Annotated in this window: 38 protein-coding genes and 1 pseudogene (1 of these 39 running past the window's edge); 17 read left to right on the top strand and 22 right to left on the bottom strand. The window is 61.9% G+C overall.

What is annotated here, in order from left to right:
- Window positions 1–157: 157 nt before the first annotated feature.
- Both panB and panC read right to left on the bottom strand, forming a co-directional pair.
- Window positions 158–979 (bottom strand): 3-methyl-2-oxobutanoate hydroxymethyltransferase, encoded by an 822-nt coding sequence (gene panB, locus ACQZ5H_RS05850; protein WP_449096995.1) that lies wholly within the window; start codon window positions 977–979, stop codon window positions 158–160.
- Window positions 976–1,851 carry a pantoate--beta-alanine ligase gene (gene panC / locus ACQZ5H_RS05845; protein WP_449096994.1) on the bottom strand — a complete coding sequence of 292 codons (876 nt, stop codon included), beginning with the start codon at window positions 1,849–1,851 and terminating at the stop codon, window positions 976–978. Before panC ends, panB begins: the two co-directional genes overlap by 4 nt.
- A gap of 223 nt (window positions 1,852–2,074) precedes the next feature.
- Between panC and ACQZ5H_RS05840 the strand changes: the two genes are divergently transcribed.
- From ACQZ5H_RS05840 to ACQZ5H_RS05825, 4 genes are all read left to right on the top strand, one after another.
- Window positions 2,075–2,383 (top strand): hypothetical protein, encoded by a 309-nt coding sequence (locus ACQZ5H_RS05840; RefSeq protein WP_449096993.1) that lies wholly within the window; start codon window positions 2,075–2,077, stop codon window positions 2,381–2,383.
- 45 nt (window positions 2,384–2,428) lie between these two features.
- Entirely contained in the window at window positions 2,429–2,932 is a 504-nt protein-coding gene (locus ACQZ5H_RS05835; protein WP_449096992.1) for a winged helix-turn-helix transcriptional regulator, read from the top strand.
- Between the two features lie 13 nt (window positions 2,933–2,945).
- Entirely contained in the window at window positions 2,946–4,211 is a 1,266-nt protein-coding gene (gene fabF, locus ACQZ5H_RS05830) for a beta-ketoacyl-ACP synthase II (RefSeq protein ID WP_449096991.1), read from the top strand.
- 83 nt (window positions 4,212–4,294) lie between these two features.
- The gene (locus tag ACQZ5H_RS05825) at window positions 4,295–4,723 is read left to right on the top strand and encodes a DUF4864 domain-containing protein (protein WP_112711903.1); all 429 of its coding nucleotides are present in this window, start codon (window positions 4,295–4,297) and stop codon (window positions 4,721–4,723) included.
- 2 nt (window positions 4,724–4,725) lie between these two features.
- Here ACQZ5H_RS05825 and tgt read toward each other — a convergent pair whose 3' ends face one another.
- The 5 genes from tgt to coaD all read right to left on the bottom strand — a co-directional run bounded on the left by tgt (window position 4,726) and on the right by coaD (window position 8,647).
- The gene (tgt, locus tag ACQZ5H_RS05820; protein ID WP_449096990.1) at window positions 4,726–5,856 is read right to left on the bottom strand and encodes a tRNA guanosine(34) transglycosylase Tgt; all 1,131 of its coding nucleotides are present in this window, start codon (window positions 5,854–5,856) and stop codon (window positions 4,726–4,728) included.
- Window positions 5,853–6,938: a tRNA preQ1(34) S-adenosylmethionine ribosyltransferase-isomerase QueA gene (gene queA, locus ACQZ5H_RS05815; RefSeq protein ID WP_130278330.1), complete on the bottom strand. Its 1,086-nt coding sequence runs from the start codon at window positions 6,936–6,938 to the stop codon at window positions 5,853–5,855. The genes tgt and queA overlap by 4 nt, the downstream gene beginning before the upstream one ends.
- 72 nt (window positions 6,939–7,010) lie before the next feature.
- On the bottom strand, window positions 7,011–7,520 hold the full coding sequence (locus tag ACQZ5H_RS05810) for a peptidylprolyl isomerase (RefSeq protein WP_449096989.1): 510 nt from the start codon (window positions 7,518–7,520) through the stop codon (window positions 7,011–7,013).
- Window positions 7,521–7,563: 43 nt separating this feature from the next.
- Window positions 7,564–8,124 carry a peptidylprolyl isomerase gene (locus ACQZ5H_RS05805; RefSeq protein ID WP_130278331.1) on the bottom strand — a complete coding sequence of 187 codons (561 nt, stop codon included), beginning with the start codon at window positions 8,122–8,124 and terminating at the stop codon, window positions 7,564–7,566.
- Window positions 8,125–8,152: 28 nt separating this feature from the next.
- The gene (coaD, locus tag ACQZ5H_RS05800; protein ID WP_449096988.1) at window positions 8,153–8,647 is read right to left on the bottom strand and encodes a pantetheine-phosphate adenylyltransferase; all 495 of its coding nucleotides are present in this window, start codon (window positions 8,645–8,647) and stop codon (window positions 8,153–8,155) included.
- Between the two features lie 92 nt (window positions 8,648–8,739).
- Between coaD and ACQZ5H_RS05795 the strand changes: the two are divergent.
- The 3 genes and pseudogenes from ACQZ5H_RS05795 to ACQZ5H_RS05785 all read left to right on the top strand — a co-directional run bounded on the left by ACQZ5H_RS05795 (window position 8,740) and on the right by ACQZ5H_RS05785 (window position 9,478).
- Window positions 8,740–9,015: pseudogene (locus ACQZ5H_RS05795) on the top strand (hypothetical protein).
- 139 nt (window positions 9,016–9,154) lie between these two features.
- Complete coding sequence (locus ACQZ5H_RS05790) at window positions 9,155–9,310, top strand: hypothetical protein (protein ID WP_165402599.1); 156 nt, start codon at window positions 9,155–9,157, stop codon at window positions 9,308–9,310.
- 33 nt (window positions 9,311–9,343) lie between these two features.
- A complete protein-coding gene (locus tag ACQZ5H_RS05785) occupies window positions 9,344–9,478 on the top strand; it encodes a hypothetical protein (RefSeq protein WP_281438207.1) in 135 nt (44 codons plus the stop codon).
- A 92-nt stretch (window positions 9,479–9,570) separates the two neighbouring features.
- On the opposite strand, the gene ACQZ5H_RS05780 is transcribed toward ACQZ5H_RS05785, so the two are convergent.
- The 5 genes from ACQZ5H_RS05780 to gyrA all read right to left on the bottom strand — a co-directional run bounded on the left by ACQZ5H_RS05780 (window position 9,571) and on the right by gyrA (window position 15,783).
- Window positions 9,571–9,870, bottom strand: coding sequence for a hypothetical protein (locus ACQZ5H_RS05780; protein ID WP_449096987.1), 300 nt, complete (start codon window positions 9,868–9,870; stop codon window positions 9,571–9,573).
- A gap of 14 nt (window positions 9,871–9,884) precedes the next feature.
- Window positions 9,885–10,955, bottom strand: a complete 1,071-nt coding sequence (locus ACQZ5H_RS05775; protein ID WP_449096986.1) for a hypothetical protein — start codon at window positions 10,953–10,955, stop codon at window positions 9,885–9,887.
- Window positions 10,955–11,362, bottom strand: coding sequence for a hypothetical protein (locus ACQZ5H_RS05770; protein ID WP_112711953.1), 408 nt, complete (start codon window positions 11,360–11,362; stop codon window positions 10,955–10,957). Before ACQZ5H_RS05770 ends, ACQZ5H_RS05775 begins: the two co-directional genes overlap by 1 nt.
- A gap of 9 nt (window positions 11,363–11,371) precedes the next feature.
- Entirely contained in the window at window positions 11,372–12,865 is a 1,494-nt protein-coding gene (locus ACQZ5H_RS05765; protein WP_449096985.1) for an FAD-binding protein, read from the bottom strand.
- A 104-nt stretch (window positions 12,866–12,969) separates the two neighbouring features.
- Window positions 12,970–15,783 carry a DNA gyrase subunit A gene (gyrA, locus tag ACQZ5H_RS05760; protein ID WP_449096984.1) on the bottom strand — a complete coding sequence of 938 codons (2,814 nt, stop codon included), beginning with the start codon at window positions 15,781–15,783 and terminating at the stop codon, window positions 12,970–12,972.
- A gap of 227 nt (window positions 15,784–16,010) precedes the next feature.
- Between gyrA and ACQZ5H_RS05755 the strand changes: the two genes are divergently transcribed.
- Window positions 16,011–16,658, top strand: coding sequence for a MarC family protein (locus ACQZ5H_RS05755; RefSeq protein WP_112711885.1), 648 nt, complete (start codon window positions 16,011–16,013; stop codon window positions 16,656–16,658).
- Window positions 16,659–16,707: 49 nt separating this feature from the next.
- Here ACQZ5H_RS05755 and ACQZ5H_RS05750 read toward each other — a convergent pair whose 3' ends face one another.
- Window positions 16,708–17,262 carry a single-stranded DNA-binding protein gene (locus ACQZ5H_RS05750; protein ID WP_112711883.1) on the bottom strand — a complete coding sequence of 185 codons (555 nt, stop codon included), beginning with the start codon at window positions 17,260–17,262 and terminating at the stop codon, window positions 16,708–16,710.
- 252 nt (window positions 17,263–17,514) lie between these two features.
- Between ACQZ5H_RS05750 and uvrA the strand changes: the two genes are divergently transcribed.
- From uvrA to ACQZ5H_RS05735, 3 genes are read left to right on the top strand one after another with little or no spacing between them, the layout of a single operon-like run.
- Window positions 17,515–20,439 (top strand): excinuclease ABC subunit UvrA, encoded by a 2,925-nt coding sequence (gene uvrA / locus ACQZ5H_RS05745; RefSeq protein ID WP_449096983.1) that lies wholly within the window; start codon window positions 17,515–17,517, stop codon window positions 20,437–20,439.
- 1 nt (window position 20,440) lies between these two features.
- Window positions 20,441–20,893 (top strand): N-acetyltransferase family protein, encoded by a 453-nt coding sequence (locus ACQZ5H_RS05740; protein ID WP_449096982.1) that lies wholly within the window; start codon window positions 20,441–20,443, stop codon window positions 20,891–20,893.
- Between the two features lie 21 nt (window positions 20,894–20,914).
- The gene (locus ACQZ5H_RS05735) at window positions 20,915–21,721 is read left to right on the top strand and encodes a DUF72 domain-containing protein (RefSeq protein ID WP_449096981.1); all 807 of its coding nucleotides are present in this window, start codon (window positions 20,915–20,917) and stop codon (window positions 21,719–21,721) included.
- Window positions 21,722–21,736: 15 nt separating this feature from the next.
- On the opposite strand, the gene ACQZ5H_RS05730 is transcribed toward ACQZ5H_RS05735, so the two are convergent.
- Window positions 21,737–23,212 (bottom strand): NAD(P)H-hydrate dehydratase, encoded by a 1,476-nt coding sequence (locus tag ACQZ5H_RS05730; RefSeq protein WP_449096980.1) that lies wholly within the window; start codon window positions 23,210–23,212, stop codon window positions 21,737–21,739.
- A gap of 343 nt (window positions 23,213–23,555) precedes the next feature.
- On the opposite strand from ACQZ5H_RS05730, the gene ACQZ5H_RS05725 reads away from it, so the two are divergent.
- The 3 genes from ACQZ5H_RS05725 to hspQ all read left to right on the top strand — a co-directional run bounded on the left by ACQZ5H_RS05725 (window position 23,556) and on the right by hspQ (window position 25,844).
- The gene (locus ACQZ5H_RS05725; RefSeq protein ID WP_003539626.1) at window positions 23,556–23,894 is read left to right on the top strand and encodes a P-II family nitrogen regulator; all 339 of its coding nucleotides are present in this window, start codon (window positions 23,556–23,558) and stop codon (window positions 23,892–23,894) included.
- Between the two features lie 60 nt (window positions 23,895–23,954).
- Window positions 23,955–25,364, top strand: a complete 1,410-nt coding sequence (gene glnA / locus ACQZ5H_RS05720; RefSeq protein WP_203428899.1) for a type I glutamate--ammonia ligase — start codon at window positions 23,955–23,957, stop codon at window positions 25,362–25,364.
- Between the two features lie 150 nt (window positions 25,365–25,514).
- Complete coding sequence (gene hspQ, locus ACQZ5H_RS05715; RefSeq protein ID WP_130278340.1) at window positions 25,515–25,844, top strand: heat shock protein HspQ; 330 nt, start codon at window positions 25,515–25,517, stop codon at window positions 25,842–25,844.
- A gap of 113 nt (window positions 25,845–25,957) precedes the next feature.
- Here hspQ and ACQZ5H_RS05710 read toward each other — a convergent pair whose 3' ends face one another.
- Window positions 25,958–26,611 (bottom strand): invasion associated locus B family protein, encoded by a 654-nt coding sequence (locus ACQZ5H_RS05710; RefSeq protein ID WP_112711869.1) that lies wholly within the window; start codon window positions 26,609–26,611, stop codon window positions 25,958–25,960.
- A gap of 269 nt (window positions 26,612–26,880) precedes the next feature.
- Between ACQZ5H_RS05710 and ACQZ5H_RS05705 the strand changes: the two genes are divergently transcribed.
- Together ACQZ5H_RS05705 and ACQZ5H_RS05700 are read left to right on the top strand one after the other, a co-directional pair.
- The gene (locus ACQZ5H_RS05705; protein WP_449096979.1) at window positions 26,881–28,683 is read left to right on the top strand and encodes an extracellular solute-binding protein; all 1,803 of its coding nucleotides are present in this window, start codon (window positions 26,881–26,883) and stop codon (window positions 28,681–28,683) included.
- A gap of 85 nt (window positions 28,684–28,768) precedes the next feature.
- Window positions 28,769–29,440, top strand: a complete 672-nt coding sequence (locus tag ACQZ5H_RS05700; RefSeq protein WP_449096978.1) for a DsbA family oxidoreductase — start codon at window positions 28,769–28,771, stop codon at window positions 29,438–29,440.
- Here ACQZ5H_RS05700 and mfd read toward each other — a convergent pair.
- Together mfd and ACQZ5H_RS05690 are read right to left on the bottom strand one after the other, a co-directional pair.
- Complete coding sequence (gene mfd / locus ACQZ5H_RS05695; RefSeq protein WP_449096977.1) at window positions 29,437–32,943, bottom strand: transcription-repair coupling factor; 3,507 nt, start codon at window positions 32,941–32,943, stop codon at window positions 29,437–29,439. The genes ACQZ5H_RS05700 and mfd overlap by 4 nt on opposite strands.
- Window positions 32,940–33,257, bottom strand: coding sequence for an FAD assembly factor SdhE (locus tag ACQZ5H_RS05690; protein ID WP_449097022.1), 318 nt, complete (start codon window positions 33,255–33,257; stop codon window positions 32,940–32,942). Before ACQZ5H_RS05690 ends, mfd begins: the two co-directional genes overlap by 4 nt.
- Before the next feature lie 92 nt (window positions 33,258–33,349).
- Here ACQZ5H_RS05690 and recG point away from each other — a divergent pair, with 92 nt between their 5' ends.
- The gene (recG, locus tag ACQZ5H_RS05685; RefSeq protein WP_449096976.1) at window positions 33,350–35,455 is read left to right on the top strand and encodes an ATP-dependent DNA helicase RecG; all 2,106 of its coding nucleotides are present in this window, start codon (window positions 33,350–33,352) and stop codon (window positions 35,453–35,455) included.
- On the opposite strand, the gene ACQZ5H_RS05680 is transcribed toward recG, so the two are convergent.
- The 5 genes from ACQZ5H_RS05680 to yjfF form a co-directional block, all read right to left on the bottom strand.
- Entirely contained in the window at window positions 35,411–36,130 is a 720-nt protein-coding gene (locus ACQZ5H_RS05680) for a DUF502 domain-containing protein (RefSeq protein WP_449096975.1), read from the bottom strand. The two genes, recG and ACQZ5H_RS05680, sit on opposite strands and share 45 nt — an antisense overlap.
- Before the next feature lie 120 nt (window positions 36,131–36,250).
- A complete protein-coding gene (gene glmS, locus ACQZ5H_RS05675) occupies window positions 36,251–38,077 on the bottom strand; it encodes a glutamine--fructose-6-phosphate transaminase (isomerizing) (protein WP_449096974.1) in 1,827 nt (608 codons plus the stop codon).
- 100 nt (window positions 38,078–38,177) lie between these two features.
- The gene (gene glmU / locus ACQZ5H_RS05670) at window positions 38,178–39,539 is read right to left on the bottom strand and encodes a bifunctional UDP-N-acetylglucosamine diphosphorylase/glucosamine-1-phosphate N-acetyltransferase GlmU (protein ID WP_449096973.1); all 1,362 of its coding nucleotides are present in this window, start codon (window positions 39,537–39,539) and stop codon (window positions 38,178–38,180) included.
- A gap of 91 nt (window positions 39,540–39,630) precedes the next feature.
- The gene (locus tag ACQZ5H_RS05665) at window positions 39,631–40,371 is read right to left on the bottom strand and encodes a FadR/GntR family transcriptional regulator (protein WP_413711327.1); all 741 of its coding nucleotides are present in this window, start codon (window positions 40,369–40,371) and stop codon (window positions 39,631–39,633) included.
- Window positions 40,372–40,398: 27 nt separating this feature from the next.
- Window positions 40,399–41,148, bottom strand: the 3' portion of a protein-coding gene (gene yjfF, locus ACQZ5H_RS05660) for a galactofuranose ABC transporter, permease protein YjfF (RefSeq protein ID WP_449096972.1). It continues 219 nt past the right edge of the window; only the last 750 of its 969 coding nucleotides appear in the window; its start codon lies beyond the right edge, outside the window; the stop codon is at window positions 40,399–40,401.

The raw sequence follows: 41,148 nt of genomic DNA, 5'->3' as shown, positions 1-41,148 counted from the left end.
GATCAGCCGCTCAGATCGGGGCTGACCGTTGTGCCGTGTGATGACCACGCGGACATTTCTACCTTGCAAACCGCCGGACATTCCAACTCTCCCGCCACATTGGATAGGCGTCTCCGACGGCCTGATAAAGCCGCCCGCTTCCCCGGATTGGCTGCCGTCACGTCCTGCGCTTGAACGTGTGCTCCACCGCCGGAAACGCTCGTGAGCGGACGTCCCTCGCATATTCCTCTGCGGCAGCACCAGCGCGCTTGCCGAGTTCGTCGTAGCGTTTGACGAAGCGTGGCGTGAAATCGTTGAAGATACCGAGCATGTCGTCGGAGACGAGGATCTGGCCGTCGCAGGCCGAGGACGCGCCGATGCCGATTGTCGGGATATGGATGGCCGATGTCACTTCGCGGGCCAGCGGCTCGACGGTGCCTTCGACGACGACGGCAAAAGCGCCGGAGCCGCCGATCGCGTGGGCGTCGCGGCGGATCTTCGACGTCTCGTGTTCCGTGTGCCCGACCGAGCGGTAGCCGCCGGCGGTATGGACGAGCTGCGGCATCAGGCCGATATGGCCGAGAACCGGGATGCCGCGCGCCGTCAGGAACGCGATCGTCTCCACCATCTCCTCGCCGCCCTCGAGCTTGACGGCGTCGCAGCCGGTTTCCTGCAGGATGCGGACGGCGTTGCGGAAGGCCACTTCCTTTGATTCCTGGTAGGTGCCGAATGGCATGTCGACGACGACGCAGGCCTTCTCGACGCCGCGCATCACCGCCTTGCCGTGGGCGATCATCATGTCGAGCGTCACGCCCGTCGTGGTCTCCATGCCGTAAAGCACCATGCCGAGCGAATCTCCAACAAGAAGAAGATCGCAATGGGCGTCGAGGAGACGCGCCATCGGCGTCGTATAGGCCGTCAGGCAGACGATCGGCGTGCCGCCCTTCATGGCGGTGATGCGGGATGGGGTCAGGCGCTTGCTTGTTCCGGATGCACTCATCGCACCGCTCCTATCCTTGCCACGCCCTGCCCGCCGATAACCCTGTTATCCAGCAGCCGCGTCGTGCCGATCCTGACGAAGAGCGCGACGACAACGGGATCGCTGATGACCTCGACCGGTTTCAGCGTCGCGGCGTCGCGAACGGCGACGACTTCGGGATTGGCGAGCGGCTCCCGGCCAAGGAATGCTTTCAGCAGATGTTCGAGCTCGGCGGGATCGGTCAGGCCGGCCGCGACCAGCCGCTCAGCCTCGGCGAGCGTCTGCGGCACGATGACTGCTGCCTTGCGCTCGCCGGCGCTCAGATAGACATTGCGCGACGACAGCGCCAGGCCGTCGTGATCACGCACTGTCGGCACGGGTACGATGCGCACCGGCAGCGCGAGATCATCGACCATACGCCTGATGACGACGACCTGCTGATAATCCTTCTCGCCGAAATAGGCGCGCTGCGGCTGGACGATATTGAAGAGCTTGCAGACGACGGTGGCGACGCCAGCGAAATGCCCGGGCCTGACTGCGCCTTCGAGCTCACGGCCGATCTCGGGCACATCGACAACCGTCATCATCGGCTTCGGATACATGTCGGCGACACCGGGCGCGAACAGGATGTTGACGCCGCCCTGGCGGAGCATGGCCGTGTCGCGGTCGAGATCGCGGGGATATTTGCTGAGGTCCTCGTTGGCACCGAACTGCAGCGGATTGACGAAGATCGAGGCGACGACGATGTCGTTCTCCACCCTCGCCCGCGATACCAGCTCCATATGGCCGGCATGCAGATAGCCCATGGTCGGAACCAGGCCGATGGTGCGCGATTGCCGGCGCAAAGCCTCGAGCGCTGCGCGCAGTTCGCCGATGTCAGAGAAAACTCGCATTATCCACCCGTCACTCCACCTCGCGCGCATAGAAATTGCAATCGGGCCGGAAGGTCAATCCTCGTACGGGCCTTCGTCCAGGATATAAACGATTATATGCTAATCTGCTGATAATGGGAGCAAATTTCGGGAGGCCGAACTGTGCTGGAGGGCAGCGCCTGCCCTTGCCTTCCCGCTGATGATGCCAATCTCACAGGGGATCCTGTTTCAGCTGGAGGTTCCCTTGCCCTGGATTGCCTATATCGTTCATTTCATCGCCGCCGCGTTTCTGACCAACGGCATTCCGCATTTCGTCAACGGCGTCAGCGGCCGCGCTTTCAGGACGCCTTTCGTGAGGATGAGCGGCAGCAAACTGAGCTCGCCCGAGGTCAACGTCATCTGGGGCTGGCTGAATTTCCTCATCGCCTTCCTGCTCTTCGCCAATATCGGGCCGCTCTATATCGGCACGCCCGGAGATACGATCTTCGTTGCTGCGGGCATGCTGGTGATGGGCGTCATTCTCGCCCGGGTCTTCAGTTCCGACGCGCGCTGAAGAGTTACTTGCTAAAAGCAAGTGACTACGATAGTGACTTGCTTCATGCAACGGACCAGCTTCGCCATCTTTCCATGCCCTGCCGCCCGCGCGCTGAACAGCGTCGGCGATTCCTGGAGCATCATGATCCTGCGCGACGCCTTTCAGGGGCTGACGCGCTTCGACGACTTCCAGAAGAGCCTCGGCATCGCGCCGAACATCCTGACACGGCGCCTCGCCCATCTGATCGAGGAAGGCATTTTCGAGAAGCGGCTCTATAGCGAGCGCCCTGCCCGCTACGAATATGTGCTGACGGCGAAGGGACAGGATTTCTTCCCGGTGCTGATGGCGCTGTCGACATGGGGCGGACGCCACGCCCCGCAGGAAGATCTTGCCTATCTTCTCGGCAATGCATCCGGCGAAGAGCTTGATGCCAAGCTGGTCGATGCCCGGAACGGCGAAGAACTTACCCCCCGGAATACCTGCCTGCTGCCCGGCCCTGCGGCCGATGAGGCGGCGCATGAGCGCATTGCGCGGATGAAGGCCTGGTATCTGGGCTTTGATGCCTAGAAAGGACAAGAATATGGATCGGATCGTCGTTACCGGCATGGGCCTCGTCTCACCGCTTGGAACAGGCGTCGAGACTGCCTGGAAGCGCCTGCTTGCGGGCGGCTCGGGGCTGCGCGTGCTGGGAGAGGATGTCGTCGGCGATCTTCCGGCCAAGGTCGGCGGCGTCGTGCCTGACATTGCCGAGGATGCCGAAGGCGGATTCGATCCCGACCGCTATATCGTGCCGAAAGACCAGAAGAAGATGGACCGCTTCATCCATTTCGCGATGGGGGCTGCCGATGAGGCCGTCCGTCAGGCTGGATGGATGCCGGAAGATGCCGCTTCGCGGGAGCGCACGGCAACGATCATCGCCTCGGGCGTCGGCGGCTTTCCTGCGATCACCGATGCTGTCCGGACCGTCGAGACACGCGGGCCGCGGCGTCTGTCGCCCTTTATCGTCCCCTCCTTCCTCGTCAATCTGGCAGCCGGTCAGGTCAGCATCAAATACGGCTTCAAGGGGCCGCTCGGTGCGCCGGTCACGGCCTGTGCCGCCAGCGTTCAGGCAATCGGCGACGCGGCGCGGCTAATCCGCTCCGGCGAGGCCGATGTGGCAATCTGCGGCGGCGCGGAAGCCTGTATCGACCGCGTGAGCCTCGGCGGCTTTGCGGCCGCTCGGGCGCTGTCGACGGGGTTCAACGAGACACCGGAACTTGCTTCGCGGCCGTTCGACACCCAGCGTGACGGTTTCGTCATGGGCGAAGGCGCGGGCATTCTCGTCATTGAGACGCTTGAGCATGCGCTGGCGCGTGGTGCGACACCGCTCGCCGAACTCGTCGGCTATGGCACGGCGGCTGACGCCTATCACATGACCGCCGGACCAGAGGATGGCGATGGCGCGCGCCGGGCGATGGAAGCCGCCATCCGTCAGGCGAAGATCGCTCCCTCCGAGATCAAGCATCTCAACGCTCACGCGACCTCCACCCCGGTCGGCGACCGCGGCGAGATGGCGGCGATCGCAACGGTCTTCGGCCGCAATGGCGAGATCGCCATCAGCTCGACGAAATCGGCGACCGGCCATCTGCTCGGTGCGGCAGGCGGGCTGGAGGCGATCTTCACGATCCTGGCGCTGCGCGATCAGATCGTCCCGCCGACGCGCAATCTCGAGGAAGCCGATCCGGTGGCAGAAGGCCTCGATATCGTCGGCAAGACGGCACGCAAGGTCGAGATGGAATACGCGATCAGCAACGGCTTCGGCTTTGGCGGCGTCAATGCGAGCGCCCTCTTCCGCCGCTGGCATTAAACGCGATGGCGGGCGCTGAGCCCGCCACTTTCAAATCCCCGCAGATGCCCTACACTCCTGTCTATATGGCTGGAGGCTCCCGCATGCGTGCTCTATCCGCAATTCTCGTCCTGTGTGCCGCATTCATCACCGCATCTCTGCCTGCGCGAGCGGAAGATCCGCTGGAGACGACGCAGCAAGTTATCGAGCGGCAGATCAGTGCCTTCCTGAAGGATGATCCGGATACGGCCTATTCCTATGCCGCGCCTGGCATCAAGGCGTTGTTTCCGGACAAGAACGTGTTCTTCGCGATGGTGAAGAAGAGCTATGAGCCGGTCTATCATCCCGGCAATTACGCCTTCGGCCGCAGCAAGTCGGTCGATGACGGCGCGATGATCTATCAGGAAGTGCTGATTTCTGGCCGCGACGGCAAGGACTGGACGGCCATCTATCAGATGGCGCGCCAGCCTGACGGGCAATACAAGATCAATGGTGTCCAGATCGTTCCGAACACCGACAGCAAGGGTATCTGATCTCAAACGGGATCGAGATCGCCCCTCGCCCATTCGTCCATCGTCTCGGCCATGAAATCGGCGAAGCGGTCTTCGGCGATCGCCTTGCGGATGCCCTGCATCAGTTCCTGATAGTAGTTCAGGTTATGCCAGGAAAGCAGCATGCCGCCGAGCGCCTCGTTGGCGCGCACCAGATGGTGCAGGTAGGCGCGGGAGTAATCGCGGGTTGCCGGGCAGTTCGACTGGTCGTCGAGCGGGCGCATGTCCTCGGCGTGGCGGGCATTGCGGATATTGACCTTGCCGCGGCGGGTGAAGGCCAGACCATGACGGCCGGAGCGGGTCGGCATCACGCAGTCGAACATGTCGATGCCGCGGGCGACCGATTTCAGCATGTCATCAGGTGTGCCGACGCCCATCAGATAGCGCGGCTTTTCGGTCGGCAGAACGGGAAGCGTCGTGTCCAGCATGCGCAGCATGACGTCTTGCGGCTCGCCGACGGCGAGGCCACCGACGGCATAGCCCTTGAGGTCGAGCTGGGCCAGCGCTTCGGCAGAGCGGATACGCAGGTTCGGCTGGTCGCCGCCCTGGACGATGCCGAACATCGCCTTGCCCGGCTGGTTGCCGAAGGCAACCTTGCAGCGCTCCGCCCAGCGCAGCGAGAGCTCCATGGCACGCTCGATCTCGCGCGGTACGGCGGGAAGCGCCACGCATTCGTCGAGCTGCATCTGGATATCGGAACCGAGCAGGCCCTGGATCTCGATCGAGCGCTCCGGCGACATATGATGCAGGCTGCCGTCGACATGCGACTTGAAGGTCACGCCCTGCTCGTCGAGCTTGCGCAGACCGGAAAGCGACATGACCTGGAAACCGCCTGAATCCGTCAGGATCGGGTGTTCCCAGCGGATCAGCTTGTGCAGGCCGCCGAGGCGGGCGACGCGCTCGGCGCCAGGGCGCAGCATCAGGTGATAGGTATTGCCGAGAATGATATCGGCGCCGGTTTCACGCACCTGGTCGAGATACATCGCCTTGACGGTGCCGACGGTACCGACGGGCATGAAGGCGGGCGTGCGGATCGTGCCGCGCGGCATGGAGATTTCACCAAGGCGGGCGCCGCCATCGGTCTTCTTGAGGGTGAACTGGAAGTTCTCGGTCATCTGTCGTTCCGGAAAAGAAGGCTCGAATCGCCGTAGGAATAGAAGCGGTAGCCTGTCGAAATGGCGTGTTCGTAAGCCGCGTGCATGGTCTCGAAACCGGCAAAAGCGGAGACCAGCATGAACAGCGTCGAACGCGGCAGGTGGAAATTGGTCATCAGCATATCGACCGCCTTGAAGCGGTAGCCCGGCGTGATGAAGATGCCGGTGGCACCGGCCCAGGGCAGGATTTCGCCGCTGTCGGCCGCCGCACTCTCGATCAACCGCAGCGACGTGGTTCCGACGCAGACGATGCGCCCGCCCCTCGCCCGGACGGCGTTGAGCTTGGCGGCAATCTCCTCGGTCACATAACCGCTTTCGAGATGCATCTTGTGATCGTCGGTATCATCGGCCTTCACCGGCAGGAAGGTTCCGGCGCCGACATGCAGCGTCACGAAATGGCGTTCGATGCCGGCCTTGTCGAGAGCGGCGAAGAGCTCCGGCGTGAAATGCAGGCCGGCCGTCGGTGCGGCGACAGCGCCCTCTTCGCGGGCATAGATCGTCTGGTAGTCGGCGCGGTCGCGCTCGTCTTCCGGGCGTTTGGCAGCGATATAGGGCGGCAGCGGGATATGGCCGACCGACGCGATCGCTTCGTCGAGAGCCGGACCGGAGAGATCGAATGCGAGTGTTACCTCGCCGGCATCGCCCTTCTCGACGACGGTGCAATCGAGCTGGCCGAGAGAGCAGCTTTCGCCGCTATGGCCGAAGGCGATGCGATCGCCTTCCTTGATGCGCTTGCCGGGCTTGGCAAAGGCCTTCCAGCGGTTGGCGCCGACACGCATGTGCAGCGTCGCCGAAACCTGCTGGCCGCCTGCCCCTTCGCGATGGCGGATGCCCTCGAGCTGCGCGGGAATGACCTTGGTGTCGTTGAAAACCAGCGCATCGCCGGGCTTCAGGAAATTCGGGAGATCGCGAACAATATGGTCGCTCAGCACCTCGCCGGCGGACGCATCGACGACCAGCAGGCGCGCGCTGTCGCGCGGCTCGGCGGGCCTCAGGGCAATCCGCTCATCCGGCAGGTCGAAATCGAAAAGGTCTACGCGCATCGGGGTACTTTCAGGCAAAGCGAAACCCGCCCCACGTTCTCACGCAAGGGCGGGTTCCGTCAGAAATCACAATCAGACGTCGGCGGCAACCCGCATCGAGACGATCGAATCCGGGTCTACGACCGGTTCGCCCTTCTTGATCTTGTCGACGTTGTCCATGCCTTCGATGACTTGGCCCCAGACGGAATACTGCTTGTTGAGCCACGGAGAATCCGCAAGGCAGATGAAGAACTGGCTGTTGGCCGAGTTCGGGTTCTGCGAGCGGGCCATGGAGCAAACGCCGCGGATATGCGGCGTGGCCGAAAACTCTGCCTTCAGGTCCGGCTTCTCGGAGCCGCCCATGCCTGCACGGCCCGGGTTGAAGCTCTCACTGCCCTTCTTGCCGAACTTGACGTCGCCGGTCTGGGCCATGAAGTCGTTGATGACGCGGTGGAAGACAACGCCGTCATAGGCCTTCTCGCGGGCGAGTTCCTTGATGCGGGCGACGTGCTCAGGTGCCACCTGCGGCAGAAGCTGGATGACAACCTTGCCCTTGGTGGTTTCCAGGATGATGGTGTTTTCGGGATCCTTGATCTCGGCCATTCTTATTCTCCTCGTTGTTCTTGTGGAATGATGTGGATGCCGGTTACTTGCCGACAGTGACCTTGACCATGCGGTCAGGATTGCTGACTTCGCCGTTCTGGCCTTCGCCCTTCTTGATCTTGTCGACGAATTCCATGCCGGAAACGACCTTGCCGACGACGGTGTACTGACCGTTCAGGAAGGAGCCGTCAGCGAACATGATGAAAAACTGCGAATTGGCCGAATCCGGATCCTGCGAGCGCGCCATGCCGACCGTGCCGCGCACGAAAGGCGTCTTGGAGAACTCGGCCGGGATGTTCGGCAGGTCGGAACCGCCGGTGCCTGCGAGGCTCGGATCGAAGCCCTTCGACATATTGCCATACTGGACGTCGCCGGTCTGGGCCATGAAACCGTCGATGACGCGGTGGAAGGCGACGTTGTCATAGGCGCCCTTCTTGGCGAGCGCTTCGATCTGGGCAACGTGCTTGGGCGCAACGTCGGGAGCGAGCTGGATGACGACGGGGCCGTCCTTCAGCTGGATGGTCAGCGTGTCGGCTGCAAGGGCGTCGCCAACGAAGGACGCGACATAGAGCACGGCGGCAAAGGCAACATAAAAGAGTTTCATTGTAGCTCCGGTGCGGCGGAAAACCGCCTCAAGATTTGCGCTTGGATTGAAGGGCTTTAAGAACTGCGGCCGGTACGAAGGCGCTGACATCTCCACCCATGGCGGCGATTTGGCGGACCAATGTGGCGGTTATGGGCCGCGATGCCGTTCCGGCCGGCAGAAAGATGGTCTGGATATCCGGCGCCATCTGCCGGTTCATGCCGGCCATCTGCATTTCATAATCAAGATCGGTGCCGTCGCGCAACCCGCGGATCAGCAGCGAAGCCTTATGTTTGCGCGCCGCATCGACGACGAGATTGTCGAAGGAGACGACCTCGATGCCGGCAGCCCTCTGCGGCAGGATTTCGGCGAGCGACTGGCGGATGAGATCGGCGCGCTCTTCGAAGGAAAACAGCGGCGTCTTGCCCGGATGAATACCGATCGCAACGATGACTTTTTCGGCGACGTTCAGCGCCTGAACAAGCACATCCATATGTCCGTTGGTGATCGGGTCGAAGGACCCCGGATAAAAAGCAAGCGTCATGGGACCCGGCCGTTTCGTTCGTTGCCTTTTGTCATGGATGCCCCTTTACCGCAAGTCATTTGGCATGCCGATGCCGGTTGCGTGAACGGCTGATGAATGGGTCGTTCAAGGCCGTTTCAGACGCGATCTGCATAATCAAAATCATCAACGCAGCCGATGCCATTCCGGCATCCGGCTCTCCCCGGAAGTCACTTCGATGCTCATGCTCCTGATCGCCCTTGCCGTCATCATCTCCCTTATCGGCGAAGTGGCCTATGGGCTTCTCAAGGAGAAGTACGAGGTACGCTGGGTGCGCCCGGAGGTCAGCGAGCACTATGCACTGATGCGCCAGCTCGGCCGGCTGCGGTGAAAACGGGCCTCGAATCTGAACGCCAGATGAACGAGGCATTCAAGGTCGCTTCAGACCAAGCTTAGTAAACGACACGTCAACATCCCGCGGAACCATTTCCAGGCGGATGCATTTAAACACCGAAGCGTAGATGCGATACGCGCAAGAAGGAAAAGAAGATGCCCGATAAGATTACCGTCATTAACGTTTTCTGGATGGCAATGATTACGGGAATGCTTACTGCAACTGTCGCACTCTATGACCAGAAGCCTGATACGTCCAAGGTATATGGCCCTTACGCCGCTGCCCGCACGGCAATCGTAAGCCAGTACTGAGGAACGTGAACGCAACTTCGGAAAGGATTGCCCATGTTCACGATTTTGACCGTTCTGACCGCCCTCATCAGCGTAATGTTCATCGTGTCCGTGGCGTCAACGATTTCCGCCCTTCGCCGTGAAAGCGAAGAGGTGAAGGCTTACAACGAAAAGCGCATCACTTTCTAAAGCCAGTTCCCCTGCCCTGAGCGCATTCCCCTCCGCGCTCGGGCAATTCAAAAAGCCGGACGCCTTCCCCGCGTCCGGCTTTTTCTTTGTCCTTATGCCGGGCGATAGGCGAGGCAGCCACTCTTGCGGTAGGGCAGCACGAGGATTGCTCCGGATGCATAGAGCTTGCGGACGTAATCGGGACTTTCACCGCGCACCACAGCAAAGACCGATCCCCAGCGCAGCAGCTTGACGCCGTCAGGAAGGCTCGCCGGGCTGCCGGGCGGGCGGAAGACCATGGCGGCGGGCGCCTCCCCGGTTGCGGCGAAGATGCCGGCAAACAGCATGAAGACGGCGCAGAGGATGACGAGAGCCGTCACACCTGTTCTTGCGATCCGCCGCGCAAATACCATCACCGCACTCCCTTTCAGAAGTCGAATATATGCTCGATGCCGGGATCCGCAATCGGCCGGTCGCGCAGCAGCTGCGCCAGATCGGTGATCCTGACCAGAACCAGCAGGCGGTCGCTGTCGAAACCGGCACGCGGAAAGCGGGCGATCAGTTCACCGGGCGGCGGCGCCTGATCGCTCGCCGGTGCGGTCAGCGACACCATGATCTGGTCATTTCCGGCAATCTCCCGGACATTTCCGCCCGCCTTGGCGATGTCGGAGAGAATATGGGTGAAGCGGTCGTAGCGCGGTGTTTCGATGAGGATGCCATTGGCACTCTCGGAGAGGACGCGGACATCGGGCATTGCCGACAGCGCCTCGGCCGACATGCCGGAAACAACGGAGAAGATCGTCAGCTTGGCCTCGCCGGTGGCTGCCACAGCATCGGCGATCATTCCGGCATAGGCGATCTTCGCCTTCCATTCACCGCCGAGCGCCAGGCGACGTTCCCAACCGCGCACGGGCTCATCGACGGGTGCCGCCCAGAGCTTGTCGATCTGCGGCTGGAAGGGATATTTGTACCAGGGCGTCTGGCGCAGGAAGGCGGCGTAATCGATCGCCATGTCGCGGGCGATACTGTCCTGCGGCGTCTTCTGATCGCCACGCCAATAAGCGGTCAACCGTCCCAGCGTTTCTTCATAAGCAGCCTTAAGGCCCATTTCGAGGGTGAAACTGACGCCGATCGTCGCGACCATCATGCGCGTCTGCGTGTCGGCGCCGCCGTGGCGGTCGGCGATCGCCGTCAGTGCACAATCGGCCTTCCAGAAATCCTTGACGCTGGCGAGATAATCGAAGCGGTATTCGTCGCCCGTCTTCAGGACCTCGGCGAGACCGTCATAGGCATAGACGATATGCCATTCGGGATAGGTCAGGAAGGTATTGGCCTCCTCGCGGCGCATCGCGGGATCGCGGATCAGTGGGCTGTAGCTATCTGCCTGCGGATCGGCATGGCAGAAGGTCTCCACATAGGCGGCAGGACTCAGAAGGAGGAGCACGACCACGACGACGGCGGCGACGAACAATGCGAGGATCTTGAAAGCCCGGCGCATCAGCGCGCCTCGCTGCGGAAGATGTAGCTCGATGCGATCGCTGCGCCGCCAAGGAAGAGATGCGGCAGGTTTGCGAGGATCTTGAAGCCGAACGGCAGGTCCTGGATGCCGTAATTGACGATGCCGAGATCAAGATAGCCGGAGCCGGTGATCAGGCCGAGCAGGCCATCGGTGAAATAGAGCAGGCCGAAATAGAAGAGGAAGAAGCGCGAGGCTCGCACCGAGAGATAGGCAGCGATCGCAGCCCAGAGCGCCGAAGCCAGATGCAGGCTGTCGTCATAGATGTCGAGCGCGAAGATGCCGAAGGCCCTGCCCTCGGCGTCCGTCAGGCCGGGAATGTAATTCAGCGCCGCGGCAAACAGCAGCGCCACGGTATAAAGCCCGGCAATCAGTCGAAGCTTGCTCATCATTCCCCCTCAGATCTTGCCCAGATAATTATCCCAGAAGCGGTTGCGGAACAGCAGGCCGGGATCAGCCTTGCGTTTTGCCGCAGCGAAATCACCTGCCCGGACATAGGCCCGCTGCAGCTGGTCGAGGCGCGCATGCGGCCGGTACGGCAGATAATAGCTGCCGCCGATGGCAATGACGCGCTCGATCAGCGCCTCCGTCATCCGCGCCATATCGGCCTCGCCGCGCACGGTCTTCTCCTGCGAAAACAGCATGACGGCGGCAATGCGCGGCTCTGTTGCATAGGCCAGGACACTGTCGCTATCGGTGTTCACATAACGTAGCGTGATATTCAGCAGCTGCTGATAAGAGGCCGGGATAACCTCCTGGCAAGCCGTGACAAAATCGGCAAAGCGCGATGGCGAGACGAAATATTCGTGCAGGATATCGGTGCGTGTCGGATCGCGGTCGTCGAGGGTGATGACGGGTTCGTTCATCAGGCTGTTGCGGGTCGACGCCGCGGCGATCTGCGGGTTCAGCACCGCCTCCGTCCACCAGCGCATATGCTTGACGCCGTCCGAGCCGAGCTGGCGGCGGAAGATTTCGCGCGAGACGTGGCTGATCAAACCGGAGCCGGTCGCCGCCGGGATATTCGACTGATCGGCCGAGGGGCGATAGGTGATCAGCAGCGCATCTTCGAAAAAGCGATCGAGCGAGATATCCATGCGGCCATAGGCCATCTGGATCGAGGGATCGGACGCAAGGACCTCGGCAAAGCGGCGGCCGATATCCTCGCCGGCCAGATGCTCGAAACTCGGGTCCAGCAAGGTATTCGGCACCATGTCGAGCTCAAGTTCGGTAATGACGCCGAACAGGCCATAGCCGCCCATCGCGTGATTGAAGAGCTCGGTATTCTCAGTGCGCGAGCAGGTCAGCAGATTACCGTCAGCCGTCATCATCTTCATCGAGCGCACGGTGCTGCCGCAGGCGCTGAAGGGTACGGGCCAGCCATGCGCATTGACGGAAAAGGTGCTAGCGACGCCGAAATCGTTATTCGACTGCATGACGGCGGGCGAAAAGCCGATCGCATCGAGCTTGCGGATGATCGTCGACCAGCGGGCACCGGCTGCGACGCGATAGGTCCTGGCCGAGGTATCGGCCTCCAGCCAATCCTGATCGAGGGTCAGCGCCGTTCCGTTCAGCGGCAGGCTATGACCACCCATAGAATGGCGCGCGGCGCTGGCGGCGAACGATTGACCGTTGCTGCGGGCGTCGACAAGTGCGGCACGGAGCTTGCCAATCAACGCGTCCTGCGGCGGCTCGCTAAAGGTCAGATGCTGGGCGACCGGGGTCGGCGATAGCTCGCCTGCGTCATTGAGAATGGTGGCGCTTGAGGAAACATCGTCTTCTGGCGGGAAAGCCGGACCAGGATCGCTCACCGGCGTCAGAAGATACTGCCCTGCAACGGCGCCGGCGATCGCCGAGCCCGCAACGAGAACGCCGCGCCGCGTCCAATTCCCCATGATTCCCTCACCCTAAAATCAACTCAGACTAGCAGGAATCTCTTTAGCGCATAAAAAAACCGGGCGGCAGGGGCCGCCCGGTTTTCCAGCCAAAGCCGGTTAAATTATTCTTCCGTGGAAGATGAAGGTTCGTCGCCTTCGGTTGCCGGAGGCACTGCGCCGGCTTCGATCGGCGTTTCGTTGGTGATCTCACCAACCTCTTCGCTGTCGTCTTCCGGTTCGCTGATGCGCTCGACCGAAACCACCTTCTCATCCTTTGCGGTCGAGAAGATCGTCACGCCCTTGGTGGCGCGGCTGGCGATGCGGATGCCGCCGACCGGAACGCGGATCAGCTGGCCGCCATCGGAGACGAGCATGATCTGGTCGCCGTCATCAACCGGGAAGGCAGCGACGAGTGCGCCGATTTCGCCCGTCTTCGACGTGTCGGTGGCGCGGATGCCCTTGCCGCCGCGGCCGGAGATACGGAAGTCGTAAGACGATGAACGCTTGCCGTAGCCCTTTTCGGAGACCGTCAGCACGAACTGCTCGCGTGCCTTCAGCTCTTCATAGCGATCGTCGGAGAGCTGTCCCTCTTCGGTGACTTCCTCGCCGACGAGAGCGATATCCTCTTCGTCGACGCCGGTTGCACGGCGTTCTGCGGCCGAACGCTTCAGATAGGCAGCACGCTCCCACGGCTCGGCATCGACATGGCCGACGATGGTCATCGAGATGATGCTGTCGCCATCACCAAGGTTGATACCACGCACGCCGATCGAGTTGCGGCCGGCAAAGACGCGGACGTCATCGACCGGGAAGCGGATGCACTGGCCGAGCGCCGTGGTCAGAAGCACGTCGTCGTGCTCCGTGCAGGTCTCGACGGAGAGGATTTCATCGCCCTCCTCTTCCAGCTTCATGGCGATCTTGCCGTTGCGGTTCACCTGGACGAAATCCGACAACTTGTTGCGGCGAACGGTGCCGCGCGTCGTCGAGAACATCACGTCGAGGCTTTCCCAGCTGTCCTCATCCTCGGGCAGCGGCAGGATCGTGGTGATGCGTTCGCCGGGTGCCAGCGGCAGCATGTTGATGAGCGCCTTGCCGCGCGAGGTCGGCGTGCCGATCGGCAGGCGCCAGACCTTTTCCTTGTAGACGATACCGCGCGAGGAGAAGAACAGAACGGGCGTATGCGTGTTGACCACGAATAGCCGGCTAACAAAATCTTCATCGCGTGTCGTCATGCCGGAGCGGCCCTTGCCGCCGCGGCGCTGCGCACGGTAAGTCGTCAGCGGCACGCGCTTGATGTAGCCGAGATGCGAGACGGTCACGACCATGTCTTCGCGGGCGATGAGGTCTTCATCATCCATTTCGAGACCGCCATCGATGATCTCGGTGCGGCGCGGTGTGCCGAACTCGTCGCGAACGGCGCCCAGCTCTTCCTTGACGATGGTCATGATGCGAATGCGCGACGAGAGAATATCGAGGTAATCCTTGATTTCTTCGCCGATCTTGTTGAGTTCGTCGCCGATTTCATCGCGGCCAAGCGCCGTCAGGCGGGCGAGACGAAGTTCGAGGATGGCGCGGGCCTGCTCTTCCGAGAGGTTATACGTCATGTCCTCGTTGATCCGGTGACGCGGATCGTCGATCAAACGGATCAGGCTTTCGACATCCGCTGCCGGCCAGCGGCGCGTCATCAGCTGTTCGCGTGCGGTCGCCGGATCCGGCGCCTGGCGGATGACGCGGATGACTTCGTCGATATTGGCAACCGAGATCGCCAGACCGACCAAGACGTGGGCGCGCTCACGCGCCTTGCGGAGCAGGAATTTCGTTCTCCGGCTAACGACTTCCTCGCGGAAGGCGACGAACGCGCGGAGCATGTCGAGCAGGTTGAGCTGTTCCGGCTTGCCGCCGTTCAGTGCCACCATATTGCAGCCGAAGGAGGTCTGCAGCGGCGTGTAGCGGTAGAGCTGATTGAGGATGACGTCGGCATTGGCGTCGCGCTTCAGCTCGACGACGACGCGGTAGCCCTGGCGGTCGGATTCGTCGCGCAGGTCGGAGATGCCCTCGATGCGCTTTTCGCGCACCAGCTCGGCCATCTTCTCGATCATCGTCGCCTTGTTCACCTGATAGGGGATTTCGGTGATGATGATCTGTTCGCGATCGCCGCGCATCGGCTCGATCGTGGCAACGCCGCGCATGACGACGGAACCGCGGCCCGTCTCATAGGCCGAGCGGATGCCGGAACGGCCGAGGATCTTGGCGCCGGTCGGGAAGTCCGGACCCGGGATCATCTGCATCAGATCCGGCAGTTCGATCGCCGGATTGTCGATCAGCGCGATACAGCCGTCGATGACTTCGACGAGATTATGCGGCGGGATGTTGGTCGCCATACCAACGGCGATGCCGCCTGCCCCGTTGACCAAAAGGTTCGGGAATTTCGCGGGTACGACCGAAGGCTCGGAAAGCGTGCCGTCGTAGTTGTCGCGGAAATCGACCGTTTCCTTGTCGAGGTCGTCGAGCAGCGAATGCGCGGCCTTTTCCAGGCGGCATTCCGTGTAGCGTTCGGCCGCCGGCGGGTCACCGTCGACAGAGCCGAAATTGCCCTGGCCGTCGATCAGCGGAAGGCGAAGAGACCAATCCTGCGCCATACGGGCGAGCGCATCGTAGATCGCCGAGTTGCCGTGCGGATGGTATTTACCCATCACGTCACCGGTTACGCGGGCGCATTTGACGTATTTCTTGTTCCAGTCGATGCCGAGCTCGGACATGCCGTAAAGGATGCGCCGGTGGACGGGCTTCAGGCCGTCGCGCACGTCAGGAAGCGCGCGGCTGACGATAACGCTCATCGCGTAATCGAGATAGGACCGCTGCATTTCCTCCATGATGGAGATGGGCTCGATGCCTGGCGGGAGCTTCCCGCCGCCTGGGGGTGTTTGTTCAGTCAAAACAGATCACGATCTCTTTGTAGAATCACTGAAAGATTTATAGCGGAAAGCCCCGTTCCGCGCCAATTTGAGCGGGAGTTTTGAACAGGCTTTTACGGCGGAAAGGCGGCAATTCTGGCGTTTTTGCGCCGGGAGGAGACCCACGCGAAAACAGGCGGTTTGCCAAACGCGGGCAGTCGCTCCACAATCGCTAGAACCTCGCCCTCATATGGTGTTTTGGAGACCGAATGGCAAGCACCGACCAACTGATCAATGCCTTCACCACCCTGCTCGTCACTATCGATCCGCCGGGGCTGGCGCCAATCTTTCTGGGGCTGACCGCTGGCATGAGCCGGCCCCAGCGCAAGCAGGTGGCGCTGCGCGGCTCGATGATCGCCTTCATCATCCTCGCGGTCTTCGCGCTGTTTGGCGCAGGCGTGCTCGGTGTGCTCGGCATATCGATGGGAGCCTTCCGCCTCGCTGGTGGCTTGCTGCTCTTCTGGATCGCCTTTGAAATGGTCTTCGAGAAGCGTCAGGACCGTAAGGAGAAGACCAGCGAAGTCGCCATCACCAAGGACCACATCCAGAATATCGCCGTCTTCCCGCTGGCGATCCCGCTGGTTGCCGGTCCGGGCGCGATCTCGGCGACGATCCTGCTTTCTGGTGCCTTCGCCTCGTCGATCGAGCGGGCGCAGCTGATCATCGTCATTGCCGCCAACCTGCTGATCACGCTGGGCGCCCTGCTCGTCGCCGACAGGCTCGACCGTTTCCTCGGCGCGACCGGCCGGGCGATCCTGACGCGGCTTCTCGGCGTCATCCTGGCGGCACTGGCGGTGCAGTTCGTGGTCGATGGCGCCAAGGCGGCGCTCAACCTGATCAGCGCTACACCGGCCTAACAAAAACGGCGCCTCAAGGGGCGCCGTTTTCATTTGATCCGTCCGGTTCTCAGAACGGGATGTCGTCGTCGAGATCCCGCGAGAAGTTGCCGCCACTACCGCCGCCACTGCTGCTACCGCCACGGCCACCGCCGGAGGACTGGGAGGGCGCGCCGTAATCGTCGCCGTAGCCGCCACCGCCGCCACCATAGTCGTTGTTGTTGCCACGGCCGCCACCACCGCCGAAGCCGGAGCTTGCGCCGCCGCCGTCGCCACGGCCATCGAGCATCGTCAGCGTCGAGTTGAAGCCCTGCAGCACAACTTCCGTCGAGTAGCGGTCCTGACCCTGCTGGTCCTGCCACTTGCGGGTCTGCAGCGCGCCTTCGATATAGAGCTTGGCGCCCTTCTTGACGTATTGCTCGACAACCTTGCAGAGGCCTTCGTTGAAGACGACGACAGTGTGCCATTCGGTCTTTTCGCGGCGTTCGCCGGAATTGCGGTCGCGCCACTGCTCTGACGTCGCGATACGCAGGTTGGCGATCGGACGGCCGTCCTGGGTCCTGCGGATTTCGGGGTCGGCGCCCACGTTTCCGATCAGAATTACCTTGTTTACGCTACCAGCCATGCTTTTCACCTTACCTGCCACCCTGCCCGGCGGCGCTTGAAACAATCGGTGTACCTTAAACTATAGAGCCCTTGCGAGGCGCGTCCATCGGGCCGTCATCCACAAGGAATTTTGTTCTTTCTTTGTTCTATTTATTCACTATGATCCTGTCAACAGAATCGAAAACCTTCTCCTACCCCGGATTTGAGCCTCGACTCGCCCGCGAGCATCACTAAATAAGGGGCTTCATCCAAGAGACCAAAGCAGAAGACGATGAGCGAACTGAAGACGATTTCCATCCGCGGCGCGCGTGAGCATAATTTGAAGGGCATCGACCTCGATCTGCCGCGCAACAAGCTTATCGTGATGACGGGCCTTTCAGGGTCCGGCAAATCCTCGCTGGCATTCGACACGATCTATGCCGAGGGGCAGCGGCGCTATGTCGAAAGCCTTTCGGCCTACGCGCGCCAGTTCCTGGAAATGATGCAGAAGCCTGATGTCGACCAGATCGACGGCCTCTCGCCCGCCATCTCGATCGAGCAGAAGACGACGTCGCGCAACCCGCGCTCGACGGTCGGCACGGTCACCGAAATCTACGACTATATGCGTCTGCTCTTTGCACGCGTTGGCGTTCCCTATTCGCCGGCCACCGGCCTGCCGATCGAGAGCCAGACGGTCAGCCAGATGGTCGACCGTGTGCTCGCCTTCGAGGAGGGCACGCGTCTTTATATTCTGGCGCCGCTCGTGCGTGGCCGTAAGGGCGAGTACAAGAAGGAACTCGCCGAGCTCATGAAAAAGGGCTTCCAGCGCGTCAAGGTGGATGGCCAGTTCTACGAGATCGCCGACGTTCCGGCCCTCGACAAGAAGTACAAGCATGACATCGACGTCGTCGTCGACCGTATCGTCGTGCGCGCCGACATGTCGTCGCGCCTCGCCGACAGCCTGGAGACCTCGCTGAAGCTCGCCGATGGCCTGGCGGTCGCCGAATTCGCCGACAAGCCGCTGCCGCCGGAGGAAACCGCTGCCGGCGGTTCGGCCAACAAGTCGCTGAACGAGACGCATGAGCGCGTGCTGTTTTCGGAAAAGTTCGCCTGCCCGGTTTCCGGCTTCACCATTCCGGAGATCGAGCCGCGTCTCTTCTCGTTCAACAACCCGGCTGGCGCCTGCCCGACCTGCGACGGCCTCGGCGCACAGCAGAAGATCGACGCCAACCTGATCATCCCGGAACCGGAGCGGACGCTGCGCGACGGGGCGATTGCGCCCTGGGCCAAGTCGTCCTCTCCTTATTACAATCAGACGCTGGAAGCGCTCGGCAAGCATTTCGGCTTCAAGCTCGGCAATCGATGGAGCGATCTTTCCGCCAAGGCGCAGGATGTGATCCTGAACGGCACGGAAGAGAAGATCGAATTCCACTATGCCGATGGCGCGCGCTCCTACACGACGCACAAGACCTTCGAAGGCATCATCACCAATCTCGAGCGCCGCTGGAAGGAGACGGATTCCGCCTGGGCGCGCGAGGAGATCGAGCGTTTCATGTCGGCCGCCCCCTGCCCGTCCTGCGCCGGTTACCGGCTGAAGCCGGAAGCTCTGGCCGTGAAGATCGACAAGCTGCATATCGGCGAAGTCACGCAGATGTCGATCCGCGTCGCCCGCGACTGGTTCGAAGTGCTGCCGTCGCATTTCACGGCGAAGCAGAACGAGATCGCCGTGCGCATCCTCAAGGAAATCCGCGACCGCCTGCGCTTCCTGAATGATGTCGGCCTCGAATATCTCAGCCTGTCTCGCAATTCCGGCACGCTATCGGGTGGCGAGAGCCAGCGTATTCGCCTGGCGTCGCAGATCGGCTCGGGCCTGACGGGCGTGCTCTACGTTCTCGACGAACCCTCGATCGGCCTGCACCAGCGCGACAATGCCCGCCTGCTCGATACGCTGAAGCACCTGCGCGACATCGGCAATACCGTCATCGTCGTCGAGCATGACGAGGACGCGATCCTGACGGCCGACGACGTCGTCGATATCGGTCCGGCGGCCGGCATTCACGGCGGCCAGGTCATCGCCCACGGCACGCCTCAGGACATCATGGCGAACCCGAAGTCGCTGACCGGCAAGTATCTCTCCGGTGAACTCGGCGTTCCCGTGCCCGATGAGCGTCGCAAGCCGAAGAAAGGCAAGGAGATCAAGGTCGTCGGCGCGAGGGGCAACAACCTCAAGAACGTCACGGCCGCCATCCCGCTCGGTGTCTTCACGGCAGTCACCGGCGTTTCCGGTGGCGGCAAGTCCACCTTCCTGATCGAGACCCTCTACAAGTCGGCGGCGCGCCGCGTCATGGGCGCGCGCGAAATCCCGGCCGATCACGACCGCATCGATGGTTTCGAGCATATCGACAAGGTGATCGATATCGACCAGTCGCCGATCGGCCGCACGCCGCGCTCGAACCCTGCGACCTATACCGGCGCCTTCACGCCGATCCGCGACTGGTTCGCCGGATTGCCGGAAGCCAAGGCGCGCGGCTATCAGCCGGGCCGCTTCTCGTTCAACGTCAAGGGCGGCCGCTGCGAAGCGTGCCAGGGCGACGGCGTCATCAAGATCGAGATGCACTTCCTGCCGGATGTCTACGTCACCTGCGACGTCTGCCACGGCAAGCGCTACAATCGCGAGACGCTCGACGTCACCTTCAAGGGCAAGTCGATCTCCGACGTGCTCGACATGACGGTCGAGGAAGGCGTCGAGTTCTTCGCCGCCGTTCCCGCGGTGCGCGACAAGCTGCAGTCGCTCTTCGATGTCGGCCTCGGCTATATCAAGGTCGGCCAGCAGGCGAATACGCTGTCGGGCGGCGAGGCGCAGCGCGTCAAGCTCGCCAAGGAACTGTCGAAGCGCTCGACCGGCCGCACGCTCTATATTCTCGACGAACCGACCACCGGCCTGCATTTCCACGACGTCGCCAAGCTCCTGGAAATGCTGCATGAGCTCGTCAACCAGGGCAATTCCGTCGTCGTCATCGAGCACAATCTCGAAGTCATCAAGACGGCCGACTGGGTGCTCGATTTCGGCCCCGAAGGCGGCGATGGCGGCGGCGAGATCGTTGCGACCGGCACGCCTGAGGCGATCGTCAAGGAGAAGCGCTCCTATACCGGCCACTTCCTGAAGGAGCTGCTGGAGCGTCGCCCAGTGAAGAAGACGGTCGCGGCGGCCGAGTGAGATGTTGAGACAGGCGGCGGCTGACGATCTCGAAATCGTGCGCCGCCTGACCATGTCGGCTTACGGCCCCTATGTCGCGGAGTTCGGCGGCGAGCCGCTGCCGATGCGTGAGGATTATGCGCCGCGGATCGCCAATGGCGAGGTGTGGCTGCTCGATATCGATGGCGAGCCTGGCGGGCTCGCCGTTCTTGAACGCCATGCGGATCACACGATGCTGTTCAGCATCGCCGTGTCGCCTGATCATCATAGCCGCGGGATCGGCCGTACGATCCTCGGCTGGGTGGAAGACAAGACGCGCGAATGGGAGCTGCCGGAAGTCAGGCTCTACACCAATGCGCGAATGGAGAGGAATATCGCGATCTACCGCGCCTTCGGCTTTCAGGAAACGGGTCGACGGCCGAACCCCTACCGGCCAGGATGGGTGATCGTCGACATGGCAAAGCAAATCGCCTGAACGGGCAAAGGGAGGAAGAGAATGAGCAAATCCGGCACTATCCGCGTCGGTATCGGCGGCTGGACATTCGAGCCTTGGCGCAATCATTTCTTCCCCTCCGACCTGAAGCAGAAGGACGAGCTCAATTATGCCAGCCGCCAGCTGAAGGTCATCGAGGTCAACGGCACCTATTACAGCTCGCAGAAGCCGGAGACCTTCGCCAAATGGGGCGCGGATGTGCCCGATGGTTTCATCTTCTCGCTGAAGGCCAGCCGCTTCGTCACCAACCGGAAGGTTCTGGGCGAGGCCGGAGAATCCATGCAGCGGTTCCTGACGCAGGGACTGACGGAACTCGGCGACCGTCTCGGGCCGATCCTCTGGCAGTTCGCGCCGACCAAGAAATTCGAGCCCGACGATTTCGAAGCGTTCTTGAAGCTGCTGCCGGACAAGCAGGATGGCCTGCCCTTGCGCCATGTCGTCGAGGTCCGTCATGACAGTTTCAAGGTGCCGGATTTCGTCGCGCTGCTGGCCAAGTACGGCGTGGCGCCTGTCGTCGCCGAGCATTTCGATTATCCGATGATAGCGGACGTCACCGCCGATTTCGTCTATGCGCGGCTGCAGAAGGGCTCGGACGAGATCAGGACCTGCTATCCGCCCAAGGACCTGAAGGCCTGGGCAAAGCGGCTGGAGACCTGGGCCGAAGGCAAGGTGCCCGACGATCTGCCACTCATCGACGCGGATCGCAAGGTGAAGGCCGAGCCGCGCGACGTCTTCGCCTTCATGATCCATGAGGGCAAGGTGAACGCCCCCTTCGGCGCCATCGCGCTGCAGGAAGAGGTCGGCAAGTAATCAGCCGGCCGGCAGTCAGAACGGCAGGACGTGGGCGGTGAGATCTTCCGCCGTCAACCCCTTGCCGGCGCGCTGCCCGGCGAGGCTGTGCAGGTAGACGCTGATCGCCGCCGCCTCGAAGGCCGGAAGGCCCTGCGCCAGGTAGGCGCCGATGATGCCGGCAAGCACGTCGCCGGACCCTGCCGTTGCCAGCCAGACCGGCGCGTTTGTGTTGATCAGCGCGCGTCCATCCGGCGCCGCAATGACCGTATCGGCACCCTTGAAGACGATCGCCGCATTGGCGCGCTTCGCGGCCATCTGTGCCTTGGCGGTCTTGCCGAGCCCGGTATCGGCGGCGATATCGGGGAAGAGACGGGCGAATTCGCCGTCATGCGGCGTCAGGACCAGACGCGGTTCGCCACCGGCGAATAGGTCGAACAGGCGCTTCGGCTCCTGGCGGAACGAAGTGATGCCATCAGCATCGAGCACCAGGCGGCGGTCGCTCAGCGCAGCGGCATAGTCCCTCGCCTGCTCGCCGATCCCGAAGCCCGGACCGAGCACGAAAGTCTGCAGGCGGTCGTCCTCCAGCCATTCTTCCAGCTGTTCCGTGTCGCCGATCTCGCGCAGCATGACCGCCGTCAGATGCGCGCTGTTTTCCGCAAGCGCTTCCGCCGGTGCGGCGATCGTCACCAGACCTGCGCCGGCCTTCAGGCCCGATATGGCCGACATCCGCGCCGCGCCGGTCTTTCCTGCCGAACCGGAGAAGACGACGAGATGGCCGCGCTTGTATTTGTGGGTCTCCAGCCTCGCCGACGGCGTCAGATGCGCCCATTGGGCCGGGGTGTTTTCGGCGATATCAGAACCGGCATGTGCGCGGACGATCCGGGCGGGAATGCCGATATCGATGACATCGAGTGCCCCGCAAAGCTCCCTGCCCGGCATCAAGAGATGGCCAGGCTTGCGGGTCATGAAGGTGATGGTCTGCGTGGCGGTAAACGCCGCCCCAAGCACCTCGCCTGTGGCTCCGTCGATACCCGATGGCAGGTCGACGGCGATGACAGGCAGATCCGCCCAGCGGACGGCCGAGATGACGTCCTCGACCTCACCGGGCACATCGCGGCTCAGACCGGCGCCGAACAGCGCATCGACGACGACGTCGCCGTCTTGTGGCTGGTATTCTTCGAGTGGCTCGACATCGCCGGTCCATTCCGCATGGGCCCGCCCGGCATCGCCCTTCAGCCGTTCGGGATCGCCGAGCTGGAAGACCTCAACCGCTGCGCCGCTCTCGGCCAGGAAGCGGGCTGCCACATAGCCGTCGCCGCCATTGTTACCGGGTCCGCAGAGGACGGCGAAGCGAAGTGCGCCGGGATAAAGCCGCATCGCGGCCGCAGCCACAGCCGCGCCTGCGCTGGTCATCAGCGCAAAGCTGTCGATGCCGCTTTCGGCCGCCGCCTTGTCGACAGCCGCCATTTCGGCGGGCGTCAGGAGCAATTCACTCAATCGATCGGTCATGACCCCATTGAAGTCAAAAAACGCCTAAAAAACAACCGGTTTCGGGCGATACAGGAGCGATCATTATTTGTGCAATTGCCTATTTTTAGCCCATACGCACTCGGTAAACCGAAACTCGTCTCCACACAAAAATCTGCGATTTCCGTGGTATTTTCGATTTTTTCCGATCGAAATTGTCATCTTTTTACGAAAAATCGCAGCTAAACAGGAGCCTTGGCGCGGTTTTGGGTGCATTTGCCGCATTTTTTCGATCTGGCCCGTTGCGAACTGGCATGATACCTGCATCATGTTTCGCGAGCGGCATACGCACGCTTTAACGGGAGAAGCGGAGAGTCATTTTCTCATGAAAAAGATCGAAGCGATCATTAAGCCTTTCAAGCTCGACGAAGTGAAGGAAGCCCTTCAGGAAGTCGGCCTGCAGGGCATTACGGTTACGGAAGCAAAGGGCTTCGGTCGCCAGAAGGGCCACACGGAGCTTTACCGTGGCGCCGAATATGTTGTCGATTTCCTGCCGAAGGTGAAGGTCGAAGTCGTCCTCGCCGACGAGAACGCCGAAGCCGTCATCGACGCGATCCGCAAGGCCGCCCAGACCGGCCGCATCGGCGATGGCAAGATTTTCGTGTCGAATGTCGAGGAAGTCATCCGCATTCGTACTGGCGAAACCGGTATCGACGCTATTTAAGCAGGCCTTGCCCCCAAGAGGCAAAGCCAAGTCGTCATAGCAAATCAAAGGGAGTGTTTCATGGCGAGTGCAAGCGAAATTCTGAAGCAGATCAAGGAGAACGACGTCAAGTTCGTGGATCTGCGCTTCACCGACCCCAAGGGCAAACTGCAGCACGTGACGATGGACGTCGTCTGCGTGGACGAAGACATGTTTGCCGACGGCGTCATGTTCGACGGTTCCTCGATCGGCGGCTGGAAGGCCATCAACGAGTCCGACATGGTTCTCATGCCGGATACCGACACGGTTCACATGGACCCGTTCTTCGCGCAGTCGACGATGGTCATCATCTGCGACATTCTCGATCCGGTCTCGGGCGAAGCCTATAACCGCGACCCGCGCGGCACCGCCAAGAAGGCCGAAGCCTATCTGAAGGCATCCGGCATCGGCGACACCGTATTCGTCGGCCCGGAAGCCGAATTCTTCGTCTTCGACGACGTCAAGTACAAGGCCGACCCGTACAACACCGGCTTCAAGCTCGACTCGACCGAACTGCCGTCGAACGACGATACCGAATATGAAACCGGCAACCTCGGCCACCGTCCGCGCGTCAAGGGCGGCTACTTCCCGGTTCCGCCGATCGACAGCGCCCAGGACATGCGTTCCGAGATGCTGACGGTTCTGAGCGAAATGGGCGTCGTCGTCGAAAAGCACCACCACGAAGTGGCTGCTGCCCAGCACGAGCTCGGCATCAAGTTCGACACGCTGGTTCGCAACGCCGACAAGATGCAGATCTACAAGTATGTCGTGCATCAGGTCGCCAATGCCTATGGCAAGACGGCAACCTTCATGCCGAAGCCGATCTTCGGCGACAACGGCTCGGGCATGCACGTCCACCTGTCGATCTGGAAGGGTGGCAAGCCGGGCTTCGCAGGCGACGAATATGCAGGCCTTTCCGAATCCTGCCTCTACTTCATCGGCGGCATCATCAAGCATGCCAAGGCGCTGAACGCCTTCACCAACCCGTCGACGAACTCGTATAAGCGTCTCGTCCCGGGTTATGAAGCACCGGTTCTGCTGGCCTACTCGGCCCGCAACCGCTCGGCCTCCTGCCGCATTCCGTTCGGCAGCAACCCGAAGGCAAAGCGCGTCGAAGTCCGCTTCCCGGATCCGATGGCGAACCCCTACCTCGCCTTCGCAGCGATGCTGATGGCCGGCCTCGACGGCATCAAGAACAAGATCCATCCCGGCAAGGCCATGGACAAGGATCTCTACGATCTGCCGCCGAAGGAACTGAAGAAGATCCCGACGGTCTGCGGCTCGCTGCGTGAAGCGCTCGAGAGCCTCGACAAGGACCGCAAGTTCCTGACCGCCGGCGGCGTCTTCGACGACGACCAGATCGACTCGTTCATCGAGCTGAAAATGGCCGAAGTGATGCGCTTCGAAATGACGCCGCATCCTGTCGAATACGACATGTACTACTCGGCATAAGCGAATACCGGAAAGCCCTGGCGAAAGCCGGGGCTTTTCTCGATGTCACTGAGGCTGATGGCGACATGACACTCATGTGACGAAATCCTGCACAAATCTTGATTTGAGCAGGCCCAATCACCAAATCTGGTGATGAAAGGAAGTCGTACCATGAAAGAAAGAGTTGCAAAGTTCGGTATCGGTGAAGTGGTCCGGCACAAGGTATTTCCGTTTCGCGGCGTGATCTTCGACGTCGATCCGGAATTCGCGAATACGGAGGAATGGTGGAACTCCATTCCCGCCGAAGTTCGCCCCAGCAAGGACCAGCCGTTCTATCACCTGCTCGCCGAAAACGACGAAAACGAATACGTCGCCTACGTCTCGGAGCAGAACCTGGTGAATGACGAAAGCGGCGTGCCGCTGCGCAATGAACAGGTCTACCAGATCTTCGACATGGCGCCGACCGGCCAGTTCAAGCCCAAGATGAGCCTGGCCAACTAAGCGCATCAAGTACCGATTCAAAGAAACCCCGCTCCGGCGGGGTTTTTCTTTGTCTGCGGCAACAAAAAACCCGGCGCGGAGGCCGGGTCTTCCGATGCGATATGGTCAGACGCTTACTGAGCGGTCTTTGCAGCGTTCTGCGCGTCTTCCAGCTTCTTGCGGGCTTCTTCAGCCTTCTTCTGCATGCTGTCCTGCAGGCTCTTCTGGCTTTCGGCAAGCTTCGATTCGGAAACTGCTTCGCCGTCATAAGCGCCGGTGAAGCCTTCGAGCGAGATCTTGATCGGGTTCGGAGCGCGGCGGAAGTTGATCGAGGTGAAGATCACGTCGCTGCCCTTCTTGAGGCTGGCGATCATCGCGTCGGTCAGCGGCAGTTCGGCCGTGCACTTGTCGGGCAGGCAGACTGCATAGTCGAGCTTCTGGCCCTTGTTGTTGTCGATCTGCATCATGATGCCGGGCGGGATCAGGCGGGCGGTCGGGACCGAGACCTGGAGGATCTTGCGGTTGACCTTGCCGGAAACGCTGATGAGGCCGACAGCCGTGACCAGCTGCCCGCCATTGGCGAGGATCAGGTTCTGGACGACGCAGATGTCGTTGTCTTCCTGCTTGCTGCAGGTCTTGTACCAGCCGAGCCGCGGTGCGCCGGCAGCCTGCTGCGGGGCATTGGCGGCGTCCTGAGCGAAGGAGGACACCGGTGCCGAGGCGGCGCCGAAGGCAACTGCGAGAACGGACAGGGCTGCCCGCATTTTCTTTTCAGACTTGAAGATCATAACGGATTCCGTCTCCTGATACCCATTCGGGACCGCGACCTGCAGCCCTCTCCAACCGGGTCATTCGGCACTCCACCTCATAAAACAATGAGGCAAATGCATGACCCCGAACTTCGGGAACACCTGTTACATTGAGGCGCTTCAGATATCCAGTATTTCTTTGGCAATTTCTGGATGCTCGTAAAGATTTGAGGGCGTGAATGTTCGATTTTTCGCGCTCCGTGATAGTCTTCGCGCGAATCGAGCCCTGCCGGAAAGGAAATTCAGAGATGCTCCGGATCGCCCTGCCCGCCGTCTTCGCCCTCATCTGCACTGCCGCCGCCGCTGAGCCGCTTCACGGCATTGCAATGCATGGCCAGCCGGCGCTGCCTGCTGATTACAAGAGCTTCCCTTACGTCAATCCGGATGTGAAGAAGGGCGGACATATCACCTATGGCGTGGTCGGCACCTTCGACAATCTCAATCCGTTCATCCTGAAGAGCATGCGCACGACGGCGCGCGGCATGTGGGACCCTGATTACGGCAATCTCGTCTACGAATCGCTGCTGCAGCGTTCGCGCGACGAGCCCTTCACGCTCTATGGTTTGCTCGCCGAAAGCGTCGAGTGGGACGACAACCGGACCTTCATCCAGTTCAACCTCAATCCGAAGGCGAAATGGGCGGACGGCCAGCCCGTTACGGCCGAGGACGTGATGTTCACCTTCGAGCTCTTGCGCGACAAGGGCCGGGTACCCTTCTCGACACGGCTCAACCTGGTCTCGAAGATGGAGAAGGTCGGCGAGCGCGGCGTCCGCTTTACCTTCAACGACAAGGCCGATCGCGAAACGCCGATGGTCTTCGGGCTGATGCCCGTCCTGCCGAAGCATCTGATCGATCCGGAAACCTTCGACCGTAGCTCGCTGACGCCGCCCGTCGGTTCTGGGCCGTACAAGATCAAGACGGTGAAACCCGGCGAGAGCATCACCTTCGAGCGCGACCCGAATTACTGGGGCAAGGACATTCCGTCCAAGGTCGGGATGGACAATTACGACCGGATCACCGTTCAGTATTTCCTGCAGGACACGACGCTGTTCGAAGCCTTCAAGAAGGGCGATGTCGATGTCTATCCGGATGGAAGCCCCGGTCATTGGGCGACCGCCTATAATTTCCCGGCAGTCAGCTCCGGCGCCGTCATCAAGGACACGTTCCAGCCGCAGCTGCCGAGCGGCATGTTCGGCTTCGTCTTCAATACCCGCCGGCCGATATTCCAGAACGTCAAGCTGCGCGAGGGGCTGTCGCTGGTCTTCGATTTCGAATGGGCGAACAAGAACCTGTTCTCGGGTGCCTACAAGCGCACCGAAAGCTTCTGGCAGAATTCCGAGCTTTCGAGCTTCGGCGTCCCAGCCGACGCGCATGAGCTTGCGATGCTTGGGCCGCTGAAGGACAAGATCGATCCTGAAATCCTCGACGGCACCTACAAGCTGCCGGTTACCGACGGCTCAGGCCGTGATCGCAAGGTGCTGAAGCAGGCCGTCGATGTTCTCAAGGAAGCCGGTTATTCGATCAAGAACGGCAAGATGACCGATGCCAAGGGCAAGGCGCTCGCCTTCGAGATCATGACACAGAATGCCGACCAGGAAAAACTGGCGATTGCCTACCAGCGCTCGCTGCAAACGCTCGGCATTACCACTTCGATCCGCACGGTCGATGATTCGCAGTATCAGAGCCGGACGAACAGCTTCGACTACGACGTGATCGTCAAATCCTATGTCTCGTCGCTTTCGCCCGGAAACGAGCAGCTTTCCTATTGGGCCTCGGCGAGCCGCGACCGCGAGGGCAGCTCGAATTTCGCAGGCGTTGCCGATCCCGATGTCGATACGGCGATCAAGCATCTGCTGACGGCCCGCTCCGACGAGGATTTCACCGCGGCCGTGCGCTCGCACGACCGGTTGCTGCTCTCGGGTCACTACGTGCTGCCGCTCTATCATATCGACCAGCAATGGATCGCCCGAAGCAAGCGCATCGGTCATCCGGACAAGGTTCCGCTCTACGGATACCAGCTGCCGGCCTGGTGGGACCAAAGCGCCCAGTAGGCGGTTCCTTTTTCCTGCCTGGTTGAAGTCGGCGGCGTGAGCGCATAGATGGCGTGAAACACGGAAGCCAGAAAAGGAAAACACCATGGAACGCATTACCATCGACGTCGTCTCGGATGTCGTCTGCCCGTGGTGCTATCTCGGCAAGGCGCGGCTGGAGCTCGCCATTGCCGAAGTGCAGGACGAGGTCGGCGTCGACATCAACTGGCGCCCCTACCGGCTGAACCCCGATTACCCGCCTGAAGGCGTCGACCAGAAGAAGAGCCTGGAAGAAAAGCTCGGCGGCGCTGAGCGCGTGGCGCAGGCTCACAAGATGCTCGCCGATTTCGGCAAGGAAGTCGGCATCAACTTCAATTTCGAGGCAATCAAGATCGGCCCGAACACGCTCGATGCGCACCGGCTGATCCACTGGGCGATGATCGAGGACCGCGATAAGGCCGACAAGGTCGTCAATGGCCTGTTCAAGGCGAATTTCGAAGAGGGCCGTAATGTCGGCGATCACGCTGTCCTGCTCGATGTCGCCGAGAAGGCCGGTCTCGACCGCGCCGTGACCGCTTCGCTGCTGGCATCGGATGCCGACAAGGTTCTCGTCGTCGAAGAAATCGAATCGGCGCAGAAGATGGGCGTCAACGGCGTGCCGTTCTTCATCTTCGACCAGCAATATGCCGTCAGCGGCGCACAGACGCCGGATGTGCTGGCCGGCGCGCTGCGCGATATCGCCAAGGCGAAGGCCGAAGCCCGCGCAGGAATGAACTAACCCTTCGCCAGTTCCGCCAATTGCGTCATGATAACGGCTGCGCCCTGCAGCCGTTTTTCCGGCGTCGGGAGATCACGGGTCAGGAACAGGCTGTGATCCGGGCGGATCTTCGCCATCGCGCCCTGCTTGCCGATATAGCCGACGAGATTTGCCGGGTTCGGGAACTCCTTGTTCCGGAACTGCACGACGATCCCCTTCGGGCCGGCGTCGAGTTTCTCGACATTGGCGATGCGGCAGAGCGATTTCACATAGACGATCTTGAGCAGATGCTGGACCTCGATCGGCATCGGGCCGAAGCGGTCGATCATCTCGGCGCCGAAGCCGTCGATCTCCTTCAGCTCGGTGATTTCGCCGAGGCGGCGGTAGAGCGCCATGCGCAGGTGCAGGTCCGGGACGTAGTTGTCGGGGATCATCACCGGCGTGCCGACGGAGATCTGCGGCGACCAGCCGGTATCGGCGATCTCGTCGACGCCCTTCACTTCGGCAACGGCTTCCTCGAGCATCTGCTGATAGAGCTCGAAGCCGACTTCCTTGATATGGCCTGACTGTTCCTCGCCGAGAAGATTGCCGGCGCCTCGGATGTCGAGGTCGTGGCTGGCGAGCTGGAAGCCGGCGCCCAGCGTATCCAGCGACTGCAGCACCTTCAGGCGGCGCTCGGCGGTCGCCGTCAGCACCTTGTTGACCGGCAGCGTGAAGAGCGCGAAAGCGCGCACCTTCGAACGGCCGACGCGGCCGCGCAGCTGGTAGAGCTGGGCGAGGCCGAACATATCGGCGCGATGGACGATCAGCGTATTGGCGGTCGGCACGTCGAGACCGGATTCGACGATGGTCGTCGACAGCAGCACGTCGTATCGGCCTTCATAGAAGGCATTCATGATGTCTTCGAGCTCGCCCGCCGGCATCTGGCCGTGGGCGACCGCGACCTTCAGCTCCGGCACGTCGGACTGCAGGAAGGCATGAACGTCTTCGAGATCGGCGAGACGCGGGCAGACGTAGAAGCTCTGGCCGCCGCGGTAATGCTCGCGCATCAGCGTCTCGCGGATGACGAGGCTGTCGAAGGGCGAGATAAAGGTGCGCACCGCCATGCGGTCGACGGGCGGCGTGGTGATCAGCGACAGCTCGCGCACACCGGTCATCGCCAGCTGCAGCGTGCGCGGGATCGGCGTTGCGGAGAGCGTCAGAACGTGGACGTCGCTCTTCAGCTCCTTCAGGCGTTCCTTGTGCTTGACACCGAAATGCTGCTCTTCGTCGATGATCAGCAGGCCGAGATTGGCGAAATTGATGCCGGCGCCGAGCAGCGCATGCGTGCCGACGACGATGTCGGTCTTGCCGTCGGCGACTTCCTTCTTGGTCAGCGCCAGATCCTTGGAGCCAACGAGACGCGAGGCCTGCTGGACGCGGACCGGCAGACCGCGGAAACGCTCGGAAAAAGTCTTGAAATGCTGGCGCGACAAGAGGGTCGTCGGAACGACCACGGCAACCTGGACACCGTTCATGGCGGCGACGAAGGCGGCGCGCAGCGCCACCTCGGTCTTGCCGAAGCCGACGTCGCCGCAGACGAGGCGATCCATCGGACGGCCGGCGGCAAGATCGCCGCGGACGGCCTCGATGGCCGTATCCTGATCCTCGGTTTCGTCATAGGGGAAACGCGCGGCGAATTCGTCGTAGAGGCCTTCAGGCGTCGTCAGCACGGGCGCGTGGCGCGTCAGGCGCTCGGCGGCGATGCGGATCAGCGCATCGGCCATGTCGAGCAGGCGCTTCTTGAGCTTGGCCTTGCGCATCTGCCATGCGCCGCCACCCAGCTTGTCGAGCATCGCCTCGGTGCCCTCGCCGCCATAGCGCGAGAGCAGATCGATATTTTCGACCGGCAGGAAGAGCTTGGCCTCATCGGCATATTGCAGTTCGAGGCAGGCATGCGGGGCGCCCGCGGCCTCGATGGTCCGCAGGCCGATGAAGCGGCCGATACCGTGTTCGGCGTGGACGACGATCGAACCCTCGTCGAGGCCTGCCACTTCGGAGATGAAGTCAGCGGCGCGCTTGCGGCGCTTCGAGCGGCGCACCATGCGGTCGCCGAGAATATCCTGCTCGCCGATGACGATGAGGTCGCCGGTTTCGAAACCGGATTCGAGGCTGAAGACGGCCGATGCCGCCTCCCCCTTTGCGAGCGACACGACGTCCTTCAGAGCCTCGATCGGCTTGACGCGCTCGAGGCCGTGTTCGTTCAAGACCTGCAGCAGGCGGTCGAGCGAGCCTTCGGTCCAGGCGGTGATCAGCACCTTCGAGCCACCTGCCCGCTTGTCGGCGATGAACTTGACGACCGCATCGAAGACATTGACGCGCTCGGCATTGCCTCCGCCTTCGGCATTCGACCGCGCCCAGCGCTCGCCCTGGCGGGCATCGATATTGACGACGCGGCGCGCCTCGCCCTCATGCTCGTTGAACGGCGTCATGCGGATGGCGTTGAAGGCATCCAGCGTGCTGGCGAAACTCTTGCTGTCGAGATAGAGCTGGCCCGGTGTCACCGGCTTATAAGGCGTGCCCTGCGCCATCTGGCCCTTGGTGGGCTGGCCGGAGCTCAGGCGCGCGTCATAATAATCGAGGACCAGCTTGGAGCGCTCCTCGGCGGCTTCGCGGACCGTGTGATCGGTGACCAGCTGGAAGCCCTTGAGATAGTCGAAGACCGTTTCCAGCCGCTCGTAGAAGAGCGGCAGCCAGTGTTCCATGCCGGCATAGCGGCGGCCCTCGGAAACGGCGAGATAGAGCGCATCGTCGCGGGTCGCCGCGCCGAAGGCCGAGAGATAGTTCTTGCGGAAGCGGCTGATCGTATCCGGCGTCAGCGTCACTTCGCTCATCGGGTTCAGATCGAGCGAGCGGACCTGCCCCGTCGTGCGTTGGCTGGCCGGATCGAAGCTGCGGATGCTTTCCAGCGTATCGCCGAAGAAATCGAGGCGCACCGGCTCTTCCGAGCCCGGCACGAAGACATCGAGAATGCCGCCGCGCACGGCATATTCGCCGACTTCACGGACGGTCGCGACGCGGTCGAAGCCGTTGCGCTCCAGGCGGCCGGCAATGTCGTCCATGCGCACCTGATTGCCCGGACGGGCGGAGAAGGCCAGGCTTTCGATGACCTCCTGCGGCGCCACCTTTTGCAGCATCGCATTGACGGTCACGAGAACGATCGCCGCATGCGGCTTTTTCTGGTGGGCGATGAGGCCATTCAGCGCCGCCAGGCGGCGTGCCGAGGTATCCGCGCTCGGCGAAACGCGGTCATAGGGCAGACAGTCCCAGGCGGGCAGCGTCAGGACCGGGATTTCGGGTGCAACGAACGCAAGCATCTGCTCCAGATCGGCCATGCGCTGGCCGTCGGAGAGAATATAGGCGACCGGCTTTCCGGCGCGCGCCAGTTCGGCGAGCAGCAGCGGCTCCATGCCCGCGGGCACGTTGCCGATCGTCAGCGGCTCGGAAGCGGCTGCGAGCTTCTTTGCATCAAATCCTGAAATCATTCCGGTTTCCTGGGAAGATCATCGGCCGGATAGGGAAAGTCTGGCCTGAAAGAGACAATCCGTTCGAACATCGGCGTCTGAAAACGCTCCGGCACCGGCCATGTTCCCATCACCCAGCGCAGAAGATCGTTGTCCTCTTCGTTCATGATGGTTTCGAGCTCGTCGAGTTCGGCTTCCGAAAGGGTCGGAAGCTCGGATTCGGCAAACTGCCCGAAAACCAGATCCATCTCGCGCAGGCCCCGGTGCCAGCAACGGAACAAGATCCGGCGGCGGCGCGGGTCCAGCCCGGCACTCGAGAGCGTTACACCTGTCATGGCAATACCTTCCTGTTGATGCGCCTCTATAGACCCTGGAAAGCGGCTTGTCAGCCTTGCCAAGGCCCCATTCTTCATCGCATTTTGCGGCAATGCGCCCGACCATTCTCGATCCGCTGTTTTCCCCCGTTTCGGCTCTCGCAGGCGTCGGCCCGAAGATCGCGGAGTTGCTCGTCAAGCTGCTCGGCCGCGAGACGCCCGACGACACCCGCATCATCGACCTCCTCTTTCACGCGCCTCATTCGTTAGTGGACCGCCGCAACCAGCCGGGGATCGCGCGGGCGCCGCAGGGCGCGATCGTGACGATCACCGCACGCGTCGACCGGCATCAGGCGCCGCCACGCGGCAAGAGCAACATTCCCTACCGCGTCTTCCTGCATGATGAGACCGGTGAGCTCAGCCTCGTCTTCTTCCGCGGCCAGGCGGCCTGGCTGGAAAAGCAGCTGCCGCTCGACGAGGAAGTCACCGTCAGTGGCAAGGTCGACTGGTTCAACGGCCGTGCGACGATGGTGCATCCCGATTACATCGTGAAGGCCAGCGAGGCGGAGAACCTGCCGCTGGTGGAGCCGATCTATCCGTTGACGGCCGGCCTCTCGCCGAAGACGCTGCGCAAGATCATCGACGCGGCACTGCCGCGGATGCCCGAGCTGCCTGAGTGGATCGACTTCCCGGTGGTCCAGAAGCAAGGCCTGCCGTCGATCCGCGACAGCTTCATGACGCTGCACGAGCCGCGCGGCCCTGAAGATATCGATCCGCAGACGCCGGCGCGCCGCCGCCTTGCCTATGATGAGTTTTTGGCCGGTCAGCTGTCGCTCAGCCTTGTGCGTCAGAGGCTGCGCAAGGTCGCTGGTCAGCCCGTACATGCTACTGGAGAAATCAGCTCCAAAATATTGCAATCCCTTCCCTTTTCGCCAACAAACAGCCAGACGGAAGCGATCCGCGAGGCGCTTGCCGACATGGCGGGTGAAGATCGGATGCTACGGCTCCTGCAGGGTGATGTCGGCTCCGGCAAGACGCTGGTGGCGCTGATGACGATGGCTGCGGTCATCGAGAGCGGCGGCCAGGCGGTGCTGATGGCGCCGACGGAAATCCTGGCGCGCCAGCACTATGCGACGATCTCGAAATTCGCGGCATCCGCCGGGTTGGGGATCGAGGTGCTGACCGGGCGGACCAAGGGCCGGGAGCGCGAGGATATCCTCGAACGCATCGCCTCGGGCCAGGCACAGATCATCATCGGCACGCACGCCCTCTTCCAGGACAGCGTCAGCTACAAGAACCTGATGCTCGCGGTCGTCGACGAGCAGCATCGTTTCGGCGTCCACCAGCGCCTGCGGCTAACGGCGAAGGGCATCTCGCCGCATATGCTGGTCATGACCGCGACACCGATCCCACGCACGCTGGTTCTCGCCGCTTTCGGCGACATGGACGTCTCCAAGCTCACCGAGAAGCCCGCAGGGCGCAAGCCGATCCAGACGATCACGATCCCGAACGAGCGCACCGGCGAGATCGTCCAGCGGCTGAAGGGTGCGCTTGCCGAAGGCAAGAAGGCCTATTGGATCTGCCCGCTCGTCGAAGAGTCCGAAGAGAGCGACCTGATGTCGGCGGAAGAGCGTCATGCGACGCTGACCTCCGCGCTCGGGCCTGGCATAGGCCTGATCCACGGCCGCATGAGCGGACCGGAGAAAGACGCAGTGATGCTTGCCTTCAAGAGCGGCGAGATCCGGCTGCTGGTCGCGACGACCGTGGTCGAAGTCGGTGTCGACGTGCCCGACGCAACGATCATGGTGATCGAGCATGCCGAGCGTTTCGGTCTTGCGCAGCTCCATCAGCTCCGCGGCCGTGTCGGCCGTGGCGATGAGGCCTCCACCTGCATCCTACTCTACAAGGGGCCGCTCGGTGAGACCGGCCATGCGCGGCTATCGATCATGCGCGAGACCGAGGATGGCTTCCGAATTGCGGAAGAGGACTTGAAGCTGCGCGGCGAAGGCGAGCTTCTGGGCACCCGCCAGTCTGGCACGCCGGGGTTCAGGATCGCCAGCCTTGAGGATCATGCCGATCTCCTGGAGATCGCCCGCAAGGACGCTGCCTATCTGATCGAGCGCGATCCCGATCTGACGAGCGAGCGCGGACAGGCGGTGCGCACCCTGCTCTATCTATTCCGGCGCGATGAGGCGATCCGCTTTCTTCATGCGGGCTGAGGCCTTCGGCTTCTCGGCGCCCGGCACGACCGGCAGATATTCCGGGGTCACGAGACCGCCGGAAACGAGAAGCTTGGCGCCGTCCTCAGCTGTCATGTCGAGCACGACGATCTTTTCGCGCGGCACGAAAATCAGGAAGCCCGCGGTCGGCACCGGCGTCGGCGGCAGGAAGACGCTGACCATGTCCTTGCCCATCGCATTGAACTTCGAGGCGATCTCGCCCTTGGCATCGGTGGCGATGAAGACCAGCGACCAGAGGCCGGCGCTCGGATATTCGATCAGACCGACCTTCTTGAAGGAATCGCTGCGCTCCTTGAGCACCGTCTCGAAGATCTGCTTCAGGCTCTTGTAGATGCTGCGCACCAGCGGAACCCGCCGCACCAGCGACTCGCTGAACTGCACGATCGTCTGGCCGATGAGGTTCTTGCCGAGGAAGCCGATGATGGTGATGAAGATCATTGCGATCAGCAGGCCGGAGCCGGGAACGGCGAAATTCAGGTAACTGTCGGGGTCATAGCGGGCCGGGATATAGGGCTTCACCCAGCTGTCGGCCCAGCGGACGACGGACCATGTCAGCCAGAGCGTAATAGCGATCGGGGCGCAGATGATGAGCCCTGCGAGGAAGTTGTTTCTGATGCGCGTGGCAATCGGCAGGCGGGGAAGCTTGTTGGTCATCGCTCGCGATGAACTCCCTTGAGTCTATCAGCTTTCGTGATCAGGCGCTCCCCCGTACCTTCGTAACGAAGCTGCCAGAATTCGGTTCCCCGGACAAGCCTCGTCCGGGGATTTCAGGCTTCACTCCACCGTGACCGACTTGGCGAGATTGCGCGGCTGGTCGACGTCCGTGCCCATGAAGACGGCCGTGTGATAGGCGAGCAACTGGATCGGCAGCGAGAAGATCATCGGGGCGATGATTTCATCGACATTCGGCAGCGTAATCGTCGCCATGGTCGGCAGCTTGGAGGCGCCCGCACCCGCTTCATCGGTGATGAAGATGATGCGGCCGCCACGGGCCGCGACTTCCTGCATGTTGGAGACGGTCTTTTCGAAGAAGCGGTCATAGGGCGCGATGACGATGACCGGCATGTTCTCGTCGATCAGCGCGATCGGGCCGTGCTTGAGCTCACCGGCGGCATAGCCCTCGGCGTGGATATAGGAGATTTCCTTGAGCTTCAGCGCGCCTTCCATGGCCAGTGGGAAGCTGGTGCCGCGGCCGAGATACAGCACGTCGCGGCACTTGGACAGCTCGCGCGACAGGCTTTCCATCTGCGGCTGGATGAGGTTCAGCACGCGGCTCATGATGCGCGGCATTTCCGAGAGATGCTTGACCAGCACCTTCTCGTCCTTGGCGCTGAGTACGCCGCGAGCCTTGGCGGCGCCGAGCGCCAGAGAAGCCAGCACGGCGAGCTGGCAGGTGAATGCCTTGGTGGAGGCAACGCCGATCTCGGGACCGGCCATGATCGGGAAAACGGCATCGGATTCGCGGGCGATGGTTGACTCGCGCACATTGACGACGGCGCCGATCTTCAGGCCGTTGTCCTTGCAGTAGCGCAGCGAGGCCAGCGTATCGGCTGTTTCGCCTGACTGCGAGATGAAGAGCGCGGCCTGCGTCGGCTGCAGCGGCATTTCGCGGTAGCGGAACTCGGAGGCGACGTCGATTTCGACGGGCAGGCGCGCATAGCGCTCGAACCAGTATTTGCCGACGAGACCGGCAAGATAGGCCGTGCCGCAGGCGGAGATCGCCAAGCTGCTCACCGATTTGAAATCGATCCCCGCCGCATTGGCGCCGATCGTGTTCTCGGCGAAATTCACATAATGGCTGAGCGCATGGGAGATGACCTCCGGCTGCTCGTAGATTTCCTTTTCCATGAAGTGGCGGTGATTGCCCTTGTCGACGACATAGGCCGTCGCCTGGGAAATCTGCTTCTGGCGCTTCACGACATTGCCGTTGAAATCGACGATCGTCGCGCCTTCGCGGGTGATGATCGCGCAGTCGCCGTCGACGAGATAGGTGATTTCGTTGGTGAAGGGCGAGAGTGCGATGGCATCCGAGCCGAGGAACATCTCGTGCTTGCCGTAGCCGATGGCGAGCGGCGGGCCGGAGCGCGCGGCCATGATCGTGCCCGGATGATCCTTCAGCATCACCGCCAGCGCATAGGCGCCGGTGACGCGGTTCAGCATTTTCAGCATCGCCGCCTGCGGCTGCAGACCCTCGCGCAGATACTTCGCCATCAGGTGGGCGATGACTTCGGTATCGGTCTGGCTTTCGAAGACCGAGCCTTCGGCGGTCAGGTGATCGCGGATTTCCGAGAAGTTTTCGATGATGCCGTTATGGACGACGGCGACGCCTTCGACGAAATGCGGGTGGGCGTTGGTTTCGTTCGGAACGCCATGCGTTGCCCAGCGAGTGTGGGCGATACCGGTCGTGCCGGGCAGTGGCTCCGCATCAAGGCGCTTTTCCAGATTGAAGAGCTTCCCCTCGGCGCGGCGGCGATCCATGACGCCGTCATGGACGGTCGCGACACCCGCGGAATCATAACCCCGGTATTCCAGGCGCTTCAGCGCATCGACCAAACGCCCGGCAACCGGCTTGCTACCGACGATCCCAACGATACCACACATGAAATAATCCCCAACCGCTTCGAAATAGTGACGCCACTCCTAGCAATTTATTCTTATTTCTCAATCGGTCAGGCGGTCACTTTGGATTTCGGGCCGTAACTCAGCCCTTGGCCTTCTTCTGAGCCTTGATTGCCAGGGCGCGCTCGCGCAGCAGCTTGGCGCGCTCAGGCTTCATTTCCTGACGGGCGCGGCCGAATGCGAGAGCATCACCGGGGACATCATCGGTGATGACGCTGCCGGACGCAATGTAAGCGCCATCCCCAATCTGGACAGGTGCGACCAGCGAGCTGTTCGACCCAATGAAGGCGTTGGCACCGATTCTGGTTTCGTGCTTATTCACCCCGTCGTAATTGCAGGTGATCGTCCCTGCCCCGATATTGGTGTGCGCACCGACCACGGCGTCGCCGATATAGGTCAGATGGTTGACCTTGGCGCCCTCCGCGATCTTGCCGTTCTTCACCTCGCAGAAATTGCCGACCTTAGATCCCTCGCCGAGATCGGCACCGGGGCGCAGGCGGGCGAACGGGCCGACGGTGGCGCCGGCGCTGACATGGGCGCCTTCGATATGCGAGAAGGCATGGATGACGGCGCCGCTGTCGATCGTCACGCCGGGGCCGAAGACGACATTCGGCTCGATCAGCGCATCCTGGCCGATGACGGTGTCATGCGACAGGAAAACCGTTTCCGGCGCGACCATCGAAACGCCCGATATCATCAGCTCGTGGCGGCGGCGCTCCTGCCAGAGGCGCTCGATATTGGCGAGCTCGGCGCGGTTGTTGCAGCCGGTCATCTCGACTTCCGGCGCATCGACAGCCGTAACGCGCCCACCGAGCGAGCGAGCGATCTCGACGAGATCGGTCAGATAATATTCGCCCTTGGCATTGCTGTTGCCGATGCGGGCGAGCAGATCGAGCGCCTTGCGGCCGTTGATCGCCATCAGGCCGCTGTTGCACCATTTGACGGCGCGCTCGGCATCCGTCGCATCCTTCTCCTCGCGAATGGCAATCAACTCACCGTCCTTGACGAGCAGACGGCCATAGCCGGTCGGCCTTTCGGTATGGAAACCGATGACGACGATGTCGCTGCCGTCGGCCAACCCCTGACGTGCTGCCTTCAGCGGTCCATCGGTCTGCAGGGGTACGTCACCATAGGTGACGAGGATGTCGTCATAGCCGCGGGCGATCGCCTCGCGGGCGGCGAGCACCGCATGACCGGTCCCAAGCCGCTCCTTCTGCAGATGCGTCTCGACGGCGACGCCGCCGATCGCGGCCGCCTTCGCAACCTCATCAGCATCACGGCCGACGACGAGCGCGACCGAGGAAATGCCTGCCTTCGAGACAGCATCGACCACATGCGCGATCATCGGCTGGTTGGCGACCGGATGCAGAACCTTCGACTTCGAAGACTTCATGCGGGTGCTGTCGCCGGCGGCGAGAATGACGGCAAGGCAGGTGCGTTCCATGTGCAGGCTCCGGGAATCCATTGTTCGGCGCTTTGCTGTGACATAGCAGCAAGGCGAAGCGGCGACAAAGATGAAAAATCGGCTTACGCCGCTAGGCCGAGACGCGGCTGATCGTCAGGAAGGCTTCATGGACGTGATCGCGCCCATCGATGATCACGTCTTCCATCGCCTTGCGGGTCGCCGCGACATCACCGGCGGCGATCATATCGACGATGCGCATATGGGTGTCGGCGATATTGGAAAAGCCGTTCTGCGACGGCGGCGTACTGATGCGGAACATGCCGACGAGTGCGGCCTCGATCAGGCTGCCGAGCGTGCGCATGAACGGATTGTGCGAGGCATCGGAGACCGCCAGATGAAAGCGAAGGTCGGCGAGCGCCAGGCTTTCGGTCGTGTGTCCGGGCTCGGCCATGACAAGCGCCAGTTCACGCAGATGGGCGATATCGTCGCCGGTGGCACGCTCCGCCACCAACCCTGCGGCGAAGGGCTCGAAGGCCAGGCGGATATCGTAGAGCTGCAGAAGGAACTCTTCGGTGACACCGTTGTCGAAATGCCAGGCGATGATCTCGCTGTCGAACATGTTCCAGAGGTTCTTCTCCGTCACACGCGTGCCGACGCGGGCCTTGGCGACGACCATGCCCTTGGCGGCCAGCGTCTTCATCGTTTCGCGAAGAACAGTGCGCGATACCTTGAACCGCTGGGCGAGCTCCGCGTCGCCGGGCAGAATGGAGCCGACCGGATAGGTTCCGGCGACCATGGCCCTGCCAAGCTCATCCACGACCTGGGCGTGGCTCGTCCGCGTTTTCCGTCCCGCCTTGCGGGTATCAAGCATTCTGCTGCGCAAGCAACACGTCCTCCGTCAGGCATACCTCTTGTTCAGGCTGGAAAGGAACAGAATGGCCTTCTGCATCAAGATGAATGCGAAGAGCAGAAGCCCGATCAAGATCTTCGTCCACCAGCTCGACAGGGTTCCGTCGAAGGTGATGTATGTCTGAATGAGCCCCTGTATCAGGAGACCGATAAAGGTTCCCGCTACGAATCCTGCACCCCCAGTCAGCAGCGTCCCTCCGATGACGACCGCTGCGATGGCGTCGAGCTCGACGCCCACCGCTGCAAGGGAATAACCGGCCGACGTATAGAGAGAAAAAACGATTCCGGATAGGCCCGCCAGAAAGCCCGAAAGCGCGTAGATCTGGATGGTGGTCTTGGCCACCGGAACGCCCATCAACTCTGCCGTTTGAACCCCGCCGCCGAGCGCGTAGACGTTGGTGCCGAAGCGGGTGCGGTGGGCGAGGAAGATGCCTGCCGCAAAGACGATCAGCATGATGGCGCCGATCAGCGTCAGGCGCCCGCCGCCCGGCAGGCGGTAATAGATGCCGGTCAGCGTCGTGTAATAATCATGCTCGATCGGAATGCTGTCGATCGACAGCACGTAGGACATGCCGCGGGCCAGGAACATGCCGGCGAGCGTGACGATGAAGGGCGGCATCTTCAGGTAATGGATGACCGCGCCCATCAGGCCGCCGAAGGCGGTGGTGATGACGAGCACCATGGCGAAGGCAACCAGCGGATGGACCGCCGTGTCACGCAGGATGACCGCCAGGAAGAC

The sequence above is a fragment of the Rhizobium sp. 21-4511-3d genome (genome assembly GCF_053522545.1).
The sequence above is the reverse complement of the archived record's forward strand: the minus strand, read 5'-3'. Positions and strand labels throughout refer to the sequence as shown.

Excerpts from the sequence above, each read along its gene's own strand:
- panC (WP_449096994.1), bottom strand. The coding sequence starts at position 1,851 with ATGCGAGTTTTCTCTGACATCGGCGAACTGCGCGCAGCGCTCGAGGCT.
- ACQZ5H_RS05690 (WP_449097022.1), bottom strand. The coding sequence starts at position 33,257 with ATGACAGGTGTAACGCTCTCGAGTGCCGGGCTGGACCCGCGCCGCCGC.
- ACQZ5H_RS05750 (WP_112711883.1), bottom strand. The coding sequence starts at position 17,262 with ATGGCTGGTAGCGTAAACAAGGTAATTCTGATCGGAAACGTGGGCGCC.
- coaD (WP_449096988.1), bottom strand. The coding sequence starts at position 8,647 with ATGACGCTTGCTTTTTATCCGGGGTCCTTCGACCCGATCACCAACGGA.
- ACQZ5H_RS05825 (WP_112711903.1), top strand. The coding sequence starts at position 4,295 with ATGCGTGCTCTATCCGCAATTCTCGTCCTGTGTGCCGCATTCATCACC.
- ACQZ5H_RS05725 (WP_003539626.1), top strand. The coding sequence starts at position 23,556 with ATGAAAAAGATCGAAGCGATCATTAAGCCTTTCAAGCTCGACGAAGTG.
- ACQZ5H_RS05780 (WP_449096987.1), bottom strand. The coding sequence starts at position 9,870 with ATGGTATTTGCGCGGCGGATCGCAAGAACAGGTGTGACGGCTCTCGTC.
- ACQZ5H_RS05790 (WP_165402599.1), top strand. The coding sequence starts at position 9,155 with ATGCCCGATAAGATTACCGTCATTAACGTTTTCTGGATGGCAATGATT.
- ACQZ5H_RS05810 (WP_449096989.1), bottom strand. The coding sequence starts at position 7,520 with ATGGCCGAGATCAAGGATCCCGAAAACACCATCATCCTGGAAACCACC.
- glmU (WP_449096973.1), bottom strand. The coding sequence starts at position 39,539 with ATGGAACGCACCTGCCTTGCCGTCATTCTCGCCGCCGGCGACAGCACC.
- ACQZ5H_RS05735 (WP_449096981.1), top strand. The coding sequence starts at position 20,915 with ATGAGCAAATCCGGCACTATCCGCGTCGGTATCGGCGGCTGGACATTC.
- ACQZ5H_RS05665 (WP_413711327.1), bottom strand. The coding sequence starts at position 40,371 with ATGCTTGATACCCGCAAGGCGGGACGGAAAACGCGGACGAGCCACGCC.
- ACQZ5H_RS05710 (WP_112711869.1), bottom strand. The coding sequence starts at position 26,611 with ATGATCTTCAAGTCTGAAAAGAAAATGCGGGCAGCCCTGTCCGTTCTC.
- glmS (WP_449096974.1), bottom strand. The coding sequence starts at position 38,077 with ATGTGTGGTATCGTTGGGATCGTCGGTAGCAAGCCGGTTGCCGGGCGT.
- ACQZ5H_RS05805 (WP_130278331.1), bottom strand. The coding sequence starts at position 8,124 with ATGAAACTCTTTTATGTTGCCTTTGCCGCCGTGCTCTATGTCGCGTCC.
- ACQZ5H_RS05705 (WP_449096979.1), top strand. The coding sequence starts at position 26,881 with ATGCTCCGGATCGCCCTGCCCGCCGTCTTCGCCCTCATCTGCACTGCC.
- tgt (WP_449096990.1), bottom strand. The coding sequence starts at position 5,856 with ATGACCGAGAACTTCCAGTTCACCCTCAAGAAGACCGATGGCGGCGCC.
- ACQZ5H_RS05785 (WP_281438207.1), top strand. The coding sequence starts at position 9,344 with ATGTTCACGATTTTGACCGTTCTGACCGCCCTCATCAGCGTAATGTTC.
- recG (WP_449096976.1), top strand. The coding sequence starts at position 33,350 with ATGCGCCCGACCATTCTCGATCCGCTGTTTTCCCCCGTTTCGGCTCTC.
- fabF (WP_449096991.1), top strand. The coding sequence starts at position 2,946 with ATGGATCGGATCGTCGTTACCGGCATGGGCCTCGTCTCACCGCTTGGA.
- glnA (WP_203428899.1), top strand. The coding sequence starts at position 23,955 with ATGGCGAGTGCAAGCGAAATTCTGAAGCAGATCAAGGAGAACGACGTC.
- mfd (WP_449096977.1), bottom strand. The coding sequence starts at position 32,943 with ATGATTTCAGGATTTGATGCAAAGAAGCTCGCAGCCGCTTCCGAGCCG.
- hspQ (WP_130278340.1), top strand. The coding sequence starts at position 25,515 with ATGAAAGAAAGAGTTGCAAAGTTCGGTATCGGTGAAGTGGTCCGGCAC.
- ACQZ5H_RS05765 (WP_449096985.1), bottom strand. The coding sequence starts at position 12,865 with ATGGGGAATTGGACGCGGCGCGGCGTTCTCGTTGCGGGCTCGGCGATC.
- ACQZ5H_RS05730 (WP_449096980.1), bottom strand. The coding sequence starts at position 23,212 with ATGACCGATCGATTGAGTGAATTGCTCCTGACGCCCGCCGAAATGGCG.
- ACQZ5H_RS05835 (WP_449096992.1), top strand. The coding sequence starts at position 2,429 with ATGCAACGGACCAGCTTCGCCATCTTTCCATGCCCTGCCGCCCGCGCG.
- uvrA (WP_449096983.1), top strand. The coding sequence starts at position 17,515 with ATGAGCGAACTGAAGACGATTTCCATCCGCGGCGCGCGTGAGCATAAT.
- ACQZ5H_RS05680 (WP_449096975.1), bottom strand. The coding sequence starts at position 36,130 with ATGACCAACAAGCTTCCCCGCCTGCCGATTGCCACGCGCATCAGAAAC.
- ACQZ5H_RS05770 (WP_112711953.1), bottom strand. The coding sequence starts at position 11,362 with ATGAGCAAGCTTCGACTGATTGCCGGGCTTTATACCGTGGCGCTGCTG.
- ACQZ5H_RS05755 (WP_112711885.1), top strand. The coding sequence starts at position 16,011 with ATGGCAAGCACCGACCAACTGATCAATGCCTTCACCACCCTGCTCGTC.
- ACQZ5H_RS05700 (WP_449096978.1), top strand. The coding sequence starts at position 28,769 with ATGGAACGCATTACCATCGACGTCGTCTCGGATGTCGTCTGCCCGTGG.
- panB (WP_449096995.1), bottom strand. The coding sequence starts at position 979 with ATGAGTGCATCCGGAACAAGCAAGCGCCTGACCCCATCCCGCATCACC.
- queA (WP_130278330.1), bottom strand. The coding sequence starts at position 6,938 with ATGCGCGTAGACCTTTTCGATTTCGACCTGCCGGATGAGCGGATTGCC.
- ACQZ5H_RS05740 (WP_449096982.1), top strand. The coding sequence starts at position 20,441 with ATGTTGAGACAGGCGGCGGCTGACGATCTCGAAATCGTGCGCCGCCTG.
- ACQZ5H_RS05775 (WP_449096986.1), bottom strand. The coding sequence starts at position 10,955 with ATGCGCCGGGCTTTCAAGATCCTCGCATTGTTCGTCGCCGCCGTCGTC.